A 55,004-nucleotide genomic window follows, 5' to 3' on the forward strand; every position below is an offset into this window, starting at 1 on the left:
GGCTCGTCCACACAGGTGGTCAGCAGCGTGGTCCGGGCACGGGCCGCGGTCAGCGAACTCCACGCCCGCTCACGCAGCGCTTCGGCCTCGGCCGTGGTGTCGGGTGCGGTCTCGGTCATGCTGTCTCGTCCTTCCCGTGCGCGGTGGGTGTCCGCCCGGCGGACGTCACAGGTGTGCGGATCCGGCGAGCGCCCGGCCGGGCGGGACCGGGCGCGGTGCGGGCCGGCTCCGTGCCGCCGTGGATCCGGTCGAGCAGATCGTGAGCGGGAGAGCGGCCGCGCCGCACATAGCGGTCCTGGAAGGCGGCGACGGCGTCCGTCACCTCGGTGTCCGCCCCCAGGCGGGGCAGCGCCCGAAGGGCGGCGGCGAAGCAGGTGACGGCCGCCTGCCGCAGCCCGGGGTCGGCGAGCCCGGAGCGGGCGGCCGCCGTCCACAGCGGATTGTGCGGGGCGGGCAGCCCCAGGCTGCGCTCGGTGAGCGGTGCGACGGCCCGGTACGCGGTCTCCGCCGCCTGCGGGTCGTCGAACAGGGCCGTCGTCACCGCGAGCGGCACGATCCAGCCGTCGTCACCGGGCTGCGCGTCGATCATCCGCAGCTCCAGGTGGCCGCGCGGCCTGACCGGCGGGAACAGCGTGGTGAGGTGGTAGTCGAGGTCCTCCCGGGTGGGCGGCCGCGGCAGGCCGGAGCGGACCCAGTGGCGGAAGGGCAGTGCCTCGGGCACCTCCCACGGCCCGTCGTCGCGCCGTACGCACATCACCGGGGCGTCCAGCACATGCCGGGCCCAGGCGGCGCGGGGGTCGTCGCCGAGCGGGGGAGCGCCCGCCCGGCCGGGGCCTATCTGCGCCCACAGCAGCTGCCGTGTGGACAGCCAGCCGGTGGGCCGGCGCCCGAGCAGCGGGGAGTTGGCGAACGCGGCCACCAGGACCGGGCCGAGCTGGTGCGCGAGCCACCAGCGCCGTACGTGACCCAGCGGGCCGGGTTCCTCGTGGCCGGTGTCCAGGCACACCTGCACCGAGGCGGACGTGCACATCATGTGCCGGCCGGCCGGGCCGCCGCGGTCCAGGCAGGCCTCCAGGGCGTCGTACCGGCGCTCCCTGAGAAACCTGCGGGGGGTGTGCCAGGGATCGTGACCGAGGCCGACGAGGCACAGATCCTGGCCGGCCAGGACGGCGCGGACCGCGGCGAGATCGGCGCGGACGACGGAGAGGCACTCCGTCAGGCTGCGGGCGGGCGGTGAACTCAGCTCCAGCTGCCCGCCCGGTTCGACGGTGAGCGCCGAGGTCAGCGGCACACTCCGCAGGGCGGCGTAGGCCGCCTCGAGACGTTCGCGGGTGACCGGGAGCCACGGGGTGTGCACCTCGTGGACCAGCCACTCCACTTCGACCCCGACGGTGCGCGGCGGGCCGGTCTTGAAGCAGATGCCCCGGACCAGCGCCTCGACCTCGGCCTCGGTCAGGGCGGTGAGGGGCGGGCCGCACCCGCCCACCACCACGTCTCGCGCATCGGACATGTCGGGATCCTTTCGAGATTCCCCATGTCACCGACCCGCGGGGAACAGGACGGAACGGGTGTTCCGTCCCACCCGAGCCCCTCGGGTCGCGCACAAGGGTGCACAACGGGAACATCGTGCCCCGAAATCTGCGATTGCGCGATGTGTGCCGGAATCACGCGGTCCCCACCTGCGGCTTCGCCGGTCAGGTCGCGGCAGGAAAAACGGTTGCACCGAGCGTGCGGTGTGGCTCACGATGCGTACACGGCCGTGGGCGGGTGCGTGTCCGGGCGTACGGCTCCGGCCGGTCCTGCCGCGTGCACGGCGTCCACGGGGGCGCCGTGCACCCGCACGCCGGGGTCAGGTCCAGCCGTAGCGTTCCCGCAGCCGGTGGATCACCGAGTTGAACCGCATCCGGTCCAGCGCGCAGGCCTCGCGGCGCATGCCCTCCTCGTGCAGCCGCAGCACCCGGTCGACGTTCACCCACGAGTCGCGGCCCGACCGGTCCCACGGGCCGCTGCCGAGCGGCACCCACGCACGGTCCCCGTTGTGGGCCTTGCTGGACAGCTGGACGGCCAGCAGCGTCCCCTCGGCCTCCCGGGCCACCACCAGCACGGGGCGGTCCTTGCCCCGCCCGTCGTTCTCCTCGAACGGCACCCACGTCCAGACGATCTCCCCGGGGTCGGGGTCGCCGTCGTGCGCGGGCGCGTACTCGGTGCGCACCCGGCCCACCTGACGGGGATCGGCCTCGGTGGTGGCGGTGGGGCCGTAACGGCCCGGTATCGCGTCGTCGTCGAAGGCGGTCACGGGGACACCCTACGGTGTGCGATCTTGCGCGCGGACGCCGGGCACGGCGTCGACTGCCGCACGTCGCACGGGGTTTCACGGCGGGGTGCGCCGCAGGTCAGGAGCCGGAGCCCCGCGGGCGGATCTGCATGCCGGGCCGGCGCCGGTGCACCGTCAGACAGGTCAGTCCGTCCTCGCCCGCGGTGATGCTGCGCGTGGAGCCGTGCGGCAGCCACACCGTCGCGCCCTCGGTGAGCCGGCGCGGCTCGCCCGGCGTACCGGCGCCGAGGACACCGCTGCCCGCGACGACGTACAGCAGCACGTCGAGATCCGGTTCGCAGTGCGTCGCGATGTGCCCGCCCGGTGCGACCCGCACGAGGTTGGCGTCGAGCTGGCGCCCCTCCTCCTGGAGCTTCCACAGCACACCGGCCGGCACCGGCGGGTCGCCGGCGAGCGCGTGGGCGTCGCACAGGACGCGCGGTTCCGCCGGCCCGGACCCGGCCTGCCCGGTGCCGCCTGCGGCGGGCGACGTCATGGGGCACACCTCGTTCTCTCGTCCCCCGGATGGGTCTCTATGCTTCTCCCGCGATTGTTCCATGCGCGAGGTGCGCACCGTCACCGCGGACGGGAAGGGGTGAAGAGACGTGGCATCCGTGCGAGGCGGTGCTCGTCGGCACGCGGTGCCGCCGCAGGCGCCCGTCCTGTGCGGCCGGCCGGCCGCACACGGTCCGGAGGCGTCCGGCGGCGAGGCGGTGCGGCGATGAGCGCCGCAGCGGCCGCGACGGCGGGCGCGGTCACCTTCGTCTGGCTCGGCATGGTGCTGGGCATCTCCTTCCTGGAGGCGCCGCTGAAGTTCCGCGCCCCCGGTGTGACCGTGCCGATCGGCCTGGGCATCGGCCGCCTGGTCTTCCGGGCGCTGAACGCGGTGGAGGCCGTCCTGGCCTGCGTGGTGGTCGTCGCGGTCGCCGCCGGCGACGCACCGGCCCGCGTGCTCGGCCTGACGGCGGGCGCGGCCGCCGTGCTGCTGGCCCAGCTCGCCGCGGTGCGTCCGCGGCTCAACCGCCGCTCCGACCGCGTCCTGGCGGGTCAGGACAGCGGCGAGGGCCAGCGCTCGCGGGCGCATCTGGTGTACGTGGCCCTGGAGGCGGCCAAGGCGGCCGTTCTGGTCGCCCTGGGGGTCTGCCTGCTCACGGTCTGACCCGGCGCGGCGCGGGAGGGGTCGTGCGAGGCGTCCTCGCCCGGGTGGTCGCCGTGCACGCCGCGGGGCTGCCGGCCCCGGACAGCGACAGGGGCCGGAGCCCGTACGTCGACGGCTCCGGCCCCTTGCCGGTCGCTCGGACACCCGGCCGGACCGGGCGGCAGGTGCGGCTCAGGCGGCCGCGGCCTCGGTGGCGTGGCCCTGCAGGCGCGCGATGACCTCGGTCAGCTGGGCGGCGACCTCGGCGTCGTCGACCGGGTGGGTCTCGGCGAAGCGGGTCACGGAGCCCGGGATGGCCAGCTTGACGTCCTCGATGACCTTGCCGCCGGCGATGCCCGCGGCCTTGCGGGTCTCGTCATGCGCCCACACGCCGCCGTACTGGCCGGCCGCGGTGCCGATGACGGCGACGGGCTTGCCCGCGATGGCGCCGGCGCCGTACGGACGGGACAGCCAGTCGATGGCGTTCTTCAGCACGGCCGGGATGCTGCCGTTGTACTCGGGGGAGAGCAGCAGCAGGGCGTCGGCCCGGGTGGCGTGCTCACGCAGCTGGGCGGCGGCGGTCGGCACGCTGCCCTCCACATCGATGTCCTCGTTGTAGAAGGGGACCTCACCCAGGCCCTCGTACACATCCACCTCGACGCCCTCGGGGGCGAGCTTGCCGGCGGCCTCGGCCAGCTGGCGGTTGTGCGAGCCGGAGCGCAGGCTGCCGACGAGCGCGAGAATGCGAACAGACATGAGGAACTCCCAGAGGCTGAAACAGTGCCGTTACGATCCGGACCGAGGTCCGTTTAATTTTCTACCAGACCAACCGGACCACGGTCCAGTTCGCTGGGAATGCTTTACGCTGTGGACATGTCCACAGCGCTGCCGCCTTGCCCTCAGCCCGAGGAACCGCTGGACGGAACGCCGGTGCTGGTCCCGTTCGGTACCGGAGCCGAGGAGCCCTGCCTGCGCGCGGACGCCGCACGCAATCGTGCCCGATTGCTCGACGCGGCCGCCCGCCTGGTCGCGGAACACGGTGCGGCCGGGGTCACCATGGAAGCCGTCGCGGCGGCCGCGAAGGTGGGCAAGGGCACGGTCTTCCGCCGGTTCGGCGACCGTACCGGCCTGCTCATGGCGCTGCTGGACCACGAGGAGAAGAAGTTCCAGGCCGCCTTCCTGAGCGGTCCCGCCCCCCTGGGGCCCGGTGCCCCGCCGGTGGAGCGGCTGCGGGCCTTCGGCTGCGCCGCGCTGCGCCGGGCTGCCGACGACCTCGAACTGCAGCTCGCGGCCGAGCCGTGTCCCGACCGCCGCTTCCTCGTCCCCCCTCGCCGGGCCCGCTACGGGCATGTGCTCATGCTGCTGCGGCAGGCGGTCCCGGACGCGGACTGCGAACTCCTCGCCCAGACGCTGATGGGCTATCTGGAACCCGCGCTCATCCACCACCTGACCCGGCAATGCAACATGCCGATGGAACGGCTGCAGCACGGGTGGCACGACCTGGTCGCCCGCGTGACCGCCGCTCGGCAGCCCGCCTGACGACGACTCGCACGGCTCCGGCCCGCCCGAGGTGCCGGTGCGGGCGACAAGCCGCCCCGTCCTTGCTCACCGTCCGCCCCGCGCGGTTCCTGCCGCTTGCCGCCGCTCGCCCGCCGCGGGAGCGGCTGCCGCCCGCACGGGCCCGACGGTGTGCCCGGACGCAACGACGGGCCCCTCCGTGAGACGGAAGGGCCCGTGCGCCGTACGGCCGATGCCCGGCGGTTCCGCGGAGTGAGGACGCGCCGGAGGCGGCCTTACTGGTCCCGGCCCTGCTGCTCCGCCTGCGCCTGCTGCTCGGCGACCGCCTTGCGCACCTCGTCCATGTCCAGGTCGCGCGCCTGGGAGATGACATCGGCGAGCGCGGCCTCCGGCAGCGCGCCCGGCTGCGCGTACACGGCCACCCGGTCACGGACGATCATCAGCGTGGGAATGGACTGGATGCCGAAGGCGGCCGCCAGTTCCGGCTGGGCCTCGGTGTCCACCTTGCCGAACACCAGATCCGGGTTGTCCTGAGCCGCCTTCTCGTACACCGGGGCGAAGGAACGGCACGGACCGCACCAGGACGCCCAGAAGTCGATGAGCACGAAGTCGTTCTCCGTGACCGTCCGGTCGAAGTTCTCCTTCGTGAGCTCCACGGTGCTGGTCATGGCGCGTTCCCTCTTTCTGTCCGGGCCTGTCGGAATGACGAAGCCGTGGGCGGCAACACGGCCGGCGGCACGGCTATTCCGTGCGCGTGCCCCGTGTGGCCACCGCGCACACCTCCCACCAGACTGACTTCATGACGGAAACGGAAACCATCGCGTACGACGTCGTGGTGCTGGGCGCCGGACCCGTGGGGGAGAACGTGGCGGACCGCACCCGCGCGGCCGGACTGTCGACCGCGATCGTGGAGAGCGAACGGGTCGGGGGCGAGTGCTCGTACTGGGCGTGCATGCCCAGCAAGGCGCTGCTGCGCCCCGTCGTCGCGCGTGCCGAGGCCCGCCGCGTGCCCGGGCTGGGCCAGGCGGTGCGCGGACCGCTGGACGCCGCCGCGGTCCTCGCCCGCCGTGACGAGTACGCCTCCCACTGGCACGACGACGGCCAGGTCGTCTGGGTGGAGAGCATCGGCGCCGACCTGTACCGCGGTCACGGACGGCTGACCGGCGAGCGCTCGGTCACGGTCACCGCGGCGGACGGCAAGGTCACCGCCCTGACCGCACGGCACGCGGTCGCCGTGTGCACCGGCACCCGGGCCCGGCTGCCCGAGCTGCCCGGCCTGGCCGACGTCAGGCCGTGGACCAGCCGCGAGGCCACCAGTGCCCAGGAGGTGCCCGGCCGGCTGCTCGTGGTCGGCGGAGGCGTGGTCGCCGCCGAGATGGCCACCGTCTTCCAAGCCCTCGGCTCCCGGGTCACCGTCCTGGTGCGCGGCGCCGGACTGCTGCCCCGCATGGAACCCTTCGCCGGGGAACTGGTCGCCGAGGCGCTCACCGAGGCGGGCGCCGACATCCGCACCGGCACCTCGGTGACGTCGGTCAGCCGTGACAACGGCACCGTCGTGGCCGTCACCGGCACGGGCGACCGCCTGGAGGCCGACGAGATCCTCTTCGCCACCGGTCGCGCCCCGCGCACCGACGACATCGGCCTGGAGACCGTCGGACTGCAGCCGGGCTCGTGGCTGACGGTGGACGACACCCTGCGGGTCGACGGCACCGACTGGCTGTATGCCTGCGGTGACGTCAACCACCGTGCGTTGCTCACCCATCAGGGCAAGTACCAGGCCCGGATCGCCGGTGACGTCATCGGGGCGCGCGCGGCGGGCCGCGCCCTGCCGCAGCCCGGTGCCTGGGGCACGTACGCGGCCACCGCCGACCATCACGCCGTCCCGCAAGTCGTCTTCACCGACCCGGAGGCCGCGGCCGTCGGCCTGTCCCTCGCGGAGGCCGAACGCGCCGGCCACCGGGTGCGTGCCGTCGACGTGCATCTGTCCTCGGTCGCCGGTGCCCAGCTGTACGGCGACGGCTACCGCGGCCGGGCCCGCATGGTCGTCGATCTGGACGAGGGCATCCTGCGCGGCGTCACCTTCGTCGGGCCGGGGGTGGGCGAGCTGCTGCACTCGGCGACCGTTGCCGTCGCCGGCCGGGTTCCCGTGGACCGGCTGTGGCACGCGGTCCCGTCCTTCCCGACGATCAGCGAGGTGTGGCTGCGGCTGCTGGAGGCGTACCGGGGGTGACGGGCCGGGCGGGCGGGCAAGCGTGCGGAGCGACGGGAGCAGCGGCCGGCGTCTCCGTGGCGGCACAGGATGTGCGGAGGGTGTGCGCGGGGTGTGGGGAGGGTGTGCGTCCCGCCGCCGTGAGGGGCGGCCGACGGTCCGCACCCGCGCGGTGCGGAGGGTGCGGACGACCCCGGGCCGGGGCCCGGGTGCCACGGGGTGAAAATAGTTGCCTGAGAAAACTAGATCCCCGAAAGGTTTCTCATGCCGCACCTCACCATCGACTACTCCGCGCAGCTGGCCGATGCTTTCGACCGGGATGCCCTGATCAAGGAACTTCACCCGCTGGTGCTGACGGAGACCGGTTCGACGGGAGTGTGCAAGACCTTCTTCCGGCCGGCCGAGACCTACATCGGCAACGATCCCGACGAGGCGGCCGTGTTCGTGCACGCGGAGATCGGCCTCATGCCGGGCCGGTCCGAGGCGTTGAAGGCCCACCTGTCCGACAGGGTCCTGGGTCTGCTCCGCAGGCACCTGCCGGCCGACCGGGCCGAGAGGGCGTTCGTCTCCGTGGAGGTACGGGATCTGACCGACTCCTACCGGCTGACCCCGACGGCGCGTTCCTCCCTGCCCGACGGGCGGCCGCTCGCCGGGCAGGACAGCGGCCGCACCAGGTGTGCCGGGGCGGATCAGAGGCCGAGGCCGACGCCGGTCTGCGGGAGCTGACCGACGTTCACGCCGGCGTACGCGCCGGCGCCCGCCTGGACGTGGATGCCGGAGCGGTCGATCTCGACGCCGGCGATCACGTTGACGCCGACGCCGGCCTGCACGTCCAGGCCGCCGGCGACGTTGTCCAGCTCGGTGTCCGAGAGCGCGGCCGTCTCGATCCGGGAGGCGGAGTTCATGAGGAGACTTCCCTTCACATCGTGGATCACGGAAGGCGGACCCGTGGTGGGGCGGTGACCCGTCACCGGTCGCACCGGGCGGACCCGCCGGGCGCGGACCTGCGGGACCGCGGCCGCCGCCGACGTGACCGGGCCCTGTCCGGGCCGGCCGAGTGCTGGGCGGTGCCTGAGATCAAAACACGGTGCGCCACAGGCTTCCAACCATGGGGCTGCTGCCGCACGGTGGCCGGGTGGTCACAGTGTGCGCATCTGTGCGGAAACGATCACGCGTCGATGGCAGCTTCTCCATACCCCGGCCGCCGCCGGCCCGGGTGCGCGGCCCGATGCCCGCCGGATGTGCCTCCGCGGCGCTGTTCGGTGGTGAACTCGCGTATGCGGAGCACCGAATGCGTATGCGTTGTGCAGATATCCCACAGGCGCCTGTCAGGGATGTACGTCACAGGCGCGGGGGAGCCGCCCGCAGTTGCCCGCCGCCTGACGTACCCTCTCGCCGCCGCCCGACGTGCCCGTTCGCCGGCGGCCGGCCGCACCGCCCGGGGCGCGGGGCCGCCGGGCCGGTCATTCGCCCGGTGCCGGGATGCCGGCGACGACACGTGCCGCGTCGGCGATCAGCGCCTCGTCCACCGGCGCGTCCGAGGTCTCCTGGGACGACAGGACCACCAGCACGACAGGCGTGTTCCGGGTGGTCCGGGCGACCCCCACGTCGTGGGCGCCGGCGTAGGAGCCGGTGCCGGTCTTGTCCGCGACGGTCCAGCCCTGCGGCAGTCCGGCCCGGATCCGCTTGTCGCCGGTCGTGTTGCCCTTCATCCAGTCCACCAGCCGGGCACGGTCCGCGGCGGGCAGAGCGTCACCGAGGGCCAGCCGCTGCAGCCGACGGCCCAGGGCCTGCGGGGTGGTGGTGTCGCGCGGGTCGCCGGGCACGGCGGTGTTCAGGTCGGGCTCCCAGCGGTCGAGCCGGCTCACCCGGTCGCCGAGCGAACGCCGGAACCGCGTCAGTCCGGCCGGGCCGCCGATCTGACGCAGCAGCAGATTGCCGGCGGTGTTGTCGCTGTACCGGACGGCCGCCGCGCACAGGTCGTCCACCGTCATCCCGGTGCCGGCGTGCTCCTCGGTGCGCGGCGAGTCCGGCAGCAGATCCGCCGGCGGGCAGGCGACGAGCCGGTCCAGCGGGGTGCAGCGGTTCCGGCCGGCCAGGACGGCCGCGGCGGTGAACGCCTTGAAGACCGAGCACATCGCGAACACCTCGCCGGCCCGGTGCGCGACGACCTGCCCGGTGCGAATGTCGCGGGCGTACACACCGAGCCGGGCGCCGTAGCGGTCCTCCAGGCCGCCGAGCCGGTCCGCGGCCTCCTGCCGCCGGCCGGGCGCCCCCGACGCCGCGGAGGAGGAGACGACCGGGGAGCACGGCGGCCGAGGCGGCGAGGCCCGCCGTGAGCAGGCGGCGCCGGGCCGAAGAGACGGGGCTGGTCATGACAGAGGGGCTCCCAGAGTCCACGGGGCGGGAACCGGGCGTGTCGGGCCGGCTGCGACGGACCGCTCCCGCCGGCAGGTGACCACCACCGAGCTCGGTCTGTCCCTGCTGCCGTACGCACAGGACGTGCTCGACGGCGTCCAGCGGCTGCGGCGGGCCGCGGGTGCCGCACAGCGCTCGGCGGCGCGGACCGTCGGCGTCGGCGGGCCGGCCATCGCGGCCGCCGCCCGGCAGGCGTTCACGGTGCTGCGCGGCCGGTGACGGGCGGCCGCGGCACCGGGGGCGCGTCGCTCAGCGGCGCACCACGGTCCTGGCCGGCCGTCCTCCCGCGGGCACACGCCGGAGCGGACCGACGGCGCGGCCCACCCGCGTGAGCCGGCATGCGCCCTCCATGCGCCCCCCGGTGTGCGAGCAGAATGCGCCCTGCCGGCGGGCACGCGGCGCACCACGCCCTGCCCACCGCCCGGACTTCCCGCGAGGAAAGGTCGGTTGCCGTGCTGCTGCGTCTGCCCACGTCCGTGTCCGAAGCCCGGCAGTGCCTCGTCGAGGGAGCCGTCCCGGTCGGCGGCGCCACCCTGGTGTGGGCCACCTGGCAGCGGGACGGCTTCCCCGACCAGGCGATGTCGCTGCGCCAGGTGCCCGAGGCCAACGTCCTGGGCCCGCAGGAGCTTGGTGCGGCGGTCGTGCTGCACCGGATCGACGAGCGGGTGCCGCAGGTGCTGCGCCTCGCCGCGGCCCAAGTGGGCACCGGGGCGGTGCGCCGGGCCGCGACCGTCGGCGGCAACCTCGTCGGCAGCGCCCTGCGCTGCCTGCTGCCCGCGGCGCTCGTCCTGGACGCCCGTGCGACCGTCCTCGGCACGGACGGCGTGCACGAGACGGATCTGGCCGAGGTCGTGGCCAAGGGGCCGCTGCTGCTCGCCCTGCGCTGGCCCGCTCCCGTCGCCAGTGCCTACCGCAAACTGCCCGGCGACCCGGGCGGCCCGCCGCCGCTGGTCGTCGCCTCCGCCCTGCACGCCGAGGACGAGGGGCGGCTGCGGCTGCGCATCGCCGTCCGCGACGGCTACGACGTCATCAGCGCGAGCGTCCTGTGCGGCACCGACGTCCTTGACACCCTCGACGCGCTGCGGGCCACCGCGCTCCGCGACGCCCCCGCCGAGGCCTGGCGGATCGCCGGAGACCAGGTCGCCGGGCTGCTCGGCCGCCCCGGCGGCCGCTGACACGCGCGGGACGGCCCGGGCGGAGTGCGGGTCACCGGGCCAGGCGTGCCGCGGTCACCCGGAGGAACCGCCGCCGCCGTCGCTGAACGGCGCGGATCGCGCACGGACCCTACGGTGGTCCCATGGCAGTGATCAGCGGTTCGCGGCGCGCGGCGCGGGCACGGGCCGGCCGCCGGGACGTGCTGAGTTCGCTCGTGCTCTTCGTCCTGTCCGTCCTGGCCGCCTCGGTGGTCCCGCACGAGCACCGGTTCGAGGTGCGGTGGCCCGCGGTCGTCATCGCCGGGATCGGCTGCGCGTCCCTGCTGTGGCGCCGCCGTCATCCGTGCGGCGTCCTGCTGGTCGCCGTCGGCTGCGGGGTGGTGTTCCAGGTGCTCGGGGTCCGCGAGAGCCCCCTGGTGACCAGCCCCGTCATCGTGTCCGTCTACACCGTGGCCGCGGCGACCGACCGGCGCACCGCCTGGACCGCGGCCGCCGGATCGGCCGCCGTGCTCGTCGGGGCGGCCGTGGCCCTCGACTCGGGCTCCTGGCTGTCCCCGGACAACGCGGCGATGCTCGCCTGGACGGCACTGCCCGCCGCCGTCGGCGACGGCGTGCGCTCCCGCCGGGCCTATGTGGCCGCCGTCGAGGAACGCGCGGAGCACGCCGAACGCACCCGTGAGGAGGAGGCCCGGCAGCGGGTCGCGGCCGAACGGGTGCGCATCGCCCGCGAACTGCACGACGTGGTCGCCCACCACATCGCCCTGATCAACGCTCAGGCCGGGGTCGCCGTCCACCTGGTGGAGCAGCGGCCGGAGCAGATCCTCGCCGCGCTGAAGGACATCCGGGAGACGAGCCGGTCGGCACTGGACGAACTCAGGGTCACCGTCGGCCTGTTGCGGCAGTCCGACGACCCGGAGGCACCCCGGGACCCGATTCCGGGGCTGGCCCAGGTACCGGCCCTGCTGACCTCGTTCGAACGGGTCGGACTGGTCGTGACGTACACGGTGCACGGCACCGAGCGGGCACCGACCCCGGCCGTGGGCCTGGCCGCGTACCGCATCATCCAGGAGGCCCTGACCAACGTGCGCAAGCACGCCGGCGCGGACCACGCCCGGCTGACCCTGCACTACCGCCCCGAGTGGCTGACGATCACCGTGGAGGACGACGGGCGGGCCGAGCGGCACGAGCCGCAGCCGGGCACCGGGCACGGGCTGATCGGCATGCGCGAGCGGGCCGCCAGCGTCGGCGGGCAGCTGACCACGCGCATCCGCCCCGGCGGCGGTTTCACGGTGACCGCCGAACTGCCGCTGCGGCCCACCGCCGGCCCGGACGAGCCGCAGTGGCACGGCCCCGAGTCCGGCACACCGCCGAGAGAGGACGACCATGACCGTGCGCGTGCTGCTCGCCGATGACCAGGCCCTGCTCCGGGGCACGTTCAAGATGCTGTTCGACGCCACCGAGGGCATGGAGACCGTGGGCGAGGCGTCCGACGGCCGCGAGGCGGTGGAACTGGCGAAGGAACGCCACCCGGACGTGATCCTGATGGACATCCGGATGCCCGAGCTGGACGGGCTCGCCGCCACCCGGATGATCAGCGAGGACGAGGACCTCGCGGGTGTGAAGGTGCTCATCCTGACCACCTTCGAGGACGACGAGTACGTCGCCGAGGCGCTGCGGGCCGGCGCGAGCGGCTTCCTCGGCAAGGGCGCCAGCCCCAGTGAGCTGCTGGACGCGGTGCGGACGGTCGCCGAGGGCGAGGCGCTGCTGTCCCCGCGGGCCACCCGGGCGCTGATCACCCGCTTCCTCGCCCAGCCCGAGCCGTGCACGGCCGCCGTGCACGAACGGCTCGCGTGCCTGACCCCGCGGGAACGCGACGTGATGCGACTGGTCGCGCTGGGCCTGTCCAACGACGAGATCGCCGAACGGCTCTTCGTCAGCCCGCTGACCGCGAAGACCCACGTCAACCGTGCCATGGCCAAGCTCGGAGCCCGGGACAGGGCGCAGCTCGTGGTCATCGCCTACCAGTGCGGCCTGGTCAGCGCGGCGCACGAACCGGTCACACCCTCCCGCACACCCTGAGCGGGCACCCGGCGGCCCGTCCGACGACCGACGGTGTGCCCGGACACGGCCGGTCGCCGCCCGCCCGTGCGCACACGCGGCCCCACCCGCCCGTGTGCATGCGCGGACCCGCCCGGGCGTACCCGCCGTGGTCCGTCCCGGTCGTAGCGCACGGCGCCGGATACCACGGCCGCAGTAGCCCGCGAACGCTGCGCGGGGACGACGCGCGAGGCCCCCGTCCTGGGCCAAGCTGGGAGCACGGTCGGAGCCTCGCACCGGATCCGGTGCCGGGCCCCGCCCGCACAGACCGGTCCACGGCTGCGGACGACGCGGCGTGGCACACGTGCGTCGCCGGCTTCCGCCCGCTCCGGGCGGTGGCCCCGCGCAGAAGGGACGCCGACATGACCACCTCCGTCACCCCCCTGCAGACCACCCTGGAGTGCCGCACGGTCCACGACCTGCTGGCCGGGCACGCGCTGAACGTGCTCGCGCCGGAGGAGGCCGCCCCGGTCAGCGCCCATCTCGCCACGTGTGCCGCCTGCCGCGACGAGCACGACTGCCTGGCCGCCGTAGCGGCCCACCTGTCCACGCTGCGCGCCGCGCTGGCCGGCGGGACGGACGGACGGCACTCCGGCCCGGTCGCACGCCCCCGCATCCCCCGCCGGCGACACTGCAGGAACGGCGCGGACGGGGGCGGCAGCCTGGTCTCCTCCCTCACGCTCTCCCAGTGGGTCAGCAGGCTCGCGTACGTCCGGTGACCGCACAGCCCGGATCGCGGAGCCCGGCCCGGTACCGCGGTGACATCCACCGCCCCCGCACGCGCCGCCGACCACCGCACACCGCGCCCGCCGTACCACCGGGGTCACTTCCGGCGGAACGGCGGGTGCGGTCACGCGTCGTCGTCGGTGCGGTGCGGGGATCGTCGGTGCGGTGCGGGGATCGCCGGTGCGCGGCTCGGAGCGGCTCACGGCCGGGGGTCGACCCGGTGCCATCGCGGGCGCGCGTCCGCTCCGCGTCGCCCGGCCACTCGGGCGCAGCGCCGGCACACCCGCCGCACACGGTCGGCCGCGCCACCGGACTCCGGGAACACGTCGGGCCAGTTGACGTGAGGGAAACGTCCGAGCTGCGAGCGGCTGAGGGACAGCCCGCACACGGTCTCGTTCCGGCCCGGTTCCCAGGCGTGGACCTCACCGGCCGGCAGCCGGCGCCGGCCGTCCTCCTCGTCGGTCCACTGCCCGGAGGCGGCCACCGCGTACCGCTTGGCGCGTGTCATGGCGCGGCACCAGCCCTACAGGTCACCGTCGGTTCCCCCGTCCCTCGGCCTGGGAGCGGGGCAGGGGACCGGCATCGGCGTGACGGCCGGGGCGGACGGCGGCGTGCCGCGGCCCCGGGCCGGGCCCGCCGCGGGCCGCCAACGCGTCGGCGACCGCACCGGTGGTGAACGCGTACACGCTCTTGTGCAGCAGATCCACGACGAGGTCCTGACGCGGCCAGGTGCCGGGCGGGGCGCCGACGCCGGTCGCGTTCTCCAGAATCTGGTCGTTGGTGACGCGGACGACGGTGAACGCGGCCGAGGCGATCGGTCCGCGCAGTCCGGAGTGGGCCATGACGGACCGCAGGACGCCGAGCAGGGCGCCCTGGCCGTAGTGCATGGCCCAGTTGACCGCCGCCGGCTGTGCGCCGGGGTGCTCGGGCAGGCCGGTCAGCCGCTGGAGCACCCGCGCCGGCACATGCGAGTCGGGCCGGCCGGTGACGGCCTGCTCGATCTTCTCACTGAGCACCATCACGGCTCCTCCGGCGATACCGGCGAGCAGTCCCTGCCACAGTGCACATGTGAACATGTCCCGCGAGTACCCGCCACGGCCGGCACTCACCCGCACCGGCGCCTGCCGCCGGCGACGCTCGTGCGCACACGTGTGTTCCGCCCGTGGCACAGTGCGCGGAACCGTACGGGCGCGCGCCCTGCGCGGCGCGCCGGCCGGCACCCGCCCGCGGACACACGGGCAGAAACCGCCGGCCGCGGCGGCACGGACCTCTGCGGACCCCGTGGCCGGACTTCGCCGCTTTCCGCTACGGACCGCCGTGGCCGGACTTCGCCGCTTTCCGCTACGGACCGCCGTGGCCGGACCCCCGCTACGGACCGCCGTGGCCGGACCCCCGCTACGGACCGCCGTGGCCGTACTTCGCCGCGGACCGCGCGTGCCGGCCGTGCTCAGCCTGCCCGTTCCGGTGCGGCCGGCGCAGACGTATCTCGACCTGGCCGTCGTCGGTGACCCGGGTGTCGAAGGCCGGCTGGGGCGCGGTGGCCGGGCCGCGGACGTTCCACCCGTCGGAGAGCCGGAAGACACTGCCGTGCCAGGGGCACCGCACACATCCGTCGCTCACCGTGCCTTCGGCGAGGGGGCCGGCGAGGTGGCTGCACCGCTCGGCCAGGGCGTGCACGGCCCCACCGGATTCCCGGACGACCAGGACCGGGAGGTCGTTCACGCTGCGCCGCACGGGCTGGCCGACCGGGAAGTCCGCCACGGGTCCGACCCGGTGCCAGCCCTCGGTGACGACGTGCGGGACCTCCTCGGCGTGGTTGGCCCCGGACGCCTGGCGGTAGGCCAGATGACCGCCCAGCAGCCCGCCGGCCGCGACCGCCGTCAGGCCCAGGAAACCATAGGCGCGGCCCGCCGCACGCCGTCCCCGGACACGGCGGGTGAGCGATGCGGCGTACAGGCCGACGGCGGCCGAGTTGGCCAGGGCGTGCACCAGGCCGACACGCTGCTGCTCCCGGTGCAGGTCCGCCCAGTCGACCCAGCCCGTGAGCGCGGCCGGAGCGGCGGCGGCCAGGCCGACACCGACCAGCACACCCGCCTCACGGGAACGCCCCGGGTACAGGTCCAGCACCGCCGCCGACAGCCAGCTGCCGACCGGCACCTGCACCATCAGCGGATGCACCGGGTGTCCCAGCCACCTGCCGTGCAGAAGGTCCCGCCCGTCGCCCAGCGGCAGGCGCCGGATCCCCTTGCGGATCGCGTCGATCACCGCGTCGGCCCGCGGTTCGCGCTCCAGACGGTCCAGCAGCCACACGATGCGGTTCTGCCGCACGAGGGGGCGGCTCGGTGTGGTCCTCATGGTCGTCCTCATGGTCGGCTGAGTCCCCAGCCGAGCGCACGGCAAACGGAGCAGATGGCCCCGCACGGCACCAACCGTGACGAGCCGGGCGCGTCACCTGCCGCCGCACCGTGCGGCCGGCCGCGGTGCTTGCCCCCGGCCCCGACGGGAACTTGCCCCGGTGAGCAACCGGGCGGCCGGCGTCCCACCCGCCCGCCGACCCGGCCGACCCCGCCGACCCACCGGCCCCGGAAGGTGCACGACCATGTCCACGAAGGTTTCCGACCATGTCCTCGAACGGCTGCGCACCTGGGGGGTGGAGCATGTCTTCGGCTACCCCGGCGACGGCATCAACGGGTTGCTCGCCGCCTGGGGCAGGGCCGGCGACGACCCCCGGTTCGTCCAGGCGCGGCACGAGGAGATGGCCGCCTTCGAGGCGGTCGGCTACGCCAAGTTCTCCGGCCGGGTGGGCGTGTGCACCGCGACCTCCGGACCCGGCGCCATCCACCTGCTCAACGGGCTGTACGACGCCAAGCTCGACCATGTGCCCGTCGTCGCGATCGTCGGACAGACCGACCGCAGCGCCATGGGCGGCTCCTACCAGCAGGAGGTCGACCTGCTGAGCCTGTACAAGGACGTCGCCTCCGACTTCGTCGAGATGGTCACCGTCCCCGAACAGCTGCCCAATGTGCTGGACCGCGCACTGCGCACCGCCCTGGCCCGCCGCACGGTGTGCGCCGTGATCATCCCCGCCGACGTGCAGGAACTCGACTACACGCCGCCCGGGCACGCCTTCAAGATGGTCCCCTCCAGCCTGGGCATGCCCCAGTACGCGCCGGTGCCCGCCGACGAGGACCTCGCCCGCGCCGCCGAGGTGCTCAACGCCGGGGAGAGGGTCGCGATCCTCGTCGGGCAGGGCGCCCGCGGGGCTCGCGCGGAGGTCATGGAGGTCGCCGAACGGCTCGGCGCGGGTGTGGCCAAGGCGCTGCTCGGCAAGGACGCGCTCGACGACGACCTGCCCTACGTCACGGGCGCCATCGGCCTGCTCGGCACCCGGCCCTCCTACGAGCTGATGACCGGCTGCGACACCCTTCTCGTCGTCGGCTCCTCCTTCCCGTACACGCAGTTCCTGCCGGAGTTCGGCACGGCACGGGCGGTGCAGATCGACATCGACCCGCACATGGTCGGCCTGCGGTACCCGTTCGAGGTGAACCTCGTCGGCGACGCCCGTAAGACCCTGGAGCGGCTGCTGCCGCTGCTGACACCGGTCACGGACCGCGGCTGGCGGCAGAAGATCGAGCAGGGCGTCGCGCGCTGGTGGGAGGTCATGGAACGGCGCGCCGCCGTCGACGCCGACCCGGTCAACCCCGAGCACGTGGTGCACGCACTGAACGACCTGCTGCCCGAGAACGTCGTCATCGCCGCCGACTCCGGCTCCGCGGCCAACTGGTACGCCCGCCACCTGAAACTCCGCGGCGCCATGAGGGGCTCGCTGTCCGGCACCCTCGCCACCATGGGACCCGGTGTCCCGTACGTCATCGGCGCCAAGTTCGCCGACCCCGGCCGGCCGGTGATCGCACTGGTCGGCGACGGCGCGATGCAGATGAACGGCCTGGCCGAGCTGATCACCGTCCACAAGTACTGGCAGGAGTGGCAGGACCCGCGGATGGTCGTGGCCGTCCTGAACAACCGGGACCTCAACCAGGTCACCTGGGAGATGCGCGCCATGACCGGTGCCCCGCAGTTCCTGCCCTCCCAGTCCATCCCCGACGTGGCGTACGCCGGCTTCGCCCGTTCCCTCGGTCTGAACGGCCTCCGGATCGACGACCCGAAGGACGTGCGCGGCGCCTGGGAGACGGCCCTGAGCAGCGACACACCCTGTGTGCTGGACTTCGTCACCGACCCGGCGGTGCCGCCGATCCCGCCGCACGCCACCCTCGGCCAGATCGAGGCCGCCGCCACATCCGTCCTCAAGGGCGACAGCGACCGGGCCGCCATGGTCCGCCAGGGCTTCAAGGCCAAGGTGCAGGAATTCCTGCCCGGCAGCCGCCACCGCACGGACGGTCACCGGGCGGGAGGCGGCCGGTGAACCACCCGCCGACGCCGCTCACCGCCGCCCGTCCGACCGGAGTCGCCTGTACCACAGGTTTTCGGCGGCGCAGCAGCTTGCGGCCGGTCGCGGCGCACACCACCAGAAGGAAGACGGTGAATCCGCCGGCCGGGGGCAGGGCTGGCAGCCCCAGGAGTTCGAGACGGCGAACGTGCCGAGGAGCCGCAGGGGAACCCGCACCGAGGAGTTCATCACGGCGACGCGGGCCGCATGGGGCCCGGACCCGGTCCGGCACGAAGGCGAGTTCTACCGGATCGCACGGTCGCAGGTGAACCCCGAGCCGGTGCGGGCGCGCCTTCCGGTGCTGCTGGCCGCGAGCGGACCGGCCGCCGTCAAGCGCGCCGGCCGGATCGCGGACGGCGTGATCCCGATCGCCGGCTCGCCGCGGGCACTGCGCGACGTGGTGACCACGTTCCACGACGCCGCCCGTAAGGCGGGGCGCGACCCCCGGGATCTCGCGGTGGTCGGCCAGGTGCCCTGGCCGACCCCGGTCACCCGTGAACCGATCGGGGAAGGCCGGCCCTTCCTCGGCGGATCACCCCGGCAGATCGCCGAGGACCTCGTGGTCGCCCGCGAGTGCGGTGCCACAGGTGTACGTCGCCGGCGGCCAGGGGCTCGGGCTCGTCGAGGGCCTGCAGGGCTCGGACGTCGACCAGTGGCTCGGGCTGCTCGGCGAGGTGATCGAGAGGCCCGCCGCCTCGGCGTCCTCGCATCGTGAAGCATGCCACGCGGCCATTGCGTCCGCGGTGGCACCGGCCCGCCCGGCCGGCGCCACCGCCGAATGGCCGGGGCGGGCGCCGGGGGAGACCATGAAGGCGCGGGGCCAGGCCCCCGCCGCTTCGCGTGCCACCCGCACGCAGACGGAGACCCGGTCCCGGCCGCAGCCATCACGGCCGGAAGGAGAACACCGTCATGCTGGAAGTCAAGACGGTCGACAAGCCGGACGAGCGGCGCGACTTCCCCCGCGGCCACCTCGAAGCGGTGCACCTGAGCGGGCTGGACTTCGCGATCGGCACGTTCGAACCGGGCTGGCGCTGGTCGGAGTCGGTCGCGCCGATCGCCGGCACCCCGAACTGCCAGGTCCACCACACCGGGTTCGTCGTCCGGGGGCGGATGCGTCTCGCCATGGAGGACGGCGCGGAGGCGGAGATCGGCCCCGGCGACGTCTTCGTCTGCTCGCCCGGACACGACGCCTGGGTCGTGGGCGACGAACAGGTCGTCGTGTACGACTTCGCCGGGACCATGGCCAACGAGTACGCCAAACCCCGTGAGTGAGGAGTGAGGAGCGGAGCACGTCGCAGACAACGCGCGCTCCGGGCGGGGGTACGCCGCGTTCCGCGCCCGCACAGGGACCGGGGACGACACCCTCGCGCCGGAGCGCCGCACACTGAACCGTTTTTGAACGGTTTCGATCTCCGCTGTGTCGAAAGCATGGACGATCGACTCCCCTGTCACTGGCTTCATCGGCCGCTTCGTCTGAATCGATACAACTCCAGCGGCCGAAGGGAAACGGCATGAACAACGGAGTCGGCGGCACGGCGGACGGAGCATTGCGGCGCAGGACGGTGCTGGCCACCGCGCTCGGCGCGATGCCGGTGGTGGCCCTGGCGGACGGGGTGGCGACGGGCGGCCGGGCCGCGGCGGCCCGGCCGGATCCGGCCGCACCGCCGGCCGGGACACCGTGGTGGAGGCACTGACCGTCGAGCACCGCACCGACCCCCTGGGCGTGGACGCGGACCGCCCGCGGTACGGCTGGCGCATGGCCTCATCGGTCCGGGGCCGCCGCCAGAGCGCCTGCCGTCTCCTCGTCGCCACCTCCGCCGACCGGCTGCGCGCGGGCCGCGCCGACGTGTGGGACAGCGGCCGCGTCGAATCGGCGGACTCGGTGGCGATACGCCACGCCGGCCGGGCGCTCGCCCCCAGCACCCGCTACCACTGGACCGTCCGCGTCTGGGACGAGCGCGGGCGTCGGCTGCCCGACGCCCCGCCGGCCACCTTCGAGACCGGTCCGATGAGCACCGACGGCACCACCCGCCGGGACGGCGCCCGCTGGATCACCATGGCCGGCAAGACACCGAACTCGCCCGGAGCCCCGCTGCTGCGCCGTCAGATCGCCCTGCGCGGCCGGGTCCGTGAGGCACGGCTGTACCTGTCCGCGCTCGTGCGGCGACGGCGTCCCGCTCACACGTGTGCCGGTCCCGCACGGGACGTGTGCGGGACCGGCATCCGAAGGTCAGCCGTCGCCGTCCTCGGCCAGCACGACCTCCAGGGTGCGCGGGCCGTGGACGCCCTCCACCCGGTCCAGTTCGATGTCGCTGGTCGCGGACGGGCCGGAGATCCAGGTCAGCGGGCGGGACGGGGTGAGGCGTTCCAGGGCCTCCGGGACGGAGGACACCACCTGGCCCGGGACACGCACCACGCAGATGTGGTGGTCGGGGATCAGGGTGATGCGGCGGCGTCCCTGGTCGGGGGAGCCGTCCAGGACGATCGTGCCGGTCTCGGCGATCGCCACCGCGCAGCCGGTGACCACGCTGTCGACCCGGTCGAGTTCGCCCGGGGTGCTCTCCGCCCGGTCCGCGACCCGTGTGATGTCCGTGTCCGTGTCCGCCAGCCACGCCGGGTCCAGCCCGGGCGGGACGAGCACGCTCGCCGACCCCCGCTGCGCCAGCAGATGGGCGATCAGCCCGGGCAGCCCGGCGGTGTCGCTGCGGTGCACGACGGCCCGGTAGTCCGCCAGGTTGGCCGCCAGCAGGTCCGCCGTCCCGGCGACGTCGCGGTCCCCGTGCCGCCGCAGATAGGGGCGGGGCACGGCCTCCTCGTACGGGGTGTCGTCCGGGGGCACGTCCGCCAGCGCGCGCCGCACCCGGCCCAGGATCCGCTCCCTGCTGCTCACTTCGCCTCGTCCTTTCCGCCGCGGGTGCGCTGCCACCAGTCACGGAACGGCTCCGCGGGCACCGCGGGCAGATCCCGGCCCGCGCTCCAGGCCCGGCCGGGACCCGGCAGGGCACGGGGATGGAACCGCCGGGTGCGCGAGGCCAGCCGCTGCCCGGCGGCCAGCGCACCGGGATGGGTGAACGCCCAGCGTGCCGCCCGCATCGCGGCCCGCTCGGCGGCATGACCCTTCGCGGGCCGGAGCACCACCTTGTTGCCGCCGCGCGTCGCCGTTCCGCCCTCGGCGACCCGCTCCCGCAGATGCACCAGCACCTCGGGGATGTCGATGGCGACCGGGCACACCTCGTAGCACGCGCCGCACAGCGACGACGCGTACGGCAGCGAGGCGTCGATGTCCGTGGCCGTGCCCCGCAGTTGCGGGCTGAGGATCGCGCCGATCGGGCCGGGGTACACCGAGCCGTAGGCGTGCCCGCCGGCCCGCTCGTACACCGGGCACACGTTCAGGCAGGCCGAGCAGCGGATGCAGCGCAGCGCCTGCCGGCCCACCTGGTCGGCGAGGGTGTCGGTGCGGCCGTTGTCCAGGAGCACCAGGTGGAAGGTGCTCGGGCCGTCGCCGTCGGTGGTGCCCGTCCACATCGAGGTGTACGGGTTCATCCGCTCGGCGGTGGAGGAACGGGGCAGGGTCTGCAGGAACACCTCCAGGTCCCGCCAGGTCGGCACGATCTTCTCGATGCCGACCACCGAGATCAGGGTCTCCGGCAGAGTCAGGCACATGCGTCCGTTGCCCTCGGACTCCACGACCACCAGCGTGCCGGTCTCGGCGACCACGAAGTTGGCACCCGAGATGCCGACCTTCGCCCGCAGGAACTTCTCCCGCAGATGCAGCCGGGCCGCCTCGGCGAGTTCGGCGGGTGTGTCGGTCAGCCCCTCGGGGGCCGGGCGGCCCCAGGCACTCATCTCGGAGCGGAAGATGTCACGGATCTCGCCGCGGTTGCGGTGGATCGCCGGAACCAGGATGTGCGAGGGCCGGTCCTTGCCCAACTGCACGATCAGCTCGGCCAGATCGGTCTCGTACGCCCGGATGCCCTCGGCCTGAAGCGCCTCGTTCAGCCCGATCTCCTGCGTGGCCATCGACTTGACCTTGACGACCTCCCGCTCACCGGTCGCCTTCACCAGGTCGGCCACGATCCGGTTGGCCTCAGCGGCGTTGGCCGCCCAGTGCACGGTGCCGCCGGCCGCGGTCACCGCCTCCTCCACCTGCACCAGATAGCGGTCCAGATGGCGCAGCGTGTGATCCTTGATCCGCCGGCCCGCCTCGCGCAGCTGCGCCCAGTCGGACACCTCGGCGACCGCCTTGGCCCGCTTGGCGCGGATGGTGTGGGTGGCGTGCCGCAGGTTGCCGCGCAGCGTCGTGTCGCGCACCGCGGCGTGCGCCGCCTGCGGGAACGACGGGAACGCCCGGTCGCCGGGCGCCGGCAGTGCGGGCATGCCGAGATAGGTGGTGCTCATACGGCCGGGTCCTCCTCGGTGCTCGCCAGGATCTCGGCGATGTGCACCGGCCGCATGCCGGTGCCCAGCCGGGTCATCGTGCCGCCGATGTGCATCAGACAGGAGTTGTCGGCCGCGCACAGCACCTCGGCGCCGGTCGACGCCGCGTTGCGCACCTTGTCCACCCCCATGGCCGTCGAGACGTCCGGGTTCTTCACCGAGAAGGTGCCGCCGAACCCGCAGCATTCGTCCGCACCCGGCAGCCGGACCAACTCCAGCCCCCTCACCGCCTGAAGCAGCCGCAGCGGCCGGTTGCCGAGGCCCAGCGAGCGCAGCCCGTGGCAGGTGGGGTGATAGGTGACCCGGTGCGGGTAGTACGCGCCGACGTCCGTCACCCCCAGCACATCGGTCAGGAACTCCGTCAGCTCGTACGTCTTCGGCACCACCGGGGCCAGCGTCCGCGTCAGGGTGTCGCCCCGGCCCTCGGACCGTGCCCGTTCACCCATGCGGGGATACAGCTCCCGCACCATCGCCCCGCACGACCCGGACGGCGTCACGATCGCCTCGTAGTCCCGGAACACCTCGGCGAACCGCCGGGCCAGCGGCTCGGCGTCGTGCCGGTACCCGGTGTTGTAGTGCGCCTGCCCGCAACACGTCTGAGCCTGCGGGAAGTCCACCTCCACACCCAGCCTGGTCAGCAGCTTCACCACGGCGCGCCCGGTGTCCGGGTAGAGCGTGTCGTTGACGCACGTCAGGAAGAGAGCGACACGCATCGCGGCTCCTTGTTCTCACTCGTCGAATACGGGAAGCCTAGCCAGGCACGGCAGGCACCGGCAGATTGCGCGGCACGGCGTGGCGGGCGCACCCGCTCACCCCTGCCGGGCGCCGAGCCGGTCCTCGGCCGTCCGCCACACGGCGGCGTCACCCCGCGGCGCGTACCGCTTGAGCGGCTGGGTGCCGGCGAGCAGACGCCGCATGCCCGTACGGTCGCCGACCAGGTGATGAGCCCACGCCTGCACCAGCACGTTGCCCAGGGCCGCCGCCTCCGCCGGGCCCGCCACCACCGGCAGCCCGCAGGCGTCGGCGGTCAGCTGGCACAGCAGCGCGTTGCGGGCGCCGCCGCCCACGATGTGCACCACGTCCACCGGACGGTCCGCGAGCCGCTGCGCCTCGGCGAGGGCCCTGCGGTGGGCCAGGGCGAGGGAGTCCAGGATGCAGCGCGTGACTTCGGCGGGGGTGTCCGGCACGGGCTGTCCCGTCGCCCGGCAGGCGTCCGCGATCCGCTGCGGCATCCGTCCCGGCGCGAGGAACGCCCCGTCCTGGGCGTCCACCACCGACCGCAGCGCCGGCACCTCGGCCGCCTGCCGCAGCAGTGCCCCGAGGTCGGGCTCGCCCCACTCCCGCAGGCACTCCTGCAGCAGCCACAGGCCCATGATGTTGCGCAGATAGCGCACCGTGCCGTCGATGCCCAGCTCGTTGGTGAAGTTCGCGGCCCGGCTGTCCTCGGTGAGCACGGGCGCGTCCAGCTCCAGCCCGGCCAGCGACCAGGTGCCTGTGCAGATGTACGCGAAGTGCTCCGCCACGGCGGGCACCGCGGCCACCGCGGACGCCGTGTCGTGCGAGGCCACCGTCGTCACCGGCACCGGACCGCGCAGCCCGGTCTGCTCCAGGACCTCCGGGAGCAGCACGCCCGCGGGGTCGCCCGGGCGGCGCAGCGGTGCGAACAGGCCCAGGTCGATGCCGAGCCGGGCGGCGACCCCGGAGGACCAGGTGCGGGTGCGGGGGTCGACGAGCTGGGTGGTGGAGGCGTTGGTCAGCTCCGTGCCCTGCTCGCCGGTCAGCCAGTACGCCAGCAGGTCCGGGATCAGCAGCAGGCGCCGCGCCTGCGCGAACTGCGCGGTCCGCCGGGCCGCGGCGAGCTGGTACAGGGTGTTGAACGGGGCGTACTGCAGCCCGGTCGCCGCGTACAGCTCGTCCGGCGGCAGCGTGGCCCACACCTGCTCCGCGACGCCCTCGGTGCGGGTGTCGCGGTAGTGCACCGGGTTGCCCAGCAGCGCCCCGTCGGCGTCCAGCAGTCCGTAGTCCACGGCCCAGCTGTCGATGCCCACGGAGTCCACCGCCCCTGCCGCCCGCAGCCCGTCCAGCACGCCCGCGTACAGCGCGAGGACGTCCCAGCGCAGCCCCTCGGGGATGCGCACCGGCCGGTTCGGGAAACGGTGGGCCTCGCTCAGCTCCAGCAGGCCGGGACCCACGCGGCCGGTCATGACGCGCCCGCTGGACGCGCCGAGGTCGACCGCCGCGTAGGTCCGCACGCGCCCGCTCACCGCAGGAAGGCGGCCGCGACGCCGGCGTCGACCGGGACGATCAGGCCGGTGGTGTGGCTCAGATCCCCGCCGGTCAGCGCGAAGACGGCGTTCGCCACGTGCTCGGGCAGCACCTCGCGCTTGAGCAGGGTGCGCTGTGCGTAGAACTCGCCCAGCTTTTCCTCCGGCACCCCGTACACCGCCGCCCGCTGGGCGCCCCAGCCGCCCGCGAAGATGCCGGAGCCGCGCACCACGCCGTCCGGGTTGATCCCGTTGACGCGGATGCCGTGCTCGCCCAGCTCGGCGGCGAGCAGCCGCACCTGGTGCGCCTGGTCGGCCTTGGCCGCGGAGTAGGCGATGTTGTTCGGGCCGGCGAAGACGGCGTTCTTGGAGGCGATGTAGACGATGTCGCCGCCCATGCCCTGCGCGGTCATCACCCGGGCCGCCTCGCGCGAGACGAGGAAGGAGCCGCGGGCCATGATGGTGTGCTGCCGGTCCCAGTCCTCGGCGGTGGTCTGAAGCAGCGGCTTGGAGATGGAGATCCCGGCGTTGTTCACCACCAGGTCCACCCCGCCGAAGGCGAGCACCGCCTCCTGGAACGCGGCGGCGATCTGCGCCTCGTCGGTGACGTCCACCGTCACGGCGACCGCCGTGTCGGGCCCGCCCAGCTCCTCGGCGACGGCCGCGGCGCTGCCGGCGTTCACGTCGGCGACCACGACACACGCGCCCTCGGCGGCCAGCCGGTGCGCGATGGCCCTGCCGATGCCGCTGCCCGCCCCGGTGACCAGGGCGATCCGTGTGGCCAGCGGCTTGGGCTCCGGCATCCGCCGCAGCTTGGCCTCCTCCAGCTCCCAGTACTCGATGCGGAACTTCTCCGCCTCGTCGATCGGGGCGTACGTCGAGACGGCCTCGGCGCCGCGCATCACGTTGATGGCGTTGACGTAGAACTCGCCGGCCACCCGCGCGGTCTGCTTGTCCTTGCCGAAGGAGAACATGCCGACGCCGGGGATCAGGACGACGGCCGGGTCGGCGCCGCGCATCGCGGGGGAGCCGGCGGTGGCGTGCCGCTCGTAGTAGGCGGCGTACTCCGCGCGGTAGGCGGCGTGCAGCTCCTTCAGCCGGGCCACGGCCTGCTCCAGCGGCGCGGTCGGCGGCAGGTCGAGCACCAGCGGGCGGACCTTGGTGCGCAGGAAGTGGTCGGGGCAGGAAGTGCCGAGCGCGGCGAGCCGCGGATGCTCGGCGCGGGAGAGGAAGTCCAGAACGACGTCGGTGTCGGTGAAGTGCCCGACCTGCGCACGGTCCTGCGAGGCCACGGCCCGCACGTAGGGCGCCAGTTGAGCAGCCCGCGCCCGGCGCTCGGCGTCGGGCAGCGGCTCGTAGCCCTCGATCACCGGCCCGAACGGCTCGGCCTTGCCGCGCTCGGCGAGGAACGTCTCGGCGGTGCGGATGATGTGCAGCGAGTTGCGCTCGCACTCCTCGGAGGTCTCGCCCCACGCGGTGATGCCGTGCCCGCCGAGGACGCAGCCGATGGCCTGCGGATGCGCCTTCCTGATCGCGGCGATGTCCAGGCCCAGCTGGAAGCCGGGCCGCCGCCAGGGCACCCACACCACCGACTCGCCGAAGCACTCGGCGGTCAGCTTCTCCCCGTCGGCGGCGCAGGCCAGCGCGATCCCGGAGTCGGGGTGGAGGTGGTCGACGTGCGGGGCGTCCACCAGCCCGTGCATGGCGGTGTCGATGGAGGGCGCCGCGCCGCCCTTGCCGTGCAGGCAGTAGTCGAACGCGGCGACCATCTCGTCTTCGCGTTCGACACCGGGGTAGACCTCGGTCAGCGCCCGCAGCCGGTCCAGCCGGAGCACGGCGAGACCGGCCTCGGTGAGGGTGCCGAGGTCCCCGCCGGAGCCCTTGACCCACATCAGTTCCACGGCGCCGCCGGTGACGGGGTCGGTGGCGGTGCCCTTCGCGGAGGCGTTGCCGCCGGCGTAGTTGGTGTTGCGGGGATCGGAGCCGAGCCGGTGGGATCGGGCCAGGAGGGCCTCGGCCTGAGGGTGCAGTGCCATGGGAAGTCCTTCAGGTGTCGTGGGTGCGTGGGTGGGTCGGGGCGGTGCTCAGGCGCCCCACCCGGCCTGCTGTCCGCCGACCCGCTCGGCGACGATCTTCTCCGCCCAGCCGGAGCGGGCGTAGGCCGCCAGCGGGTCGGGGTCGAGCCCCATCTCCTCGCGCACCTCCCGCAGCAGCGGCCTGACGTCCGTGTGGTAGGCGTCCATCAGCACCGCGTTCGCCCCGAGCACGTCGCCCGCGGCCTGCGCGGCGGCCAGCGCCTCACGGTCCACCAGCAGCGCCTTGGCCGTGGCCTCCTGAACGTTCATCACCGAGCGGATGATCGCCGGGATCTTGGGCTCGATGTTGTGGCACTGGTCGAGCATGAAGGCGACCTCGGGGGTGAACCCGCCGCCGCGCACCACCTCGAACATGATGCGGAACAGCTGGAACGGGTCGGCGGCCCCGACCATCAGGTCGTCGTCGGCGTAGAAACGCGAGTTGAAGTCGAAGCCGCCGAGCCGCCTCTCGCGCAGCAGCGTCGCCACGATGAACTCGATGTTGGTGCCCGGCGCATGGTGTCCCGTGTCCACCACGACCTGCGCCTTGGGCCCGAGCTTGAGGCAGTGCGCGTAGGCGGTGCCCCAGTCGGGGACGTCCGTGGCGTAGAAGGCCGGCTCGAACAGCTTGTACTCCAGCAGCATCCGCTGCCCCTCGCCGAGCCGCTCGTACACCGTCGCCAGGCCCTCGGCGAGACGGTCCTGCCGGGCCCGGAGGTCGTCCTGGCCGGGGTAGTTGGTGCCGTCGGCGAACCACAGTTTCAGATCCCGCGAACCGGTGGCGTCCATGATGTCGACGCACTCGAAGAGATGGTCGACCGCCTTGCGGCGCACGGCCGCGTCCGGGTGGCAGATGCTGCCGAGCCGGTAGTCGTCGTCCTGGAAGGTGTTGGAGTTGATCGCGCCCAGCCTCACCCCGCGCTCCTCGGCGTACCGGGCCAGGGCGGCGTAGTCGTCCACCCGGTCCCACGGGATGTGCAGCGCCACGGTCGGGGCGACGCCGGTGAACTCGTGCACCTTCGCCGCGTCGTCCAGCTTCTCCTGCGGGCTGCGGGGCACACCCGGCTGGGTGAACACCTTGAAACGGGTCCCCGAGTTCCCGTACGCCCACGACGGCGTCTCGACGGCCTGGGTCTTCAGCGCGGCCTTCACCGCGGCTAGCTCGGTCACTGCAGGGCTCCTGTGACGTCGGGTCGGAATGCTGGCCGGGCCGGGCCCTGTCCCGACGCCGCGCAACCCGCCCTCCGGGCGGACGCCGCGCGGCCGACGACGACAGCTGGGCTCGGTGTGGAGCTGACTCGTTGTGAAACGATTCAGGAACGGAAGCTAGGGGCCTGCGGCAGGGGTGTCAACCCCTCTGCGGCACCCGGTTCCCCGTGACTCCTCCGTGACCTGTGAAGCAGGTGACCATGGTGCGGGCCCTGGGCAAAAATCTCGAGCCCCACCCATTGACGCGACCTGGGCCGCATGCCTAACGTCCCGGCAACCAAGTTGAAACCTTTCACGACGCACAGCGGCGATGTCGCCGGCGTCGTCGAGGAGCTCCCCATGACCCACCCGTCCGACACGGGTCCGGCCCCGGTGCTGGCACTGAAGGACATCTCCAAGTCCTTCGGCGCGGTGCGTGCCCTCAGGAACGTGTCCCTGGAGCTGTTCCCGGGGGAGGTGCACGCCCTCGCCGGAGAGAACGGCGCGGGCAAGTCGACCCTCATCAAGACCCTCGCCGGGGTGCACCGGCCGGACGCCGGCCAGGTGCTGCTCGACGGCGAGCCGGTCGTCTTCCACGGCCCCAAGGACGCCCGGGACGCGGGCATCGCCGTCATCTACCAGGAGCCGACACTCTTCCCCGACCTGTCGATCGCCGAGAACATCTTCATGGGCCGCCGGCCCCGGCGCGCCCTCGGCCGCATCGACCACAAGGCCACCCGCGAGGCCACCCAGGACCTGATGCGCCGCCTCGGCGTCGACCTCGACCCCGACCGGCCCGCACGCGGCCTGTCCATCGCCGACCAGCAGATCGTGGAGATCGCCAAGGCCCTCTCCTTCGACGCCCGCGTCCTGGTCATGGACGAACCCACCGCCGCCCTGACCGGCAGCGAGGTCGCCCGGCTGTTCACCGTCGTGCGCACCCTGCGCGAGCAGGGCGCCGCCGTGCTGTTCATCTCCCACCGCCTGGAGGAGATCTTCGCCATCTGCCAGCGGGTGACGACCCTCAGGGACGGCTCCTGGGTCGCCAGCGAGCCCCTGGCGGGCATGACCGAGGACGACCTGGTGCGCCGCATGGTCGGCCGCGACCTCGACGAGCTCTACCCCAAGCAGGACGTCACCCCGGGCGAGGTCGCGCTCAGTGTGCGCCGGCTGACCCGCGAGGGCGTCTTCACCGACGTCTCCTTCGAGGTGCGGCGCGGAGAGATAGTGGGACTGGCCGGGCTGGTCGGCGCCGGACGCACCGAGGTCGCCCGGGCCGTGTTCGGCATCGACCGCTGGGACGCCGGCGAGGTCGAGGTCGACGGCCGCAGGCTCACCAACGGCGCCCCCTCCACCGCGATGGCCGCCGGGCTGGCCCTGGTCCCCGAGGACCGCCGCGCCCAGGGCCTGGTGATGGACATGTCCATCGAGCGCAACATCGGCCTGACCGGCCTGCGCACCACCGTGCGGGCCGGATTGGTCAGCCGCGGCGCCGAACGCCGGCGCTCGCTGGACTGGGCGGTGAAACTCCAGGTCAAGTACGCCCGGATCGCGGACGCCGTCTCCACCCTGTCCGGCGGCAACCAGCAGAAGGTCGTCCTCGCCAAATGGCTGGCCACCCAGCCGAAGGTGCTCATCGTCGACGAACCCACCCGCGGCATCGACGTCGGCACCAAGGCCGAGGTGCACCGGCTGCTGAGCCGGCTGGCCGCCGACGGCGTCGCCGTCCTGATGATCTCCTCCGATCTGCCCGAGATCCTCGGGATGGCCGACCGCGTGCTCGTCATGCACGAGGGCCGGCTCACCGCCGAGATCCCCCGCTCCGACGCCACCGAGGAAACCGTGATGGCCGCAGCCACGGGGAGGGCCGCGTGACCGTGACCGCTCCCGAGCCCGCATCCGCCGCCGCGCCGCCCACCGGCGGCGGCACCCGCCTGCTGGACCGCATCGCCACGATGCGCGAACTCGCCATTCTCGTCGTCTTCGTGGTGATGATCGCCGTCACCCAGGCCGGCAACAGCGCGTTCCTCTCCGAGCAGGGCATCAAGGACCTGCTGCTGAACGCCACCATCCTGGTGCTGGTCGCCACCGGCCAGTCGCTCGTCGTCATCACCCGCAACGTCGACCTGTCGGTCGGCTCCGTCCTCGGCATCACCGCCTTCGCGGCCGGCGACTTTCTGCACGGCGGCGGCAGCCCGGTGGTGGCCGTCCTGCTGGCCGTCCTCCTCGGTGTCGCCTTCGGCCTGCTCAACGGGCTCCTCGTCAGCCTCGGCCAGGTGCCCGCGCTGGTCGTCACCCTCGGCACGCTGTACATCGTCCGCGGCATCGACTCCCTCTGGGTGGGCTCCCGCCAGATCACCGCGGCCGACCTGCCCGGCTCCTTCGTGGACTTCGGCTCCGGCGGCTTCGGCGCGGTGCCGTACCTGGCGTTGATCGCCCTGGTCGTGCTGGTGGCGACGGCGTACTACCTGAAGAACTACTCCGGCGGCCGCGAGCTGTACGCGCTCGGCTCCAACCCGGAGGCCGCACGCCTGGCCGGCATCCCGGTCCGCAAACGGATCCTGGCCGCCTACACCGTCTGCGGCGCGCTCGCCGGACTCGCCGGGGCGATGTACCTCGCCCGGTTCGGCAACGTCGACTCCGGCACCGGCAACGGCTACGAACTCACCGTCGTCAGCGCCGTCGTCGTCGGCGGTGTGGTCTTCACCGGCGGCTCCGGCAGCGTCTACGGCGCGGCCCTGGGCGCCCTGCTGCTGACCTCGATCAACAGCGTGCTGCCCGCCCTCGGCGTCAGCTCCGTGTGGGTGCTCGCCATCAACGGCATCCTGCTCCTGCTCGCCATCGCGGCCGACCGGGTCGTCGCCCTGCGGGTCGCCGCGGCCCTGAAGAAGAGGAACGCCCGCCATGCCTGAGTCTCTGACGCGCGCCGTCCGGTGGGACACCGTCGTCGGCGCCCTGCTGATCGTGGTGCTGCTGTTCTCCTTCGGCTTCGTCGACGGCTTCGGCAACGCCCTGAACCTGTCGTTCCTCATCGGCAACACCCTGCCGATCGCGCTCATCGCCCTGCCGATGACCCTGCTCGTCGTCTCCGGCGAGATCGACCTGTCGGTCGCCTCCACCGCCGGCCTGTCGGGCGCGGTGATGGGCTCCCTGTGGAACCACGGCATGGCCATCGAGACGATCATCCCGCTGTGCCTGGTGCTCGGCGCGGTGTGCGGCCTGGTCAACGGCCTGCTGGTGACCCGCCTCGGGCTGCCCTCGCTCGCTGTCACGATCGGCACCCTGGCCGCCTACCGGGGCATCGCGCAGATCGTGCTCGGCTCCGACGCGGTCACCGACTTCCCCTCGCAGTACCTGGACTTCGCGGCCGGACGCGTCGGCGACACCTTCCTGCCGCAGGCCTTCCTGCCCTTCCTCGTCCTGCTGGCCCTCGCCGTCGTCACCCTGCACGCCACCCCGTTCGGACGGTCGCTGTTCGCGATCGGCGCCAGCGAGGAGGCGGCGCGGTTCGCCGGCATCCGCGTCAAGCGCGGCAAGCTGATCCTGTTCACCGCCACCGGCCTGATGTCCGCCCTCACCGGCGTCTTCTGGGCCCTGCACTACGCCAGCGCCCGCTACGACAACGCCACCGGCCTGGAACTGTCGGTCGTCGCCGCCGTCCTGCTCGGCGGCATCGACTTCGACGGCGGCAAGGGCACTCTCGGCGGCGCGATCGCCGGGGTGTTCCTGCTCGGCACGCTGCAGAACGTGATGAGCCTGCTCAACGTCTCCGCCCAGTCCCAGATCGTCGTCACCGGCGTCCTGCTCGTCGTCTCCGTGCTCGGCCCCCGCGTCGCACGTCAGATCTCCCTCGCCCGGGCCGGCCGCAAGGCGGCCGCCGCCCGCCCCGGCGCCGGGACACCCACCACGACCTCGTGACCCCCGCCCGCGCTTACACACACGTCAAGGAACCCGTCATGCGTCACGCCTCCCTCCGCCGCACCTGTGCGGCCCTGGCCGCCGCCACGTCGCTCGCCGTGGCCCTCACCGCCTGCGGCGGCACCACCAAGAAGGACGTCCAGAACGAGGGCGGTGCCGCAGCCACCGCCGGCAAGGCCGACCCGGACGCCGCCCTGAAGAAGGGCCTGACCGTCGGCTTTCTGCCCAAGCAGGTCAACAACCCCTACTTCACCACCGCCGACAACGGCGGCAAGAAGGCCCTGCGGGAACTGGGGGAGACGTACAAGGAGGTCGGCCCCTCCAGCGCCACCGACACCTCCGGCCAGGTCTCCTACGTCAACACCCTCACCCAGCAGCAGGCCGACGCCATGGCCGTCTCCGCCCAGGACCCCGGCGCGCTGTGCACCGCGCTGAAGCAGGCCATGAAGAACGGCATCAAGGTCGTCACCTACGACTCCGACACCAAGCCCGACTGCCGCAACGTCTTCGTCTCCCAGGCCTCCGCCGAGGACCTCGGCCGCACCGAGGTGCAGCTGCTCGCCGAGCAGATCGGCTACAAGGGCAAGATCGCGATCCTGTCCGCCGCGCAGACCGCCACCAACCAGAACACCTGGATCGGCTACATGAAGGAGGAGCTGAAGGACCCCAAGTACAAGAACATCGAGCTGGTCAAGATCGCCTACGGCAACGACGACGCCCAGACGTCCTTCCAGCAGACCCAGGGCCTGCTCCAGCAGTACCCGGACCTGAAGGGGATCATCTCCCCGACCACCGTGGGCATCAAGGCCGCCGCCCAGTACCTGTCCGGCTCCCGGTACAAGGGCAAGGTCAAGCTCACCGGTCTGGGCACCCCCGACGACATGCGCCGCTACGTCAAGGACGGCACCGTCGAGTCCTTCGAGCTGTGGGACCCGGCCAAGCTGGGCGAACTGGCCGCGCGCACCGCCGTCGCCCTGGCTTCCGGCCAGATCACCGGCAAGGAGGGCGAGACCTTCACGGCCGGCCCCATGGGCACGTACACCATCGGCAAGGACGGCGTGATCGACCTCGGCAAGCCGACGGTCTTCGACGCCGAGAACATCGACCAGTTCCACTTCTGAGCGTCCGTTGGCCCGTGGTCCCGGACGCGGTGCTCCGTCCGTCCGGGGCCCGTCGAACCCCCGGTCCGTCCGGGGCCCGTCGAACCCCCGTCACCTCCACCCGAAAGCGGCCTTTCATGCAACGCGTCTGTTTCCTCCTCAAGGTCCGCGAGGACAGGGTCGCCGAGTACCGCGAGCGTCATGCCGCCGTGTGGCCCGAGATGCGCGAGGCGCTGACGGCCACCGGCTGGCACAACTACTCGCTCTTCCTGCGCGACGACGGCCTGCTCGTCGGCTACCTGGAGACCGAGGACTTCGAGGCCGCGAAGGCGGGGATGGAGGCCACCGAGGTCAACGCCCGCTGGCAGGCCGAGATGGCGCCGCTGTTCGAGTCGCTGGACGGCAGCCGGCCCGACGAGGCCATGAAGCCGCTCACCGAGGTCTTCCACCTCGCCTGACCTCATGATCCGTACCGGTGCGGACGGGCGGTAATGTGAAGTGCCGCCCGCCGCTTCGGCCCTGTCTGTCTGGAGGTCTCCGCTCGATGACCCAGTCGGTGGGTATCAAGGACGTCGCCCGCGCCGCCGGTGTCTCCGTGGGCACGGTCTCCAACGTCATCAACCGTCCTGAGACCGTCGCCACCGCGACCCGCGCCCGCGTGCTGTCCGCGATCGAGCGGCTGGGCTACGTCCGCAGCGAGTCCGCGCGCCAGCTGCGCGCCGGCCGCAGCCGGATCATGGGACTGCTCGTGCTCGACATGGGCAACCCCTTCTTCGTGGACGTCGCCCGGGGCGCCGAGCGGGCCGCCCGTGAGGCCGGGCTCGGCGTGATGGTCTGCAACAGTGCCCAGAGCCCCGGGGAGGAGGCCGAGTACCTCTCGCTCTTCGCCGAACAGCGGGTGCGCGGCGTGCTGCTCACCCCCACCGACGCCACCGGCCGCAACCTCGCCGCCTTCCGCCGCCACAACATCCCGTTCGTGCTGGTCGACCGGGTCGCCGAGGGCGCCACCGAGTGCTCGGTGTCCGTGGACGACGTGGCCGGCGGCGCCCTGGCGGTACGGCACCTGGTGGACGCCGGGCACCGGTCCATCGCGTACGTCAGCGGCCCGCCCGGCCTCAACCAGGTCCGCGACCGGCGCACCGGCGCGCTCGACGCCCTGCGCGAGGCGGGCCTCGGCCCGGACGCGCTGCGCGAACTGCCCACCGAACGCCTGGACGTGGCCGCCGGCCGGGACGCCGGCGCCCGCATCCTCGGCCTCGCCGACCGGCCCACGGCGGTGTTCTGCGCCAACGATCTGCTCGCGCTGGGTGTGCTGCAGGCCATGTACGCGGCCGGCGTCGACGTCCCCGGCGACCTGGCCATCGTCGGGTACGACGACATCGAGTTCGCCGCCGCCGCGGCCGTGCCGCTCACCTCCGTCCGCCAGCCCGCCGCCACCATGGGCGCCATGGCGGCCCGGCTGCTGCTGGAGGAGACCGAGGCGCACCAGGGCACGTCCGGGCAGCACGAGCACCGCCGCGTGGTGCTCCAGCCGGAACTGGTGGTGCGCAGCTCCACCCTGCCGGGCCGCTGACCCGAGGGCGCGCGGCAAGAAAGACGGTCCCCGGAGTCCGACGCCGCAGAAATGTGTGCTGAACTGGGTCGCGGCCGTAGACCCTGCGCCCCGGGGAGATCCCTTGACTGTCACCTACCGCCAGCCCGGCGTCGTTCTCACCGACCACACCTTCACCGTGCCGCTCGACCACGACGACCCGGCGGGGGAGACCATCGAGCTGTTCGCCCGTGAGGTCGTCGCGAGCGACAAGGCGGACCACGACCTGCCGTGGCTGCTGTATCTGCAGGGCGGGCCCGGATTCGGGGCGAACCGTTTCATCGGCAAACAGGCCTGGCTCGGCCGGGCCCTGCAGGAGTACCGGGTGCTGCTGCTGGACCAGCGCGGCACCGGCCGCTCCACCCCCGCCAACCGCCAGACCCTCCCGCTGCGCGGAGGGCCGGCCGAACAGGCCGACTACCTGACGCACTTCCGCGCCGACTCCATCGTCCGCGACTGCGAGGCGATCCGCCCCCGCCTGACCGGCGGCGCCCCCTGGACGGTCCTCGGCCAGAGCTTCGGCGGCTTCTGCGCGGTGCACTACCTCTCCGCCCGCCCCGAGGGCCTCGCCGCCGCGCTGATCACCGGCGGGCTGCCCTCCCTCGACGCCCACGCCGACGACGTCTACCGCGCCGCCTACCCGCGCATCGAACGCAAGGTCGCCGCCCACTACGCCCGCTATCCGCAGGACGTCGAGCGCGTCCGCTGCATCGCCGACCACCTGCTCACCCACGACGTCGTGCTGCCCAACGGCTACCGCCTGACCGTCGAGGCCTTCCAGTCCCTCGGGATCATGCTGGGCACCGGCGACGGCAGCCACCGCCTGCACTTCCTGCTGGAGCACGCCTTCGTGCGCACCCCGGCGGGCCCCGCCCTGTCCGACGCCTTCCAGGAACAGGTCCTGAGCCAGCTGTCGTACGCCGCTCACCCCCTGTACGCCCTGGTCCACGAGGCCATCTACGGCCAGGACGCCCGGCCCACCGCCTGGTCGGCCGAGCGGGTGCGCGCGGAGTTCCCCCAGTTCGACGCCGCCAAGGCGCTGGCGGGCGACGAACCGGTGCTGTTCACCGGTGAGTCCGTGCACCCGTGGATGTTCGACTGCGACCCGGCGCTGCGCCCGCTGCGCGAGACCGCCGAGCTGCTCGCCGCCCGCACCGACTGGCGGCCCCTGTACGACCGGGGCCGGCTCGCCGCCAACGAGGTTCCGGCCGCCGCGGCCGTCTACCACGACGACATGTACGTCGACACCGCCCACGCGCTTCGGACCGCCCGCGCGATCCGCGGCCTGCGCACCTGGGTCACCGACGAGTTCGAGCACGACGGCGTCCGGGCCGGCGGTTCCCGCGTCCTGGACCGGCTGCTCGCCCTGGTCCGCGACGAGGTCTGACCCGTCCGGCCGCCTTCCCGACCGGTGGCCGGCGGCCGGGGCACGGCCCGGCGCGCCGCGGCGCGTGCCCGGTGAACCGTGTGCGGGGCCGTGCCCCGGGCCGCGCGCGGGGCGGTGCTCCGTGCACCCGTGCTCTGCCGGCGGGCCGGCCCCGAGCGGCGGTGCGGCGGGCCGGGGTCCGGCCCGCCCGCCCGCATCCGTACGCCCCCGGTGTGCCACCGAACGACGGCCCCCGCCGGTTGGCGCCTGCCCCGATCTCCGGTAGCTTAGGCAAGCCTAACCTTAGAGGAGGTTCCGGGATGGATGACAGCCAGTCGTGGGCCGCGATGCCGTCCGTGGCACAGCAGGCGCGATCGGTGCTCGCCACCGCCTTCTCCTGTGCCGTGACCGCCGCCGGCGGCCGGGAGGACGTCGTCGGTGCGCACACCGTGGCCGAGGACGGACGGGTGTTCCTGCGGGTGCCCGAGGACGGCCGGCTGAACGCCACCGTGACCTGCGCGCCACGGGGCGAGCTGCCCGCCGTGCTGGAGTTCGCCGACGTGGCACCCGTCCCCGTGCGCCGGCGCATCCGCGCCCGGCTGTGGCTCGCCGGACGGTTCGCGCCGGGAGAGGACCACCTCGTCTTCCGGCCGCAGCGCGTGGTGCTGCGGCGGCCCTCGGGCGCGGTCGTGGTCGACCCCGACGAGTTCGCCGCCGCCGCGCCCGACCCGCTGGCCGGTGCGGAGGCCCGGCTGCTCACCCACCTCGCCGACTGCCACCAGGACGCGGTGGACCGCCTCACCCGGCTCGTCCGCGCCGACAGCCTGCACGGCGCGGTCCGCGTGCGTCCCCTCGCGGTGGACCGGCACGGCCTGACCCTGCGCATCGAGCGGCCCCGCACCGACGGCGAGGTACGGCTCCCCTTCCACGCGCCCGCCGACGACGTCTCCGAACTCGCCGAACGCATGCACGTGCTGCTGTCCCAGGCGAGTGCCGAGACCTGCCCGCGCGCCCTGCAGCGGCAGCAGCCGGACGGCGAGGGGTGACGGCGGCGCCGCTCCGCCGCGGCGCGCACCGGTCCCGGTGCCGCCGGGTGCGGGGCGGCCCACCGCACGGCGTGTCTCACCTAGGGCCGCGCGCCGGCACCCCCAGCCGCTCGCCGATCCGGGCCAGGCGCGGCATCCGCTCGCGGCGCTCCCGGGTGAGCCGGTCCAGCTCCTCCAGCAGCCGGTTGGTCCGGTGCTCGATGTCCATCTCGTCCAGGATGCGGTTCACCTCGGTCAGCACCGCCCCCAGCAGGTGCCAGTGGCCGGTGTCCTGCTGCACCTCCCGCAGCAGCAGCTGGGCCAGCTTGTCCCGGGTGGCCGAGGCCTGCCGCAGCTCGGCGGCCAGCCGCTCCTCGGCCGACTCGGCGCTCAGCCGCACATCGGTGGTCACCAGCACCGCGTAGCTGACCACGGCGTCGGAGATCTCCGACAGCAACTGCTGGACCAGCGGCGCGGTCTGCGGGGAGAACAGCGGCTGCGGCGCGCGCTGCTTGGCCAGGTCGGCGAAGGTGCGCGACAGCACCCGCAGCACGACCGTGCAGATCTCCAGGGTGTCCAGCCCGGTGCGCAGCACCACCCGCGTCAGCAGCCCCTCGCGCACCCTTGGGTTGAGCCGCAGGCTGTCCTCGGCCTGTCGCAGAGCCGCGTCCACGTCGGCGATGGCGTGGTCCAGCCGGCGAGCCTCGTGCAGCCGGGCCGCCGCCCGCGCCACCGAGACGCCGTCGGCGGCCTCCTCGCCCATGTGCAGCATCAGCCGGCGCATCCGGCGCGCCAGCCCCTCGATCGACTCACCGGCCTCCTCGGTCCACACCGGGGGAGCCAGCAGCAGATTGCAGCCCATGCCGACCACCGCGCCGATCACCGTCTCCACGATGCGCGCCCAGGCCGTGCTGCCGACGCTGGTGACCCCCAGCACCAGCATGGCGCTGATCGCCACCTCTGCCACGAACTCGTCCACCCGCACCAGATGCCCGACGCCGAGCCCGGCCAGGATCACCAGGGCCAGGCTCCACCACGTCAGACCCACCAGCTGCGAGAAGGCGATCGCCACGAGCACGCCCGCCAGCACCGAGTTCACCCGGCGGATGCTCGTCTTGAGCGTGGCGAAGAGAGTGACCTGGACGACCAGCAGAGCCGTCAGCGGCGCGGTCAGCGGTGCCGGTTCCGGGCTGAGCCGCTTGGCGATCACATACGCCACCGTCGCCGCGACCGTCGACCGCAGCGCCTGGACGACGACGGGATCGCGGTGCCGGCGCAGCAGTCGTACCAACGACGCCGGCCACTGCCGTAGATCTCGCATTGGTGCGATCTTCCCCGTTCGGTGAAGGGCCGAACGTCTGTCGTCCTTCAGGCCGGACCGTGGACCGTGCCGCCGCGACGAGGCCGGCCGGGGCGGGGCGGCCGGCGGGCCGCCGTCACGCGTACAGCTTGTCGAGGAACGCCGCCAGGTTGCCCCGCGTCCGGTCGATCTGCTCCTGAAGGGTCAGGCTCTCCTGCAGGCGGCCGCCCCCCGCGGGCAGCTTCCTGCCGCGGACGTACAGCGAACAGGCCAGGTCGGCGCACAGGTACGCGCCGACGGAATGCCCCTCGCGTCCGGCCGCGCCCGCCTTGCGGGCGGTCATCAGCGCGACGCCGTCGCCGCGGTGGGTGGTCAGGCACAGCGAGCACATGCTGCTGTGCAGCACACCGCGCTGCGAGGACGGCAGCCGCAGGGCCACGCTCACCAGCCGGCCGTCCCGTTCGGTGACCACATAGCCGCGGTCCGGGGCGCCCGGGTCCCGCCAGCCGAGGAAGTCCAGGTCGTCCCAGGGGCGCTCGGCCAGGTCCCGGGGGACGAACAGCCGCTTGGCCTCGCCCTTGGAGCAGTTGACGAACGAGCTGCGGATCTCTGCCTCGGCGAGTGGCCTCATGGGTGGCTCCAGAGTCGTGGCCCGCGCACACGGCACGGTTCCTAAAGCTTTTAGGTTCGTTCCTAGGATAGACAGGGAAGGGGGCGGGTTCTCCACCGGATTTCCGCGGCCGGTGCATCTGGTGCGCCGGGCCGCGGTGCGCCGCTGATCAGGCGGCGCGGGGTGCCCGGGGACAGCGGGGTGTGCCCGGGGCTCTGTCGCCCAGGGGACGGGCCAGAAGGGGGAGGAGGAGAGGAGGGGAGAAAGAGACTTAATTTACTACGTTGAATAAGAGGAAGAGAAAGTCGCGTCGCGGTGTCTCGTGGCGGTATGTTGCAGCTCGGGCCGAGTTCGGGACAAAGGGAGCCACATGGCGGGGCGGAACGGGCGCACGGTGCGCGATCTCAGGCGGGGCAACCGGACGGCCGTGCTGCAACGGCTGTACTTCGACGGACCCCTCAGCCGCTTCGAGCTCGGCCCGGCGACCGGCCTCAGCTCCGGCTCGGTCAGCAATGTCGTGGCGGAACTGATCGCCGACGGGCTGGTGGAGGAGGCCGGCAGCGTCGGCTCGGACGGCGGCCGGCCGCGCACCCTGCTGCGGGTCGCCCGGGAGAGCGGGCACATGATCGGCGTGGACGTCGGCGAGACACGGGTCCGCGTCGAACTGTTCGACCTCACGCTGACCGAGCTGGCCCGCGCCGACCGCCCGCTGGCGCCTCAGCGGCCGGCGGCCACCGCCCAGCGCTATGACGTCGACGTGATCACCGGGCACATCCGGGACGGCATCGCCGAGGTGCTGGCCGCTGCCGGGCTGCCGCCCGAGCGGCTGCTCGGCGTCGGCATCGGCGTCCCCGGCATCGTCGAGCGCACCGAGGACCGGGGCGCGGTCGTGCACGGGCAGACCATCGGCTGGGACGCGGTGCCCCTGGAGAGCCTGCTGCGCGAGGCGTCCCCGCTGCCCGGCACCGTGCCGTACTTCATCGACAACGGCGCCCGGACGCTGGGCCAGGCCGAGATGTGGTTCGGCGCCGGGCGCGGGGCGGGCAACGCGGTCGTGGTGCTCTTCGGCTCCGGTGTCGGTGCCTGCGTGGTGACCCCGGAGGTGGACCGCGGCCGGGCCGTGGAGTGGGGACACCTGACGGTACGGGTGCGCGGCCGCCGCTGCCGGTGCGGAGCGCTCGGCTGCCTGGAGGCCTATGCGGGAGCGGAGTCGCTGCTGGCCCGCTGGCGGGAGGCGGGCGGGCGGCCGCCGGCGGACGCCGACGAGGAGACCGCGCTGTCCGCCCTGCTGGCCGCCGCCTACCCGCCGGACGGCACCCCCGCCGACCCGGTGGCGCTCGCGGTGCTGGAGGAGACCGCCGAGTACCTGGGGGCCGGGCTGTCCGACCTGATCAATCTCTTCCAGCCGGAGCGGATCCTCATCGGCGGCTGGGCCGGTCTGCAGCTCGGCGCCCGCTTCCTGCCCGCGGTCCGCCGTCACGCCGCCGCGTACGCGCTGCGCCACCCCGTGCGGAAGGTGACCGTGGACCTCGGCCGGCTCGGCCCGGACGCCGTCACGGTGGGCGCCGCGATCCTGCCGCTGGCCGACTTCTTCGCGCGCGGCGGCCGCCGCCTGGAACCGGAGCCTCCCGCGCGACGCCCGGCCTGGCAAGAGGCGCTGGCCGAACGCCGCGCGTAGCCGCCCTCGGGCGTGCTGGTCAGCAGCGCCTGGGCGTGACGGAGCACCAGCGGATCGTTGTCGACGCAGACGATGCGGGACTCGGGGGCGATGCGCTGGGCGACCTGGTGGGTGTTGTCGTAGGTGGGCAGTCCGGTGCCGATGTCGAGGAACTGGCGGATGCCGAGATCGCGGGCGACGAAGGTCACGGCACGGATCAGGTACTGGCGGGAGGCGCGGGCCATCGTCTCGATGGCGTGGGCGTGTGCGCGGTAGGCGTCGCCCGCGATCCGGTCGACCTCGTAGTTGTCCTTGCCGCCCGTCCAGTAGTTCCAGATGCCGGCCGAGTGCGGCACCGTCGTGTCGATCTGACAGCGCTTCCCGGTCTGGGGTGAGCAGGCCTTCTGCCATGGTGGACCTCTTGCCGTGCATCACGCGGCCGGAAGGCAACTTACCGTCAGCATGTGGCTGCGATACGTCAGTTGACGACGGCGGGCGGGGCGGCGGTGTCCGGCGGCCGGCGCGGGGGCGGGACCGTCCGCGCGGCGGGAGGTGCGAGCGGGCGGTCCCGCGGTGTCGGGCCGGTCCGCGGCCCGGGCACGGTTCGGTCGCGGCCCGGAAGCGGTCCGGCCCTGGTCGGTGCGGGCGACGGCCCGGCCGTCCCCGGCGGCGTGTGCCGCGGACGCCCGGCCCGCCGGGAGCGGTTCTCGCTCACTCCTGACCTCCCGGAACGGCTGTCACAGCGGCAGTGTGCCACGCTCCCGACGACAGTGACAGGGTGATGCGAGTCTGCCTGAAATTATCAGAACGCCAGTTGCGAGCTGAGTGTGTGCCACATCATAGTGATCCGGGGAGCCGCCGCTCGGGCCCTCGTTCGGGTCTCACCACGGGCGCCGGCAGGGGAACTGACGGTCCGCCGGCTGCGGTGTCCCCACCGCATGCACGGACTGCGAGGCGATACCTGGATGACCACCGTGACCGCTGGACAGCCGAACGCCGAGGGCGGCCCGGCCGGCCGTGCGCCTGCCGTTCTCACCGGGCCGCCCGGGACCCCCGGATGCGACACGGCCGCCGGTACGGCGCAAGCGACGCCCGAGCCGGTGCGTCTGCGGATCACGGTGCCCGCGGACCTCTCCTGGGCGCCGGCCCTCCGGCGTCTCGTCACCGCGCAGCTGGTCCGGCTGCCGCTGCCGGCCGACCGGTGCGACATCGCGGTGCCGGCCATGGACGAACTGTTCGCCGACGCGGTCACCCACGCGAGTAACGGTCCGCGCGACACCATCACCCTCACGGTGGAATGGAGCAACGGCACCCTGCGGGTGACGCTGGCGGACTCCTCGCCCGTCCTGCCGCAGCGCCGCACCGCCGGCACCGCCGCGGAAAGCGGACGGGGACTGGCCATCGTGGACGCGCTCGCCGACGACTGGGGCATGTCCCCGCCCGAGGCCGGCCGCCGCGGGGAGAGGGTGTGGTTCGCGCTGGGGGAAGGGAGGACGCGATGACCGCGTTTCCCGGCCCGGCCCTGTCCTGCCCGCCGCCGGCGGCCGGATTCCCGGCCGCCGCACAGGGGACGGTCACCGAGCCGCGGCCCGCGACGGCGTCCGCGGCCGCCCCGGTACCCCGGGCCCGCGCCGCCGAGGACGGGCAGCCGGACGCCGGCGACCGGCCGGCCGGTGCCGTGCGCCCGGACGACGACGAGGAGACCCCCGGACCGGCACAGGCCGCCGGCCCCGGCGAGAGGCCCGGCCCCGCCGTGGCGGACGAGCTGATGCGCCGGGCGGAGCTGGACCGGCAGGCGACGCGGGCGGCCGGCACCAGCCCCACACCCGAATGCCGCCGCCGCCTCGCCGAGTGCCGCCGTGACAACGCCGCGGCCCTGGAGGCGATCGTGCGGCGGTACGGCTGGCCCGCCGTCGACGTCGTGGGCCCGGCCGCGTCGACCGCGGCGCTGATGATCCTGCTGCACGCCCCCGACCTGACGTTCCGGCTGCACTGCCGGGATCTGATCGAACAGGCTACCGCGGACGGCCGCGTCCCCGCCGTCCACTTCGCCTACATCGCCGACCACTGCGCCGTGGACCGGGGCGAACCGCAGTACTACGGGACCCGTGTCGATCCCGTCACCCTGCGCCCCTACCCGGTCCGGCGCCCGGAGACGGTCGACGAGCGCCGCCAGGACGTGGGGCTCGGCCCGCTCGAGGAGCAGATGCGGGCGCTGCGGCTGCGCCGCTGAGCACGCGGCCGGAGCGGCGCCGGCGGCCGGGCGGCGGGTTTCGCCGGTCACCGGAGCGGTACCCGCGCCTCGGCCCAGCACGCCGTGCGGGAAGGGAGCAGGCCATGCCCGAGCACCGCCGGGACACACCCGGAACGAGTCGCGCGCCCGTCCCCCGGGACATGCCCGACCAGCAGGCCCGCCCGGACGAGGACCCCTGGGAGGCCGCCGAGACAGGCACGCGCCGGGCAGACGGCCCCGGCACCACGGCCGGCCAGGGCGACCGGGCCGGACCCGTCCCCGACGAGTCGCTGCCCGACACGGACGAGGCGGGCACCGGGCGCCGGGGCGCACCGCGGGCCGCCACGGTCAACCCCGAACACCCCGTACCGGACGAGTCCCCCGGCTGACGACGGCTGCCCGGAGCGCCGTCGCCCGGAGCGCCGGGTGGTCGTCGTGCTCCCGCCCGCATTCCGGACCCCCGCCCCGGTGCGGGCGGCGCTCCCGGGGCGGCCGCTCAGGTCCTTCAGCCGACCTTGCGGCCCCGCAGCGGCTCGGTGGCCGCACCGTCGCCGTGGTGCAGACCGTCGAGGAGTTCCTGGACGGCTTCGATCGCCGTGCGCTGCGGATGCCAGCCCAGCTCCGTGTGCGCCCGGGTGCAGTCCAGCAGCGGGAGACGCAGCAGCGCGTCGAACAGATGCGGTGAGGCGGGCAGCAGACGCAGCCCCCACGCGGCGGCGATCGCCGAGCGCGCGGCACCGCGCGGCAGGTGCACCCGGCGCTGGACGCCCAGCAGCTCACCGAGCACCCGTGCGTCCAGCGGCGGGTCGGCGGCCAGGTTGAACGGACCGCGCACCTCGTGCCGCAGCGCCAGCTGACAGGCCCGGGCACCGTCGTCGGTGTGCAGGGCCTGCACCCGCAGTCCGGGGATGTCGGGCAGGAACGGCAGCAGCTCGGGCCGCGCCAGCGGCCCCGGCAGGAACCGGCCGCCGAAGATGCGCCGCTGCTCGCTCGCGGCCTCCCGTTTGAACAGGAACCCGGGACGCAGCCGCACCACCCTGATGTCCGGGTGGTCCCGCTCGAAGATGTCCAGGGCCCGCTCCAGATAGGCCTTCTCCCGGGTGTAGGCGGCGTCCGGCCAGCCGTGGGTCGGCCAGGACTCGTCCACCGGACGGTCCTTCGGCCCCGGTGAGTAGGCACCGATGGACGAGGCGTGCACCAGCGTCGGCACCCGGGCGGCGGCCACCGCCTCGAACACCCGGATGCTGCCGAGGACATTGGTGCGCCAGGTCGCCGCCGGATCGTGCGTGGGCTGGAAGGCCCAGGCCAGATGGATCACGGCGTCGGCGCCCGCGAACTGTCCGGCGAGCGAGGTCTCCTCCGAGGCGATGTCGACCGCGGACCACTCCGTCTTCGGCGGCGACCAGTCGGGGACCCGGCGGGCCAGGCCCCGGACGGTGCCGATGTCCGGGTCCTCGGACAGGAGGCGGACGACACTGGTCCCCACGTTGCCGGTGGCACCCGTGACGACGACCCTGTTGCCCGGTGCACTGCTCACCTTGGAACTCCTCTCGGCAGGGCTGGCGGACGCACCCCCGAGTACCCCCGCACCGCCGGATCCACCCGGCCGCAGGGCCGCCGCGACCCGCGGACGCTCCCGCCCGCGCTCGTCCGCCCCGCCGAGGGAGCCGGCGGCGCGGGCCGCGACCGGAGCCCCGTTCAGGCGAGCGGGCTGTCCGCCAGCTCGGCCAGCAGGTGCGCGGGATCGTCGTACACCGCGTCCGCGCCCGCCGCCATCAGATCGGCCCGCGGGATGCCGCCGCACAGCAGACCCACACAGCGCACGCCGGCCACGGCGCCTGCCCGCATGTCCCATACCGTGTCGCCCACGAACACCGCGCGCTCGGGGGGCACCCCGGCCAGCTCCAGGGCGCGTTCGACCGGTTCCGGCGCCGGCTTGCCCTGCCGCACGTCGTCGGAGGAGGCGGTGGCGTCCACGGCGTCGTCGGCGTCGAGGGCGCGGAGCAGCGCGCGCAGCTCCGGGCCGCTCGCCGAGGTGGCCAGGACCACCGTCCAGCCCTCCCGGTGCAGACGGCGCAGCAGCCGCCCCGCGTCGGCGAAGGCGGGCAGCCGGTCGAAGTACTGGGCGTACAGCGTGGTGTGGGCCGCGCTGATCCGGGCGTCCTCGCCGGTGTCGCGGTCCTCGCCGAGCAGGTGGCCGATCAGGTCGGCCGAAGTCAGGCCGACGGCGCGGTGGACGGCGTGCATCGGCACCCGGTGACCCGCCTGCCGGAAGGCTTCCCACCAGGTGACGACGTGGAGGTGGTTGGTGTCGACGAGGGTTCCGTCGACGTCGAACACGGCGGCACGGTCCATCGGCGTCGTCCTCTCCTGCTGTCCGGTGACATGCTGTCCGGGACACTGTTCGCACGGCCCGTCACCCGCCGCTGCTCACCCGGGGTGTGCGGCCGGGTACCACGTCAGGCGCCGGCCGCGCCGGCCGGCAGGCGGCGCTCAAAGGCCCAGGCCAGCAGGTCGTCCACGGACCATGTGGTCACCACCCGGGCGGGCGGCACCCCGCACTCCTCGGCGCGGGCGCAGCCGTTGATCTGCCAGTCCAGCTGGCCGGGTGCGTGCGCGTCGGTGTCGACGGACAGCAGCACCCCCGCCTCCACGGCACGCCGCAGCAGCCGCCGGGGCGGGTCGAGGCGCTCGGGACGGCTGTTGATCTCCAGGGCGGTGCCGGTCTCGGCGCACGCGGCGAACACCTCGTCCGCGTCGAAGACGGACTCGGGCCGGCCCCGCCCGGTCAGCAGCCGTCCGGTGCAGTGGCCCAGCACGTCCGCGTGCGGGTTGCGCACGGCGGCCACCATGCGGCGGGTCATCGACCGCGCGTCCATGCGCAGCTGGGAGTGCACCGACACCACCACGACGTCGAGGCGCGCCAGCAGCTCCGGCTCCTGGTCGAGGGAGCCGTCCGGGAGGATGTCGCACTCGATGCCGGTCAGCAGCCGGAACGGCGCCCAGGTGTCGTTCAGCTCCGCGACCGTCCGCAGCTGCTCGCGCAGCCGGCCGGGGGACAGCCCGTGGGCCACGGTCAGCCGGGGCGAGTGGTCGGTGAGCACCGCCCACTCGTGGCCGAGGTCCGCGGCGGCCCGGCCCATCTCCTCGATCGGGCTGCCGCCGTCGGACCAGTCGGAGTGCAGATGGCAGTCACCGCGCAGCAGCGCCCGCAGCCGTGCCCCGGCGCCGGCTGCCGGGCCGCCCGCCTCGTCCTGGAGCTTGCGCAGATACCCGGGCACCTGCCCGGCCACCGCCTCCCGCACCACCTCGGCGGTCCGCGGTCCGACACCCTTCAGCGACTGAAGGGTTCCGGCCGCGGCACGCTCGGCGACCTCGCCGGCGGGCAGCGCGGACAGCACCCGCGAGGCCGTGCGGAAGGCACGCACGCGATACGTCGGCGCCTGGGACCGCTCCAGCAGGAACGCGATCCGGTCCAGTGCCTCGACGGGGTCCATGGCCACCTCCACCACCAGGGTGGACCCGGTCGGGGCGGGACGCACCGCACGGCGGCGGGGGTTTGCCCGGCACACCCCCCGGGTACTGCGGTGCCTCGTCCTGCGCACCGCCGCTGTGAGGAGGCGACCAGCATGTCCGGCACCGGCACCTCACCCCCTGCCGCCGAGGTGGCCGTCGTCACCGGCTCCGACTCCGGCATCGGCCGCGCCACCGCCGTCCGGCTGGCCGCGGCGGGCATGGACGTCGGCATCACCTGGCACAGCGACGAGGCGGGCGCCGGACGGACCGCGCAGGAGGTGAGGGACCTCGGCCGCCGGGCGGCGGTCACCCGGATGGACCTGACCCGGCTCCCTGAGGCCGCCGACGCGGTCGACGAACTGGCCGACGCCCTCGGCGGCCGGATCGACGTGCTGGTCAACGACGCGGGCACGGGCACCGCGACGCCCTTCCTGGAGCTTGGCCTCGACGAGGTGCGCCGGGTGCTGGACGTGGACCTGACCGGGCCGTTGCTGTGCGGGCAGAGGGCGGCCAGGCGGATGGTGGACCAGGGGGACGGCGGCCGCATCGTCAACGTCACCTCGGTGCACGAGCACCAGCCCCGGGTGGGTGCCGCCCCGTACTGCGCGGCCAAGGGCGGCCTCGGGCTGCTCACCCAGGTGATGGCGCTTGAGCTGGCCGAGCACGGCATCACCGTGAACGCCGTCGCCCCCGGCGAGATCGCCACCCCGATGACCGGGCAGGAGGACGCCGACGTGCGCACCCGGCACCGCCCCGGTGTGCCGCTGGGCCGGCCCGGCGACGCCCGCGAGGTCGCCGCCGTGATCGCCTTCCTCGCCGGCCCCGACGCCTCCTATGTGACCGGGGCGTCCTGGAGCGTGGACGGCGGCATGCTGCGCATGGGACCGATGGCCGGCTCCCATCTGAGCGGCGACGAGTGGCGGCGTCCGTGAGCACACCCGCCCGGCTTGCCGCGGGAAGGACCTGGCCGGGCGGGTGTGCCGCGCCCGCCGGTCCCGTCGGCGCCGGCACCGCGCCGCAAACCGGAGTTACCGGACAGCACACCTTAGGGTGGAAGACATGACCGAAAGCGCGAGCCCCCACATCTCCCGGCCGCGGATCAAGGTGTCCGGGGTGTACCCGGGCGACCCGCCGTTCCGCATCGTGGAGATCGACGGCGAAGTGGTGGGGGAGGCCAGGACCGTCACCGACGTCCTGGAGGCCGCCGCCGCGTTCGGCGTCAGGGTGCACGACCTGGACGACCCGGACACCGTGCGCTGGGTGGGCGGTGACAAGTTCACCTGGACACCCCGCCGGTAGGCGGGGCGCCGCCCGCGCGTCTCCGCAGCGCCCGCGCCCGCGGCCGGCGTACCCGGGCGGGGTCGCGGTGGGCCGGATGCCGCCGGACGGCACGCACGAGCACGGCCCCGGGGACCGTGAACGCCGGGTCCCCGGGGCCGTGCCGTCTGCCGGACGGGATGCTCAGCCGACCGTCCACTTCTGGTTGGCGTTGCCGCTGCAGCTCCAGATCTGCAGCGGGGTGCCGTTGGCCGGGTTGTTGTCCTTCACGTCAAGGCACTTGTCCGCCTGCGGGTTGACGATGTCGTGCGCGTCGGTGACGACCCACTTCTGGTTCGGGCCGCCGGTGCAGTCCCACAGCTGGACCGGGGTGCCGTCCGCGGTGCCGTTGTCCTTCACGTCCAGGCACTTGCCCAGCGCGCGCAGGGTGCCGTCGGAGCCGACCGTCCACTGCTGGGCGGCGGTGCCGTTGCAGTCGTAGAGCTGGACCGGGGTGCCGTTGGCGGAGTTCGCGGCGGCCACGTCGACACACTTGCCGGCCAGGCCGCGGATCGCCGTGCCGGTGGCCGTGTTGCTCGTGGTGACCGAGACCGAGTCGACCACCAGCTGCTGCGGGAAGGAGGTGGAACCGTCCGGGTCACCGGGCCAGTCGCCGCCCACCGCGAGGTTCAGGATGAGGAAGAACGGCTTGTTGAACACCCAGGTCTTGCCGCCCAGGTCGGCCGGGGTGCGGCGCTGGTAGACGTTGCCGTCCACCGACCAGGTGATGGAGTCCGGGGCCCAGTCGACGGCGAAGGTGTGGAAGTCGTCGGCGAAGGCCTGGCCGTTCGGCAGGGAGTAGGGGGCGCCGATGCCGCCCGAGCCGGAGTAGCCCGGGCCGTGGATGGTGCCGTGCACCGTGGACGGCTCGTATCCGACGTTCTCCATGACGTCGATCTCGCCGGAGTTCGGCCAGCCCACGTCACCGATGTCGGTGCCCAGCATCCAGAACGCCGGCCACATGCCCTGGCCCCGCGGGATCTTCATCCGGGCCTCGACGTGACCGTACTGCGCGGCGAACTTCCCGGAGGTGTTCAGCCGGGCCGAGGTGTACTGGCACGTGCCGTACCAGCACTGGTAGTTGCCGGGGTTCTCGCGCTTGGCGGTGATGACCAGGTGACCCTGGCCGTCCAGGGCCGCGTTGTTCGTGCCCGAGGTGTAGTACTGCCGCTCGTGGTTGTTGACGTTGTCCCCGGTCTCCATCTGCCACTTGGAGCCGTCGACGGGCGAACCCGCGGGCCCGTCGAAGGTGTCGGAGAACGTCGTCACCTCCGCGGCGGCGGAGGAGGTGCTGCTCGTCGGTGCCGCCGCCTGGGCGGGCCCGGCCAGGGCGGACCCGGCGAGCACGGCGGACAGGGCGGTGAGCAGACATCTGCGGAGAAGGCGTGGGCTGGCCACGGCGTTCCCTTCCGTACGGCGGCCCTGACAGGGGCACGCCAAACCGTGATGGGGGGTGGATGTGACGGTCCTTGATTTAAGAAGTGAAGTAAGGCCCCGTCAAGTCCTTGGTCCAGACCGCAGGCCGGAAGCGGCTGTGGGGAACGGCGACAGGCGCCGCCCGTGCCGCCGGGCCGCGAGCGGCGCCGGCCCAAAAGCCGCCGGGCCGGCCGGGCGGGCAAGACGCCGCTCGGTGTGCCGCGTCCCGGCCGGCCTGAGCGCCCGCCGGGACGAGACCTGCGAGGTCACCCGGGGCCGGAGCCCGCACCGGGCTGGGACAGCGCGGCCTCCAGCGTCGGCTGCGGAGGGGTCAGCCGGGCCAGGCCGGTGGCCTTCAGGATGCGCAGCGTCAGCGGATCCGTGCACACCAGGCGCAGCTCGCCGCCCCGCTCCAGCAGCCGGCCGCGGGCCCGGTAGAGCAGGCGAAGCCCGGAGCAGTCGAAGAAGTCGACCTCGCTCAGGTCGATCACCACCCGTGCCCCGAACCGGTCGGTCGCCCGGTCCAGGCACGGACCGATCTCCTCCGCCGCGGCGATGTCGATCTCGCCGCTCAGCGTCAGCACGGTGCAGCCGCGGTCCCGGTGCACCCGTACGTGCCGGGTGAACGGCGCGGACTCCTGCGGCACGACGGCATCGCCTCCCACCGGGTCGGGTCCGGGAGGGCGGAGGACCCCGGTGAGCACCCCCTGCCCTTGCCCGGCAACCTACCCCCGTTGGAGTGAATTCCAGCATGTTCGATTGACATATGTCATCGGGTTGCTGTCAGTTCCGGTCACTCCATGACGAGCACCAGCTTGCCGGTGGTACGGCCGGTCTCGCCCAGCTCGTGCGCCTTGGCGGCCTCGGCCGGCGGGAAGGTCCCGGCGATGGCGGGCCGCAGCTTCCCGGCCTGCACCAGCTCGGCGATCGCCCGCATCCCGTACTGGTCGGCGTCGACGAGCATCCGCACCGCCCGGACCCCCAGCCGGCCGGCCTCTTCGGCCAGCGTCCCGGAACCCACCGGCAGGATCGACACCAGCACGCCGCCCGGCCGCAGCGTGCGCAGCGAACGCACCGAGGTGTCGCCGCCCAGGGTGTCCAGCACCACGTCGACGTCCCGCACGGCCTCGGTGACATCGATCGTGCGGTAGTCGACGGGCTCGTCCACGCCGATGCCGCGCAGGAAGTCGTGCTTGCCGGCGCTCGCGGTGCCGATGACGTACGCGCCGCGCGCCTTGGCGATCTGCACGGCCGCATGGCCCACCCCGCCGGCCGCCGCGTGGATCAGGACCCGCTGCCCGGCGCGCAGGTCCGCGTGCTCGACCAGGGCCTGCCAGGCGGTCAGCGAGACCAGCGGCAGCGCGCCCGCCTGGACGTGGTCGAGCGCGGCCGGCTTGGGCACCAGGGCCCGTGCCGGCGCGATCACGTACTCGGCGTGCGAGCCGTGGCCGAACGGATACGGCAGCATGCCGAAGACCTCGTCGCCGGGCTGGAACAGGGCCACGCCGATCCCGGTCTCCTCGACCACGCCGGAGACGTCCCAGCCCAGCACGAACGGCGGCTCGCCGAGGAAGGCACCGGTGGCGCGGTGCTTCCAGTCGGTGGGGTTGACCCCGGCCGCCCGCACCCGCACCAGCACCTCGTTGGGCCGCGGCGCCGGCCGCTCCACCTCGATCAGCCGGAGCACCTCGGGGCCGCCGAGCACGTCCTGCCCGACGGCCCGCATCGTCTTGATCTCACTCATGTGATCAAGCCTGCCCGCCCGCGCTCACGGCGACAACGGCGGCCCGCCCGTCCGGCCCGTCACATGGTGACCGCCGGGGCCGTCCGGCGGTCACGACCCGCCGACCGGGCAGAACGGCGCCGTTTCCGCAGCCCGACCGGCCTCCGCAGGTTCCAGGTCCCGGCCGTTCAGGCACGGCCGCCCCGCGCCTTGGCCGGCCACACCCCGGTCGTCCGCTCGACGGCCCGGGCGCCCGCCCGGTCCACGGCACTGCGCACCACGGCGAAGATCGCCCCCTGCACCGCCGAGGCCAGCAGGATCTCGCCCCAGCGGCGGTCCCGGTCCAGGGCGTCCGGCGCGTCGTCCTCGTGCCTCAGCACCTTCCACGTGGCCCGGAACGCCATCCCGGCCAGTGTTCCGCCGGCCCAGCCCAGCACATAGCCGATCGGCTGGTAGGCGAGGGGGAACTTGCGCTTCTTCTTGGCCACCTGTGTCTCCTTGCGCGTGCGCGGGCCGGGACGGAGGCAGGGTCCTCGCCGGGTCAGGGCCTGCCCTGCGGCGGCACCTCCTCCTCGGGACGCACCGGGCCCGGAGGCGTCCCGTCGCCGAAGGGACGGCCGCCCAGCTCCTCCCGGTGATGCGGCGCCAGCCAGCCGGTCAGGTCGGGGCCCAGCGGCACGATGCCGGTCGGGTTGATGCCGGTGTGCACCTGGTAGTAGTGGCGCTTGATGTGGTCGAAGTCGACCGTGTCGCCGAAACCGGGTGTCTGGTACAGGTCCCGGGCGTACGCCCACAGCACCGGGTGCTCCGCGAGTTTCCACTTGTTGCACTTGAAGTGTCCGTGATACACGGCGTCGAAACGGACCAGCGTCGTGAACAGCCGGATGTCCGCCTCGGTGATGGTGTCGCCGACCAGATAGCGCTGCCGGGCGAGCCGGTCCGCCAGCAGCTCCAGTTGCCGGAACACGCCCTCGCACGCCTCCTCGTACTCCTTCTGGCCGGTGGCGAAGCCCGCCCGGTACACCCCGTTGTTGACGTCCTCGTACACCTCGGCCATCACCGTGTCGATCTCGTCGCGCCGCTGCTGCGGGTACAGGTCGGGTGCGCCGGGCCGGTGCAGGGCCGTCCACTCGGTGGCGAAGTCCAGCGTGATCTGCTGGTAGTCGTTGGTCACCAGGGCGCCGGTGGGGATGTCCACGATCGCCGGTACGCTCACCCCGCCGGGGTAGCCCGTCTCCCGCCGGTCGTAGGCCTCGCCGAGGTAGCGGATCCCGAGCACCGGGTCGCGTCCGCCGGGGTCCAGGGTGAAACGCCAGCTGCGGTCGTCCTGGATCGGATCGGCCACGGCCGGCGACAGGGCGTCCTCCAGCCCGAGCAGCCGCCGCGAGATCAGCGACCGGCTCGCCCACGGACAGGCGCGGCTGACCACCAGCCGGTACCGGCCGGGTTCCACCGGCCAGCCGTCGCGGCCGTCGGCGGTGATCCGGTCCGTGAAGTGGCTGCGGGACCGCTTGAACGGTGTGTGCCCCAGGGAGCGGTTGCCGTCGCCGCCGTCGCTCATGCCTCGTCCTTCCGCCGTAGGGGTCCTGCGGGGACACGTTCCCCGAATAACGCCTTCCGCACGGCGGGAGCGCGCCGGTCACGGGCACGGGGCACGGGCACGGTCACAGGCACAGGCACGCGACCGCGAGCCGTGTCCGGCGGGCCGCGGACGCCGTGGCGGCTGCCGCGGACGTCGCCGGCCGCCAGGGCACGGCGAAGCTCCGCCGCGACGGGGGAGCGCGGCGGGGCCTGACCTGTGCGTGTCCCGGCGACGGGCATCCCATGCCTGTCCGGCCCGGATCGTCTCCGGACACAGGTGCGAAGGACCCGGACGGATGCGCCGGGACCCCGCGGCCGGGCCACCGGGCCGGGGCGGACGCCCACCGGGTGGCGGACCGCCGCCCGGCCGGCGGCCCATTCCGCGGTTCAGTGCCCCTCCGGCACCGGGTCCAGCACGAACACCGGGATCTCCCGCGACGTCTTCCGCTGGTACTCGGCGTACGGCGAGTAGGCGGCCACCGCCCGCTCCCACCACTCGGCCTTCTCCTCGCCGGTCACCTCACGGGCCCGCACGTCCTGCTTGACCGGACCGTCCTGCAGCTCGGCCCGGGGGTCGGCCTTGAGGTTGAAGTACCACAGCGGGTGCTTGGGCGCACCGCCCAGGGACGCCACCACCGCGTACCGCCCGTCGTGCTCCACGCGCATCACCGGCGTCTTGCGCAGCTTCCCGCTGCGCGCACCCCGCGTGGTCAGCACGACGACCGGGCAGTCGGTGTCCGGCAGGGTGGTGCCCTTGGTGCCGCCCGAACCCTCGTACACCTCCACGTGCTTGCGGACCCATTCCTGCGGGCTGGGTTCGTACTCGCCTCCGAGGGGCATGGTGTCCGTCCTCTCGTCGCGTTCGCTCACCGGCGGTGCACAGCCGGCGACAGCGGTGCCCTGTCGATTTCACCCCTGCCCTCCCGCGCGGCGCCACCGGTGCGACCCGCGGAGTGCCGTCCGCTCGCCGTGCGGCACACCGGCCGCCGCGCCGTCCACCGCACGGTGGCGGACGGAAGCCGACCGCCTGCCGTGCCGGGGACCTGGCCGGATCCCGTCGTCCCGAGACGCGCCGGGGCAGCCGGACTACGATGCGGAAGAGTCGATTCCTAGCCATATCTCCTCCAGCGCCCCCTCTGGCCGGATGCCGCGTCGCACGATGGATGCCCCGGGGCATCTCATGAACACCGGCTCGACGCACCCTTACGTCTGCGAGGTCTGACATGCCGGACTCCACCACCGCACCGCCCACCACGACCGCACCCTCCCCGGCCGGCGCACCTGCCGGGACGGCGCCGGCGGAGCCGGTCGCGTTCCCGCAGGACCGCACCTGTCCGTACCACCCGCCCACCGGCTACGACGCCCTGCGCACCACCCGCCCGCTCACCCGCGTCACCCTCTACGACGGCCGGCCGGTCTGGATGGTCACCGGGCACACCGCCGCCCGCGCCCTGCTCGCCGACCCGCGCCTGTCCACCGACCGCACCCGCGAGGGCTTCCCGATGACCACGCCGCGGTTCGCGGCCGTACGGGACCGCAGCACCGCCCTGCTCGGCGTCGACGACCCGCAGCACCGCACCCAGCGGCGCATGCTGGTCCCCAGCTTCACCCTCAAACGCGCCGTCGCGCTCCGGCCCGACATCCAGTGCATCGTCGACGGCCTGCTGGACCGGATGACCGCCCAGGGCGCACCCGCGGACCTCGTCTCCTCCTTCGCGCTGCCCGTGCCCTCCATGGTGATCTGCGCGCTGCTCGGCGTCCCCTACGCCGACCACGAGTTCTTCGAGGCACAGTCCCGCACGCTGCTGCGCGGCCCGACCGCCGCCGACACCCAGGCCGCCCGCGAACGCCTGGAGACCTACCTGGGCGACCTGATCGACCGCAAGCAGAGCGAGGCCGGCGGCGAGGGCGTGCTGGACGAGCTGGTCCACAACCAGCTGCGCTCCGGTGAACTCGACCGCAAGGAACTGATCGGGCTCGCCCTCATCCTGCTCGTCGCCGGGCACGAGACGACCGCCAACATGATCTCCCTGGGCACCTTCACCCTGCTGCAGCACCCCGACCGGCTGGCCGAGCTGCGCGCCGACCCCGCGCTGTGGCCGGCGGCCGTGGAGGAGCTGATGCGCATGCTGTCCATCGCGGACGGGCTGCTGCGGGTGGCCACCGAGGACATCGAGGTGGACGGGACGGTCATCCGGGCGGGCGAGGGCGTGCTCGTCTCCACCTCGGTCGTCAACCGCGACGAGACGGTCTACGAGGAGCCCGACTCCCTCGACTTCCACCGCCCGGCCCGCCACCACATCGCCTTCGGTTTCGGCATCCACCAGTGCCTGGGCCAGAACCTCGCCCGCACCGAGCTGGAGATCGCCCTGAGCACCCTCTTCGGCCGGCTGCCCGCGCTCCGGCTCGCCGCCGAGCCCGAGACGATCCCCTTCAAACCCGGAGACACCATCCAGGGGATGCTGGAACTCCCCGTGACCTGGTGAGAGGCACGCCGCCATGCACATCGACATCGACAAGGACCGCTGCATCGGCGCCGGCCAGTGCGCGCTGACCGCCCCGCAGGTGTTCACCCAGGACGACGACGGCTTCAGCGCCCTGCTGCCCGGACACGAGGAAGACGACGGGCCCCTGGTCCGCGAGGCCGCCCGGGCCTGCCCCGTCGG

Annotated in this window: 55 protein-coding genes and 3 pseudogenes (1 of these 58 running past the window's edge); 30 read left to right on the forward strand and 28 right to left on the reverse strand. The window is 73.7% G+C overall.

Annotated features, from left to right (window positions below; translation table 11 throughout):
- Positions 1-115: 115 nt before the first annotated feature.
- From egtA to IE286_RS23360, 3 genes are all read right to left on the reverse strand, one after another.
- Entirely contained in the window at positions 116-1,510 is a 1,395-nt protein-coding gene (egtA, locus tag IE286_RS23350; RefSeq protein ID WP_189798746.1) for an ergothioneine biosynthesis glutamate--cysteine ligase EgtA, read from the reverse strand.
- Positions 1,511-1,849: 339 nt separating this feature from the next.
- Positions 1,850-2,296, reverse strand: a complete 447-nt coding sequence (locus IE286_RS23355) for a type II toxin-antitoxin system PemK/MazF family toxin (protein ID WP_189798747.1) — start codon at positions 2,294-2,296, stop codon at positions 1,850-1,852.
- Positions 2,297-2,393: 97 nt separating this feature from the next.
- Complete coding sequence (locus IE286_RS23360; RefSeq protein ID WP_189798748.1) at positions 2,394-2,810, reverse strand: cupin domain-containing protein; 417 nt, start codon at positions 2,808-2,810, stop codon at positions 2,394-2,396.
- 225 nt (positions 2,811-3,035) lie between these two features.
- Between IE286_RS23360 and IE286_RS23365 the strand changes: the two genes are divergently transcribed.
- A complete protein-coding gene (locus IE286_RS23365) occupies positions 3,036-3,473 on the forward strand; it encodes a hypothetical protein (protein ID WP_189798749.1) in 438 nt (145 codons plus the stop codon).
- Between the two features lie 171 nt (positions 3,474-3,644).
- Here the strand turns inward: IE286_RS23365 and IE286_RS23370 are convergent, their stop codons facing one another.
- On the reverse strand, positions 3,645-4,208 hold the full coding sequence (locus tag IE286_RS23370) for an NAD(P)H-dependent oxidoreductase (RefSeq protein ID WP_189798750.1): 564 nt from the start codon (positions 4,206-4,208) through the stop codon (positions 3,645-3,647).
- Positions 4,209-4,325: 117 nt separating this feature from the next.
- On the opposite strand from IE286_RS23370, the gene IE286_RS23375 reads away from it, so the two are divergent.
- Positions 4,326-4,991 (forward strand): TetR/AcrR family transcriptional regulator, encoded by a 666-nt coding sequence (locus tag IE286_RS23375; RefSeq protein WP_229863455.1) that lies wholly within the window; start codon positions 4,326-4,328, stop codon positions 4,989-4,991.
- A 254-nt stretch (positions 4,992-5,245) separates the two neighbouring features.
- Here IE286_RS23375 and trxA read toward each other — a convergent pair whose 3' ends face one another.
- Positions 5,246-5,638 (reverse strand): thioredoxin, encoded by a 393-nt coding sequence (gene trxA / locus IE286_RS23380; protein WP_189798752.1) that lies wholly within the window; start codon positions 5,636-5,638, stop codon positions 5,246-5,248.
- Between the two features lie 131 nt (positions 5,639-5,769).
- Between trxA and IE286_RS23385 the strand changes: the two genes are divergently transcribed.
- Together IE286_RS23385 and IE286_RS23390 are read left to right on the forward strand one after the other, a co-directional pair.
- Complete coding sequence (locus tag IE286_RS23385) at positions 5,770-7,200, forward strand: dihydrolipoyl dehydrogenase family protein (RefSeq protein ID WP_189798753.1); 1,431 nt, start codon at positions 5,770-5,772, stop codon at positions 7,198-7,200.
- Between the two features lie 243 nt (positions 7,201-7,443).
- Positions 7,444-7,905, forward strand: a complete 462-nt coding sequence (locus tag IE286_RS23390; RefSeq protein WP_189798754.1) for a 5-carboxymethyl-2-hydroxymuconate Delta-isomerase — start codon at positions 7,444-7,446, stop codon at positions 7,903-7,905.
- Here IE286_RS23390 and IE286_RS23395 read toward each other — a convergent pair.
- Complete coding sequence (locus IE286_RS23395; RefSeq protein WP_189798755.1) at positions 7,869-8,084, reverse strand: type A2 lantipeptide; 216 nt, start codon at positions 8,082-8,084, stop codon at positions 7,869-7,871. The two genes, IE286_RS23390 and IE286_RS23395, sit on opposite strands and share 37 nt — an antisense overlap.
- Before the next feature lie 558 nt (positions 8,085-8,642).
- Positions 8,643-9,555, reverse strand: a pseudogene (gene bla, locus IE286_RS23400) (class A beta-lactamase).
- Positions 9,556-9,633: 78 nt separating this feature from the next.
- On the opposite strand from bla, the gene IE286_RS27395 reads away from it, so the two are divergent.
- The 5 genes from IE286_RS27395 to IE286_RS23425 all read left to right on the forward strand — a co-directional run bounded on the left by IE286_RS27395 (position 9,634) and on the right by IE286_RS23425 (position 13,567).
- On the forward strand, positions 9,634-9,816 hold the full coding sequence (locus IE286_RS27395; protein ID WP_229863462.1) for a hypothetical protein: 183 nt from the start codon (positions 9,634-9,636) through the stop codon (positions 9,814-9,816).
- Positions 9,817-10,049: 233 nt separating this feature from the next.
- Positions 10,050-10,772 (forward strand): FAD binding domain-containing protein, encoded by a 723-nt coding sequence (locus IE286_RS23410; protein ID WP_189798756.1) that lies wholly within the window; start codon positions 10,050-10,052, stop codon positions 10,770-10,772.
- Positions 10,773-10,894: 122 nt separating this feature from the next.
- Complete coding sequence (locus IE286_RS23415) at positions 10,895-12,163, forward strand: sensor histidine kinase (RefSeq protein WP_189798757.1); 1,269 nt, start codon at positions 10,895-10,897, stop codon at positions 12,161-12,163.
- Positions 12,135-12,830, forward strand: a complete 696-nt coding sequence (locus IE286_RS23420) for a response regulator (RefSeq protein WP_189798758.1) — start codon at positions 12,135-12,137, stop codon at positions 12,828-12,830. Before IE286_RS23415 ends, IE286_RS23420 begins: the two co-directional genes overlap by 29 nt.
- 380 nt (positions 12,831-13,210) lie before the next feature.
- Positions 13,211-13,567, forward strand: a complete 357-nt coding sequence (locus IE286_RS23425) for a zf-HC2 domain-containing protein (RefSeq protein ID WP_189798759.1) — start codon at positions 13,211-13,213, stop codon at positions 13,565-13,567.
- A 206-nt stretch (positions 13,568-13,773) separates the two neighbouring features.
- Here the strand turns inward: IE286_RS23425 and IE286_RS23430 are convergent, their stop codons facing one another.
- From IE286_RS23430 to IE286_RS23440, 3 genes are all read right to left on the reverse strand, one after another.
- Entirely contained in the window at positions 13,774-14,082 is a 309-nt protein-coding gene (locus tag IE286_RS23430) for a hypothetical protein (protein ID WP_189798760.1), read from the reverse strand.
- A gap of 22 nt (positions 14,083-14,104) precedes the next feature.
- Entirely contained in the window at positions 14,105-14,650 is a 546-nt protein-coding gene (locus tag IE286_RS23435; RefSeq protein WP_189798761.1) for a hypothetical protein, read from the reverse strand.
- A gap of 319 nt (positions 14,651-14,969) precedes the next feature.
- On the reverse strand, positions 14,970-15,929 hold the full coding sequence (locus tag IE286_RS23440; protein ID WP_189798762.1) for a Rieske (2Fe-2S) protein: 960 nt from the start codon (positions 15,927-15,929) through the stop codon (positions 14,970-14,972).
- Between the two features lie 244 nt (positions 15,930-16,173).
- Between IE286_RS23440 and IE286_RS23445 the strand changes: the two genes are divergently transcribed.
- The 5 genes and pseudogenes from IE286_RS23445 to IE286_RS28005 form a co-directional block, all read left to right on the forward strand.
- The gene (locus IE286_RS23445; RefSeq protein ID WP_189798763.1) at positions 16,174-17,997 is read left to right on the forward strand and encodes a thiamine pyrophosphate-requiring protein; all 1,824 of its coding nucleotides are present in this window, start codon (positions 16,174-16,176) and stop codon (positions 17,995-17,997) included.
- Positions 17,998-18,043: 46 nt separating this feature from the next.
- Positions 18,044-18,736: an LLM class flavin-dependent oxidoreductase gene (locus tag IE286_RS27970; RefSeq protein WP_372462539.1), complete on the forward strand. Its 693-nt coding sequence runs from the start codon at positions 18,044-18,046 to the stop codon at positions 18,734-18,736.
- A 194-nt stretch (positions 18,737-18,930) separates the two neighbouring features.
- The gene (locus IE286_RS23455) at positions 18,931-19,293 is read left to right on the forward strand and encodes a cupin domain-containing protein (RefSeq protein WP_189798765.1); all 363 of its coding nucleotides are present in this window, start codon (positions 18,931-18,933) and stop codon (positions 19,291-19,293) included.
- A gap of 239 nt (positions 19,294-19,532) precedes the next feature.
- Positions 19,533-19,715: a hypothetical protein gene (locus IE286_RS27800; RefSeq protein ID WP_189798766.1), complete on the forward strand. Its 183-nt coding sequence runs from the start codon at positions 19,533-19,535 to the stop codon at positions 19,713-19,715.
- 29 nt (positions 19,716-19,744) lie between these two features.
- Positions 19,745-19,972: pseudogene (locus tag IE286_RS28005) on the forward strand (glycoside hydrolase family 78 protein); the annotation flags it as partial.
- Between the two features lie 279 nt (positions 19,973-20,251).
- Here the strand turns inward: IE286_RS28005 and IE286_RS23465 are convergent.
- The 6 genes from IE286_RS23465 to rhaI form a co-directional block, all read right to left on the reverse strand.
- Positions 20,252-20,911 (reverse strand): LutC/YkgG family protein, encoded by a 660-nt coding sequence (locus IE286_RS23465; RefSeq protein ID WP_189798767.1) that lies wholly within the window; start codon positions 20,909-20,911, stop codon positions 20,252-20,254.
- Positions 20,908-22,419 carry a LutB/LldF family L-lactate oxidation iron-sulfur protein gene (locus tag IE286_RS23470; protein WP_189798768.1) on the reverse strand — a complete coding sequence of 504 codons (1,512 nt, stop codon included), beginning with the start codon at positions 22,417-22,419 and terminating at the stop codon, positions 20,908-20,910. The genes IE286_RS23465 and IE286_RS23470 overlap by 4 nt, the downstream gene beginning before the upstream one ends.
- Complete coding sequence (locus tag IE286_RS23475; RefSeq protein ID WP_189798769.1) at positions 22,416-23,171, reverse strand: (Fe-S)-binding protein; 756 nt, start codon at positions 23,169-23,171, stop codon at positions 22,416-22,418. The genes IE286_RS23470 and IE286_RS23475 overlap by 4 nt, the downstream gene beginning before the upstream one ends.
- A gap of 96 nt (positions 23,172-23,267) precedes the next feature.
- Positions 23,268-24,710, reverse strand: a complete 1,443-nt coding sequence (locus tag IE286_RS23480; RefSeq protein ID WP_372462535.1) for a rhamnulokinase — start codon at positions 24,708-24,710, stop codon at positions 23,268-23,270.
- 8 nt (positions 24,711-24,718) lie between these two features.
- Positions 24,719-26,758 carry a bifunctional aldolase/short-chain dehydrogenase gene (locus tag IE286_RS23485; protein WP_189798770.1) on the reverse strand — a complete coding sequence of 680 codons (2,040 nt, stop codon included), beginning with the start codon at positions 26,756-26,758 and terminating at the stop codon, positions 24,719-24,721.
- Between the two features lie 48 nt (positions 26,759-26,806).
- Positions 26,807-27,967 (reverse strand): L-rhamnose isomerase, encoded by a 1,161-nt coding sequence (rhaI, locus tag IE286_RS23490; RefSeq protein ID WP_189798771.1) that lies wholly within the window; start codon positions 27,965-27,967, stop codon positions 26,807-26,809.
- 378 nt (positions 27,968-28,345) lie between these two features.
- Here rhaI and IE286_RS23495 point away from each other — a divergent pair, with 378 nt between their 5' ends.
- The 8 genes from IE286_RS23495 (at position 28,346) to IE286_RS23530 (ending at position 37,006) form a co-directional block, all read left to right on the forward strand.
- Positions 28,346-29,860: a sugar ABC transporter ATP-binding protein gene (locus IE286_RS23495; RefSeq protein ID WP_189798772.1), complete on the forward strand. Its 1,515-nt coding sequence runs from the start codon at positions 28,346-28,348 to the stop codon at positions 29,858-29,860.
- Positions 29,857-30,897: an ABC transporter permease gene (locus tag IE286_RS23500; RefSeq protein ID WP_189798773.1), complete on the forward strand. Its 1,041-nt coding sequence runs from the start codon at positions 29,857-29,859 to the stop codon at positions 30,895-30,897. Before IE286_RS23495 ends, IE286_RS23500 begins: the two co-directional genes overlap by 4 nt.
- Positions 30,890-31,903, forward strand: coding sequence for an ABC transporter permease (locus IE286_RS23505; protein WP_189798774.1), 1,014 nt, complete (start codon positions 30,890-30,892; stop codon positions 31,901-31,903). Before IE286_RS23500 ends, IE286_RS23505 begins: the two co-directional genes overlap by 8 nt.
- A 38-nt stretch (positions 31,904-31,941) precedes the next feature.
- Entirely contained in the window at positions 31,942-33,024 is a 1,083-nt protein-coding gene (gene rhaS / locus IE286_RS23510) for a rhamnose ABC transporter substrate-binding protein (protein WP_189798775.1), read from the forward strand.
- 116 nt (positions 33,025-33,140) lie between these two features.
- A complete protein-coding gene (locus IE286_RS23515) occupies positions 33,141-33,461 on the forward strand; it encodes an L-rhamnose mutarotase (RefSeq protein WP_189798776.1) in 321 nt (106 codons plus the stop codon).
- Positions 33,462-33,547: 86 nt separating this feature from the next.
- Positions 33,548-34,576 (forward strand): LacI family DNA-binding transcriptional regulator, encoded by a 1,029-nt coding sequence (locus tag IE286_RS23520; RefSeq protein WP_189798777.1) that lies wholly within the window; start codon positions 33,548-33,550, stop codon positions 34,574-34,576.
- 103 nt (positions 34,577-34,679) lie between these two features.
- Complete coding sequence (locus IE286_RS23525; RefSeq protein ID WP_189798778.1) at positions 34,680-35,981, forward strand: alpha/beta fold hydrolase; 1,302 nt, start codon at positions 34,680-34,682, stop codon at positions 35,979-35,981.
- A gap of 299 nt (positions 35,982-36,280) precedes the next feature.
- Positions 36,281-37,006, forward strand: coding sequence for a DUF2470 domain-containing protein (locus tag IE286_RS23530; protein WP_189798779.1), 726 nt, complete (start codon positions 36,281-36,283; stop codon positions 37,004-37,006).
- A 76-nt stretch (positions 37,007-37,082) separates the two neighbouring features.
- On the opposite strand, the gene IE286_RS23535 is transcribed toward IE286_RS23530, so the two are convergent.
- Together IE286_RS23535 and IE286_RS23540 are read right to left on the reverse strand one after the other, a co-directional pair.
- Positions 37,083-38,306, reverse strand: a complete 1,224-nt coding sequence (locus IE286_RS23535) for an aromatic acid exporter family protein (RefSeq protein ID WP_189798780.1) — start codon at positions 38,304-38,306, stop codon at positions 37,083-37,085.
- A gap of 115 nt (positions 38,307-38,421) precedes the next feature.
- On the reverse strand, positions 38,422-38,916 hold the full coding sequence (locus tag IE286_RS23540; RefSeq protein ID WP_189798781.1) for an FBP domain-containing protein: 495 nt from the start codon (positions 38,914-38,916) through the stop codon (positions 38,422-38,424).
- 349 nt (positions 38,917-39,265) lie between these two features.
- Between IE286_RS23540 and IE286_RS23545 the strand changes: the two genes are divergently transcribed.
- A complete protein-coding gene (locus IE286_RS23545; protein ID WP_189798782.1) occupies positions 39,266-40,573 on the forward strand; it encodes an ROK family transcriptional regulator in 1,308 nt (435 codons plus the stop codon).
- 2 nt (positions 40,574-40,575) lie between these two features.
- On the opposite strand, the pseudogene IE286_RS23550 reads toward IE286_RS23545, so the two are convergent.
- Positions 40,576-40,963: pseudogene (locus IE286_RS23550) on the reverse strand (SAM-dependent methyltransferase); the annotation flags it as partial.
- Between the two features lie 554 nt (positions 40,964-41,517).
- Between IE286_RS23550 and IE286_RS23555 the strand changes: the two are divergent.
- The 3 genes from IE286_RS23555 (at position 41,518) to IE286_RS23565 (ending at position 43,174) form a co-directional block, all read left to right on the forward strand.
- Positions 41,518-42,054 (forward strand): ATP-binding protein, encoded by a 537-nt coding sequence (locus tag IE286_RS23555; RefSeq protein WP_189798783.1) that lies wholly within the window; start codon positions 41,518-41,520, stop codon positions 42,052-42,054.
- Positions 42,051-42,785, forward strand: a complete 735-nt coding sequence (locus IE286_RS27805) for a DUF6624 domain-containing protein (RefSeq protein ID WP_308115060.1) — start codon at positions 42,051-42,053, stop codon at positions 42,783-42,785. The genes IE286_RS23555 and IE286_RS27805 overlap by 4 nt, the downstream gene beginning before the upstream one ends.
- Before the next feature lie 104 nt (positions 42,786-42,889).
- Positions 42,890-43,174, forward strand: a complete 285-nt coding sequence (locus IE286_RS23565) for a hypothetical protein (RefSeq protein WP_189798784.1) — start codon at positions 42,890-42,892, stop codon at positions 43,172-43,174.
- A gap of 116 nt (positions 43,175-43,290) precedes the next feature.
- Here the strand turns inward: IE286_RS23565 and IE286_RS23570 are convergent, their stop codons facing one another.
- From IE286_RS23570 to IE286_RS23580, 3 genes are all read right to left on the reverse strand, one after another.
- Positions 43,291-44,322, reverse strand: coding sequence for an SDR family oxidoreductase (locus IE286_RS23570; protein ID WP_189798785.1), 1,032 nt, complete (start codon positions 44,320-44,322; stop codon positions 43,291-43,293).
- A gap of 161 nt (positions 44,323-44,483) precedes the next feature.
- A complete protein-coding gene (locus IE286_RS23575; RefSeq protein WP_189798786.1) occupies positions 44,484-45,140 on the reverse strand; it encodes an HAD family hydrolase in 657 nt (218 codons plus the stop codon).
- 104 nt (positions 45,141-45,244) lie between these two features.
- Positions 45,245-46,282 (reverse strand): PHP domain-containing protein, encoded by a 1,038-nt coding sequence (locus IE286_RS23580; protein ID WP_189798787.1) that lies wholly within the window; start codon positions 46,280-46,282, stop codon positions 45,245-45,247.
- A 132-nt stretch (positions 46,283-46,414) separates the two neighbouring features.
- Here IE286_RS23580 and IE286_RS23585 point away from each other — a divergent pair, with 132 nt between their 5' ends.
- On the forward strand, positions 46,415-47,233 hold the full coding sequence (locus IE286_RS23585; protein WP_189798788.1) for an SDR family oxidoreductase: 819 nt from the start codon (positions 46,415-46,417) through the stop codon (positions 47,231-47,233).
- A gap of 127 nt (positions 47,234-47,360) precedes the next feature.
- Positions 47,361-47,600: a hypothetical protein gene (locus IE286_RS23590; RefSeq protein ID WP_189798789.1), complete on the forward strand. Its 240-nt coding sequence runs from the start codon at positions 47,361-47,363 to the stop codon at positions 47,598-47,600.
- Between the two features lie 162 nt (positions 47,601-47,762).
- Here the strand turns inward: IE286_RS23590 and IE286_RS23595 are convergent, their stop codons facing one another.
- From IE286_RS23595 to IE286_RS23620, 6 genes are all read right to left on the reverse strand, one after another.
- Positions 47,763-49,016 (reverse strand): lectin, encoded by a 1,254-nt coding sequence (locus tag IE286_RS23595; protein WP_189798790.1) that lies wholly within the window; start codon positions 49,014-49,016, stop codon positions 47,763-47,765.
- A 284-nt stretch (positions 49,017-49,300) separates the two neighbouring features.
- Positions 49,301-49,681 (reverse strand): anti-sigma factor antagonist, encoded by a 381-nt coding sequence (locus IE286_RS23600; protein ID WP_189798791.1) that lies wholly within the window; start codon positions 49,679-49,681, stop codon positions 49,301-49,303.
- A 146-nt stretch (positions 49,682-49,827) separates the two neighbouring features.
- Entirely contained in the window at positions 49,828-50,778 is a 951-nt protein-coding gene (locus IE286_RS23605) for an NADP-dependent oxidoreductase (protein WP_189798792.1), read from the reverse strand.
- A gap of 167 nt (positions 50,779-50,945) precedes the next feature.
- Positions 50,946-51,245: a DUF4235 domain-containing protein gene (locus IE286_RS23610; protein WP_189798793.1), complete on the reverse strand. Its 300-nt coding sequence runs from the start codon at positions 51,243-51,245 to the stop codon at positions 50,946-50,948.
- A 53-nt stretch (positions 51,246-51,298) separates the two neighbouring features.
- Entirely contained in the window at positions 51,299-52,318 is a 1,020-nt protein-coding gene (locus tag IE286_RS23615) for a glutathione S-transferase family protein (RefSeq protein ID WP_189798794.1), read from the reverse strand.
- 407 nt (positions 52,319-52,725) lie between these two features.
- On the reverse strand, positions 52,726-53,178 hold the full coding sequence (locus IE286_RS23620) for a nitroreductase family deazaflavin-dependent oxidoreductase (RefSeq protein WP_189798795.1): 453 nt from the start codon (positions 53,176-53,178) through the stop codon (positions 52,726-52,728).
- Between the two features lie 383 nt (positions 53,179-53,561).
- Here IE286_RS23620 and IE286_RS23625 point away from each other — a divergent pair, with 383 nt between their 5' ends.
- Positions 53,562-54,824 carry a cytochrome P450 gene (locus IE286_RS23625; RefSeq protein WP_189798796.1) on the forward strand — a complete coding sequence of 421 codons (1,263 nt, stop codon included), beginning with the start codon at positions 53,562-53,564 and terminating at the stop codon, positions 54,822-54,824.
- 13 nt (positions 54,825-54,837) lie between these two features.
- On the forward strand, positions 54,838-55,004 hold the 5' portion of the coding sequence (locus IE286_RS23630; protein ID WP_189798797.1) for a ferredoxin. It continues 31 nt past the right edge of the window; 167 of the gene's 198 nt are visible here — the first part of the coding sequence; its start codon is at positions 54,838-54,840; its stop codon lies beyond the right edge, outside the window.

It is taken from the genome of Streptomyces thermodiastaticus (genome assembly GCF_014656135.1).
GTDB lineage: Bacteria > Actinomycetota > Actinomycetes > Streptomycetales > Streptomycetaceae > Streptomyces > Streptomyces thermodiastaticus.

Excerpts from the sequence above, each read along its gene's own strand:
- egtA (WP_189798746.1), bottom strand. The coding sequence starts at position 1,510 with ATGTCCGATGCGCGAGACGTGGTGGTGGGCGGGTGCGGCCCGCCCCTC.
- IE286_RS23360 (WP_189798748.1), bottom strand. The coding sequence starts at position 2,810 with ATGACGTCGCCCGCCGCAGGCGGCACCGGGCAGGCCGGGTCCGGGCCG.
- IE286_RS23365 (WP_189798749.1), top strand. The coding sequence starts at position 3,036 with ATGAGCGCCGCAGCGGCCGCGACGGCGGGCGCGGTCACCTTCGTCTGG.
- IE286_RS23370 (WP_189798750.1), bottom strand. The coding sequence starts at position 4,208 with ATGTCTGTTCGCATTCTCGCGCTCGTCGGCAGCCTGCGCTCCGGCTCG.
- IE286_RS23375 (WP_229863455.1), top strand. The coding sequence starts at position 4,326 with ATGTCCACAGCGCTGCCGCCTTGCCCTCAGCCCGAGGAACCGCTGGAC.
- trxA (WP_189798752.1), bottom strand. The coding sequence starts at position 5,638 with ATGACCAGCACCGTGGAGCTCACGAAGGAGAACTTCGACCGGACGGTC.
- IE286_RS23385 (WP_189798753.1), top strand. The coding sequence starts at position 5,770 with ATGACGGAAACGGAAACCATCGCGTACGACGTCGTGGTGCTGGGCGCC.
- IE286_RS23390 (WP_189798754.1), top strand. The coding sequence starts at position 7,444 with ATGCCGCACCTCACCATCGACTACTCCGCGCAGCTGGCCGATGCTTTC.
- IE286_RS23395 (WP_189798755.1), bottom strand. The coding sequence starts at position 8,084 with ATGAACTCCGCCTCCCGGATCGAGACGGCCGCGCTCTCGGACACCGAG.
- IE286_RS23415 (WP_189798757.1), top strand. The coding sequence starts at position 10,895 with ATGGCAGTGATCAGCGGTTCGCGGCGCGCGGCGCGGGCACGGGCCGGC.
- IE286_RS23420 (WP_189798758.1), top strand. The coding sequence starts at position 12,135 with ATGACCGTGCGCGTGCTGCTCGCCGATGACCAGGCCCTGCTCCGGGGC.
- IE286_RS23425 (WP_189798759.1), top strand. The coding sequence starts at position 13,211 with ATGACCACCTCCGTCACCCCCCTGCAGACCACCCTGGAGTGCCGCACG.
- IE286_RS23430 (WP_189798760.1), bottom strand. The coding sequence starts at position 14,082 with ATGACACGCGCCAAGCGGTACGCGGTGGCCGCCTCCGGGCAGTGGACC.
- IE286_RS23435 (WP_189798761.1), bottom strand. The coding sequence starts at position 14,650 with ATGTTCACATGTGCACTGTGGCAGGGACTGCTCGCCGGTATCGCCGGA.
- IE286_RS23440 (WP_189798762.1), bottom strand. The coding sequence starts at position 15,929 with ATGAGGACCACACCGAGCCGCCCCCTCGTGCGGCAGAACCGCATCGTG.
- IE286_RS23445 (WP_189798763.1), top strand. The coding sequence starts at position 16,174 with ATGTCCACGAAGGTTTCCGACCATGTCCTCGAACGGCTGCGCACCTGG.
- IE286_RS23455 (WP_189798765.1), top strand. The coding sequence starts at position 18,931 with ATGCTGGAAGTCAAGACGGTCGACAAGCCGGACGAGCGGCGCGACTTC.
- IE286_RS27800 (WP_189798766.1), top strand. The coding sequence starts at position 19,533 with ATGAACAACGGAGTCGGCGGCACGGCGGACGGAGCATTGCGGCGCAGG.
- IE286_RS23470 (WP_189798768.1), bottom strand. The coding sequence starts at position 22,419 with ATGAGCACCACCTATCTCGGCATGCCCGCACTGCCGGCGCCCGGCGAC.
- IE286_RS23475 (WP_189798769.1), bottom strand. The coding sequence starts at position 23,171 with ATGCGTGTCGCTCTCTTCCTGACGTGCGTCAACGACACGCTCTACCCG.
- IE286_RS23485 (WP_189798770.1), bottom strand. The coding sequence starts at position 26,758 with ATGGCACTGCACCCTCAGGCCGAGGCCCTCCTGGCCCGATCCCACCGG.
- IE286_RS23495 (WP_189798772.1), top strand. The coding sequence starts at position 28,346 with ATGACCCACCCGTCCGACACGGGTCCGGCCCCGGTGCTGGCACTGAAG.
- IE286_RS23505 (WP_189798774.1), top strand. The coding sequence starts at position 30,890 with ATGCCTGAGTCTCTGACGCGCGCCGTCCGGTGGGACACCGTCGTCGGC.
- rhaS (WP_189798775.1), top strand. The coding sequence starts at position 31,942 with ATGCGTCACGCCTCCCTCCGCCGCACCTGTGCGGCCCTGGCCGCCGCC.
- IE286_RS23515 (WP_189798776.1), top strand. The coding sequence starts at position 33,141 with ATGCAACGCGTCTGTTTCCTCCTCAAGGTCCGCGAGGACAGGGTCGCC.
- IE286_RS23520 (WP_189798777.1), top strand. The coding sequence starts at position 33,548 with ATGACCCAGTCGGTGGGTATCAAGGACGTCGCCCGCGCCGCCGGTGTC.
- IE286_RS23530 (WP_189798779.1), top strand. The coding sequence starts at position 36,281 with ATGGATGACAGCCAGTCGTGGGCCGCGATGCCGTCCGTGGCACAGCAG.
- IE286_RS23535 (WP_189798780.1), bottom strand. The coding sequence starts at position 38,306 with ATGCGAGATCTACGGCAGTGGCCGGCGTCGTTGGTACGACTGCTGCGC.
- IE286_RS23540 (WP_189798781.1), bottom strand. The coding sequence starts at position 38,916 with ATGAGGCCACTCGCCGAGGCAGAGATCCGCAGCTCGTTCGTCAACTGC.
- IE286_RS23545 (WP_189798782.1), top strand. The coding sequence starts at position 39,266 with ATGGCGGGGCGGAACGGGCGCACGGTGCGCGATCTCAGGCGGGGCAAC.
- IE286_RS23555 (WP_189798783.1), top strand. The coding sequence starts at position 41,518 with ATGACCACCGTGACCGCTGGACAGCCGAACGCCGAGGGCGGCCCGGCC.
- IE286_RS27805 (WP_308115060.1), top strand. The coding sequence starts at position 42,051 with ATGACCGCGTTTCCCGGCCCGGCCCTGTCCTGCCCGCCGCCGGCGGCC.
- IE286_RS23565 (WP_189798784.1), top strand. The coding sequence starts at position 42,890 with ATGCCCGAGCACCGCCGGGACACACCCGGAACGAGTCGCGCGCCCGTC.
- IE286_RS23575 (WP_189798786.1), bottom strand. The coding sequence starts at position 45,140 with ATGGACCGTGCCGCCGTGTTCGACGTCGACGGAACCCTCGTCGACACC.
- IE286_RS23580 (WP_189798787.1), bottom strand. The coding sequence starts at position 46,282 with ATGGACCCCGTCGAGGCACTGGACCGGATCGCGTTCCTGCTGGAGCGG.
- IE286_RS23585 (WP_189798788.1), top strand. The coding sequence starts at position 46,415 with ATGTCCGGCACCGGCACCTCACCCCCTGCCGCCGAGGTGGCCGTCGTC.
- IE286_RS23590 (WP_189798789.1), top strand. The coding sequence starts at position 47,361 with ATGACCGAAAGCGCGAGCCCCCACATCTCCCGGCCGCGGATCAAGGTG.
- IE286_RS23605 (WP_189798792.1), bottom strand. The coding sequence starts at position 50,778 with ATGAGTGAGATCAAGACGATGCGGGCCGTCGGGCAGGACGTGCTCGGC.
- IE286_RS23615 (WP_189798794.1), bottom strand. The coding sequence starts at position 52,318 with ATGAGCGACGGCGGCGACGGCAACCGCTCCCTGGGGCACACACCGTTC.
- IE286_RS23620 (WP_189798795.1), bottom strand. The coding sequence starts at position 53,178 with ATGCCCCTCGGAGGCGAGTACGAACCCAGCCCGCAGGAATGGGTCCGC.
- IE286_RS23625 (WP_189798796.1), top strand. The coding sequence starts at position 53,562 with ATGCCGGACTCCACCACCGCACCGCCCACCACGACCGCACCCTCCCCG.